The sequence below is a fragment of the Anabaena sp. CCY 9613 genome (genome assembly GCF_963920895.1).
GTDB lineage: Bacteria > Cyanobacteriota > Cyanobacteriia > Cyanobacteriales > Nostocaceae > Cyanocohniella.
Genome location: NZ_CAWUDE010000006.1, coordinates 1 through 57671 on the forward strand (window position 1 = coordinate 1; position 57671 = coordinate 57671).

Here is a 57671-nt window from a genome sequence, read left to right on the forward strand (position 1 = left end):
GTCCATCCCCACCTTGCTTCGCTGAAAGTGGGGACTTCCGTGATTCCGTTAAAAGATTAAGGAAAGCTATTATTGCAACCATTGCATCTCCAATGATTGGCTCGATAGAGGATTATACGTGGGAAGCAATTTTTCATTATATTAAGGATATTCCTTTATCAGACCCTGCGCTGGGACGCAGCAAGCTTCTATATGATGCTGTTGATTTGGTTACTAAAACAGGTTGGTCACTCAAATCTCTCCAACTGAATAGGCTAAACCTTGGAAGTACATTTTTCTTTGTGATTCAAAGAGCAGATATTATCAAAAAGGCTATCCAATTGGGGTTTACTGGCTTAACGGAGCAATCATCTCCTAATGAACTGGGTTCAGCTATTATCCAACATTGGAACGAGAAGATTATTTCTAGTCAAGTAGCACAGAGTGTTGTTGCAAGTTATGAAAGTATATTCCTCAAAACTATCAAAGGCTATGAGTACATTTACTGTGAATTTCCACTCCATCCTCTTGACCCAAATCAGTTTACTTGGGCTTGGACAGTAGATAAAATTACAGGGCGATCAGGTGCAGGACTACAGGGAAGCATTGCAGGCAAAATAGAATTGGTTTGGTATAAAAATCAGAAACAACTCTTCAGAGCTAGAACTATTCCTACACAAGCAGTTCGCATTACAGTTGACAGAACTCGTCTGACACTTGACCGGTATGTAGAGACAGTTATTTCAGCTTTGGAAGATCAAATCCACACTCAATTTTCTGACAATGAGCCTGAATAATAGATGAAGCGATCAATTTAGCTAGGAGTGGGGGAACAGATTCTCCAATTTGAGAAGCCATCTCAGTGTATGTCCCCAAAAAGTGAAAATTATCTGGATAAGAGTGTAATCTTGCTGCTTCACGTATTGTAATTGTTCGATCTTGAGTAGGGTGAAAAAACCTACCCGATCCGGGATGGAAAACCCATCTTGTGATGGTTCTTGCAGGCTTATCCCAGTAAAGTCTTCCGTATGCACCACTGTAGTGTTTCTTCGGTGCTAATTCAGTAGGTAAGTCCCTCGCATCTTGTCCTTCACGAAGAGCGCGTACTCTTGACAATTGAATTGGAGTTAAAGCGCGAGCGACATGATTAACAATTCTTAAGCTGTTATGGCGAACAAAAGATTGATATGTAGTTTGTGGAGCCAAAGGATAAACTTCAGCATTATAAGCTTGCCCTGCATCTAGTTGCGGTAAGTCTCCAATCGCATCTCTAACGGTGACCAGTGGCGAAAGATTTGTATCTAATAAATTAAGCTGATTACAAGACTTTGTGGTTTTATAGTCACTTTTAATATCACCAAAATTTGTTGGCTTAGGAAAGCGAAGAGTATGATCTAGACTAGCTAGAAAAAAAGCTCTGGATCTTGTTTGTGGTATTCCATAATGTGCCGCATTTAGTGATGAATAAATAACTTTATAGCCTAAAGATTCAAGTTGTTTTGTAATTTCTTCTGTAATTACCCCATTGTAAGCCTTTAAGATTTCTGGCACGTTCTCTATTAGAGTATAGAGTGGTCTAAACTCTTTGACAAATTCCAAAAATGTTCGATATAGATGGTTACGAGAATCACTAAGATAACGATAACCAGCAGGCGTATTTCTGGACAATCCCTGACAAGGAGGTCCACCAATCAACGCTGTTAGTTCTTCTTGCCGCAAACTTAATGCTAATCTGAGATCAGAAGGACTTATCTGACGTATATCCTGATTAATAATTTTAGTATTTGGATAATTATGCTTATACGTTGCCAAGGCTTTTGAGTTTATATCAATTGCACATAAAGATTCAAAGCCCGCTAAGTGAAATCCCGTTGTCAAACCGCCTGCACCAGCAAATAAATCAATAATTGTGTTTTTCATTATTGAATACTATAGTATTCAAGATACATCGTCAAGTACATTGACCACTTATCCAAGGCGATTGCGACTAGCGATCGCAGCATAGCAAACTATTAAATACCAAGGACGAGAGCCTTGTTTGGAGATTTTCTCCCAGACAATAATAGCGGAAATGGTCAAGCAGACCCAAACTAAAATCCATTGGAATGAATGGAATTAGGGCTTCAAAAGTCAACCAACTGGGACGCTGCAAGTTTTGAAACCAAGGGTCTTGTAGCGATGTCAACAAGCCACCGCCAAAAAATAGTGCCGCGGAAACTGCTGTGATGATCCATCTAGCTTTTACACTTTTAGTTTAGAACTAGGTTAAGATGCCTGGATCTATGTTGGTAGGGAGTAGACAGTAGGATTTCTCCAAGGTTGCCAAACCTGCTGCGTCACTTCCATATCACCGGACTTAACCACCGCATCCCAACGAGTTTTTTCGCCTTCCCGCCAAAACTGCAAGTCTACACGCGCATTACCAACTTCTACATGGTGAAGTTCGAGTTCAAGTAACCATTCTGGTAAATGTGGATCAACATAAAGCAACTGATTAGGCGCATCAGCTTGTAATCCCACTATGGCTTGAATTAACTGAAAAACTGATGCAGCAGCCCAACCTTGGGGTACGTTGGCTTCTATATAGGGAACTGGGAAAGCACCTGGTTCGCGTTTAATACCAGCAAAGAGTTCTGGTAGACGATAACTTGCAAAATATTTAGCTGCATCAAAAATACCATGAGCAACTTGGGCAGCTTCACTAGCAAAACCATAGCGTTTAAATCCCAAAGCTATGATGCCGTTGTCATGGGGCCAAATAGAACCTAGATGATAAGAAAAAGGATTGTAGGCAGGATTATCAGTGCTTAAAGTGCGAATACCCCAACCACTCCACATATCTGGTTGCATGAATCGCTTAACTACCCGCGCTGCACGTTCGGGACTAGCAATACCACTCCACAGACAATGACCAGGATTAGAAGTAAGCGATCGCACTTGTTGTTTATCTGGATCTAAACTTAAGACATAACAATCTAATTCTTCACTCCAAAACTTTTCTTCAAAGCTGACTTGCAGTTTCGCGGCTTTATTACGTAATTCTTGAGCAAACTTTCCCTCACCCAACACATCAAATACTTCTGCCATCCGCATCCAAGCATCAAAAACATACCCTTGTAATTCACATAATGCCTTTGGTGCTTTTACCTGACTACCATCTGGATAAACAATGGCATTTCCCGAATCCTTCCAACCTTGATTTTCAATTCCGTTAGGAGATTTGGTTTGGTATTCTTGCAAGCCATCGCCGTCTAAATCCCCATACTTATCAATCCATTCTAAACAACGTAATGCTGTATCCCGGTTATCCCGTAACAGTGAATCATCACCCAACCACTTCCAGGTTTCATGTAAGGTAATCAAAAATAATGATGTAGCATCAGCAGTACCGTAATAAGGTGTATGGGGTATTTTGGCAAAATGTGCTAATTCACCTTGGCGAATTTCATGCAGAATCTTACCGGGTTGAGCATCGCGCCAATCGTCTAACTCAGTAGCTTGTAACTGTCCTAGTTTTTGTAGCGCGCCACGGGCAAAACCAGGATGGACAATCATATTTTGCAAACTGATAATTAAGCTGTCACGTCCGAACAGCGTCACAAACTTCGGTACACCTGCTGCTGGTAGCCAAATATCAGGGACAAAATCATAATCGTATAATCGCAGTGAACCTAAATCTTCAATTGACTGGCGATATAGTCGCACCACATCTTCGTTAGCGCAGACAATATCAGTTACAGAGTCCCGCCATTGACAATGTAGCTTTTCAATATCTGTATTGATAATATTGGGATCTGCCATTGCTTCATAACAGAAATCAACGGCCTCCCGAATATGCTGATGATCAATCAAATTAAATTTGCCGCAAGCGTGCCAAGTTGCACCAGGTTCTAATACCACGTCAAAAGTGACGCAACCATTAGCATAGTGAGGACGAGACGAGTAATTACAAGGTTGGTAAATTAAACAACGGTAAAAATTGTCATTTTCATAACTAGTTTCTAGTTGATGTTTTTCTTCATGCCATCTCGTTTCAATCTGTCCCCGATGGATACATTGCTGTGATTCTACTTCGAAGATATCAGCAAAGTCTGAACCTAAGGCAATTTCCAGATTAAAGCTGACAGCTGCTAAACCATGATTGGTAATGTCGAGATCTTCATGAATTCCTTGTTCCACCGTCCGGCTGATGATTAAGGACAAATCACCTTGAGCAACTTTGCCTTTTTTCGATGTGAACGCAGGATTTGTTAAGTAAACTCTTGCTGCATAATATTGTGTCGTAGACGAAGTTAAACGAACCCAAGCTTGACCATCCACATAGCAGGCATAGTGACTTAAAAAGCGGGTATCATCAGAAAAAATACCCGTATGACCATCAGAATTAATTTGTCCACTCAGGTCAGTTGCCATAAAGGTACTGCCATGATTAATCATCAAAATAGGTGGGCCAACCGTTACTCGCATAATTAAATTGTTGCTCCTTCCTTGATTCTGCTGAGTTCGGGAATTACCTGTTTGCCAAAAACTTCAATGAAAGCCTGCTGTTCAAGGTTGACGTTGTGGAGATAAATTTCATTAAAGCCGAGTTCTATATCTTGCTTTAGCCATGCGATATGTTGCTGAGGGTCAGCCGAAATACGTACATATTTATACATATCTTCTGGTTTGACAAACTCTGCGATCGCCTCAAATTGTTGGGGATGCCGCAAGTCTGTCAACACAGGACTTTGAAAGATATTTGTCCGCCATTGGTCAAAGGCTCCATGCAAAGCTGTTTCCTCGTCTGCGGCATAAGACATTTGTACTTTTAAATACATGGGTTTGCCTTCTCCACCGCCCCGAAGGAATGCTGCCACAACTTGTTTGAGTTTTTCGTAGGGATGAGAAACAGTAATTAATCCATCTGCCCAACTTCCCAGCCATTCGGCTGTAGGCGGTGTAATGGCGGCGCCAATAATTAACGGTGCTACTGCTGGTCTGGTATATAACTTAGCTGCTTCCACACTGACTAAACCGTAATGAGTCACGGTTTCACCTGTCCAGAGGGCGCGCATAACGTCTGCACATTCCTTAAGACGCAGATTGCGGACATTTTTCTCTGGCCAAAAATCGCCTGTAATTTGCTCATTCAAAGCTTGACCACTACCCAAAGCCACCCAAAAGCGCTGGGGAAACATTTCACAGAGGGTAGCCGCAGCTTGAGCGATAATTGCCGGGTGATAACGCTGTCCAGGGGCGCAAACTACACCAAAGGTTAGGGGTGTAGCCTGCATGGCGGCACCCAACCAAGACCAAGCATAACCGCTTTCTCCTTGGCGATCGCTCCACGGATGAAAGTGATCAGAACAAGATATGCGACTAAATCCAGCTTGTTCAGCTGCTTGGACGTATTCTAAAAGTACACTCGGTTTAAACTGCTCATGAGAGGCGTGATAGCCAAATATCGCCATGATTTTGCCTTCAATCTCCTTTTAAAAGTCCCAGGACAAGTAAATTGAATCAAGAAACAATTACTAACCTAATAAATAACTAATACCTCTAAAATAATAGTAATATTTATCTATCTAATAGTTGATTCTTTATAAGTAAAAAGACAGAAAGATTCCCTCTAAAAATGTCTTTTACAAGAGAATTCTCTGAATATGATTTATTTTTTAAATTATTGACTTTAAAAAGGGCTACCCTCTAGCGCCTCGCTCTGTCATCGGCGCAAAAATAACTGCGTGATGTAATAGGTGTTATTTACTCGCCAAACGCCTACGCCTGTTTCTGTAAAAACTGGACGGAGAATATTAGCACGATGTCCAGGACTTTTCATCCAACCATCAACCGCGACATTTACAGGTTGCGGAACGTTTGTACCTTTGAACAAATTTTCACCTACCACCCAGTAGATGATACCACCAGACTTCGCTCTGTCTTGCAAATTACTACCATCGGCACCAGTGTGGCTGAAAAAATTTTGTTCTGCCATTTGTCGGCTGTAGTCACGGGCTACTGCTGCTAGTTGTTCATTATTCTGTAAGGGTTGTAGCTCATTTTCTTGACGCACCTCGTTAATGCTTTCTCTAATGCCTGCCTCTATTTGGGTAGCTGTGGCGGATTGGGGTGGGAGTGGAGGCTGTTTTGGCCTGTCAGTTGGCATCTGGACTGTAGGCAACGGTGGCAAATACTCAATCGCCTGTTCACATCCAGTTAAGACAAACGCCATCGCCATCCATGCTAACCAGCGTTTGTGCTGAGAATTCATTAGCCGTTTCATCAGCGCTACCCTAAGAGAAATTTTTTATTACAGCTTTGCCATACAAATGTGACCAATAAATAATAATCTAAGTTCCAAATATATTTATATTTCGCTTTTATACAGGTGTTGTCATATTAGTGTCACATTTAGATACAAGGCTAAAAAACATAAAGTTTTTAGGTGTATATTTTGCTAATGCTATCCCAAAAATCACAAGTTATTTCTGCTTGTTTATCCTGGTTGAAATTTACTTTATCAGTGTTTTTTATATTGATGATTAGCGGTTTAATATTGTTGCCAGTATTCACATTCTTGCGTGTGCCTTCTTTTGTGTTGGGTAATGACACGATCTGGTTGTTACGTTGGCAATATAGTCCGGAGGCTAGTTTTGCTATTACCTTTAACCCTGGTATTGTGTTAGCCATCGCATCTGTTATTGGTGTTTTGAAAATGATTTATAACAGCAGACATAAAAGGAGACAGACAAAATGAGAATTGGGCAATGGTTGGGATTTGTCGTCCTGCTGGTCTCACTTTATATTCTTTGGCAAATTCGCCAGTTATTATTGCTCATATTTACAGCTGTAGTGCTAGCAACAGCTATTGGTAAACTAGTGCAGCGATTGCAACGGTCGAGAATGCGGCGAGCTTTGGCTGTGTGGCTGAGTTTGGTGATTGTGGTTGGGCTATTAATTATTTGTTTCGTGCTGATTGTGCCACCGTTTATTGACCAATTTGAGGAGTTAGTCAAGCTGTTTCCTGCCGGACTGTCTCGAATTCAGCAGGTGATAACTTGGTTAGAGCTGACCATTGTTGGGCCATATCTACCGAATATACCAGATATTGATAATCTAATTCGCCAACTGCAACCTTTAGGTGAAATTCTGTTGGGACAAGCGATCGCTTTTTTCTCTACTGGATTTACTGCGGCACTAGAATTTTTACTGGTCATAGTTTTAACTTTGATGCTACTAGTTAATCCCCAACCCTACCGTCAAGTCTTTGTGCGCTGTTTCCCGTCATTTTACCGCCAGCGAGTTGAAGAAATTCTCACTTTGTGTGGCGAAGGTTTAGGAAACTGGACGGTTGGTGCTTTAATTGAAATGCTCTTTATTGCCTTCCTCAGCGGTTTGGGGTTATTAATTTTACGAGTACCCTTAGCATTAGCTCATGCTGTACTAGCAGGACTGTTAAACTTTATTCCCAATATTGGCCCCACCTTGAGTGTAGTTTTACCAATGGCGATCGCTTTTCTCGATGCACCTTGGAAGGCGATCGCCGTCTTAATTTTATACCTCGTGATTCAGAATGTAGAAAGTTACTGGCTAACTCCCACAGTTATGGCCAAACAGGTAGCGCTATTACCTGCTTTTACCCTCACAGCCCAAATTTTCTTTGCCAGCTTCTTTGGTGCTTTGGGGTTAGTGATGGCGCTACCGTTGGCGGTAGTTGCGAAAACATGGATCGAAGAACTTGTCTTTAAAGATGTTTTAGATAGGTGGAAGCAACCGTCTTCTTAGGGACTGGGAATCAGGGGTAATGGGGAAAATTTATCCTCATCCCCCGCCTCGCATTTCTCCTTAAATATCCATATCGTTATGCTGCAAAACATCCTCAAGCATAGGTGCAAGTTCTGTATTTAACCTACCAGACCGGACAAATTCCGCATAAGTATCCGCCTCAATTGCCAGCAGTTCTTCCCGGAATTGTTCAGTTGTAAAGCTGCGAAGATTGGGATACTCATCCTGTAATTTATCAATTTTAATTTGTAAATTTTCAATCTCGCCTTTAATTAATGTCTCCTGGTAACGGTAAAATTCTGGTTCAATACCTGGACGTGTATCTGCTTGGAGGTGTTGCAAAACACGTTCTAAGGCGACATGACGGGTAGCTAGTTCTGAATATCGTTGACGTAAGGGTGCATCACCCAAAAGATTCAGTTTCTGCAACAAGGGTTTAATAGACAAACCCTGAACAAGTAGGGTAAATAAAACTACACCAAACACAGTAGCAATAATTTTTTCTCGCTCTGGTAATCCTATAGGTACACTCAATGCTAGGGCAATAGAAACGGAACCACGGACCCCACCCCACCAAAGTACAGTTTGTTCAGCTAAAGGGATTGTATATTTGGTAATGACAGCACTCAAGTTGCTGAGGAGATAAATAGCAACTGCCCGCATCAAAATCATGGTGGCTACTGTCACGGCAATAATTTGCAGGTTTTCTCCCAAAATAGCAAAGTGAATTTGGTCACCAATCAACAAAAATACTATCGAGTTGACAAAAAACGCCAAAAAGTCCCAAAACTCGGAAACAATCACTCTAGTCCGGGGATTCATACCTATACGAGAGCCAAAGTTACCCAAAATTAAACCTGTGGTGACAACCCCAATTACCCCAGAACCACCCAATTCTTCAATAATCAGGTAAGTACCGTAAGCACAAACTAGAGTTAAAGACTGTTCCACCATCGGCAAATCGAAGCGTTGAGTGAGGTAAGAAATACCAAAGCCAATTAATCCTCCTACCGCCACACCAATACCGACAACGGTAAATAACTGCACTACCACTGGCTGGAAAGCAAATTCGGCATTGCCCAAAGACAGCGCCACCAAAAAACTAAAGGCAACTACAGCCATACCATCATTAAACAAACTTTCGCCTTCCATCATGGTGGTCAGACCTTTGCCGACGCCCAATTCACGAAATAAAGCCGTGACAGAAACTGGGTCAGTAGCAGATAAACTAGCGCCAATAAGTAAAGCAGTAGAAAGAGAAAGTCCGGCTAGTTGATTAAGACCGATAGCGATACCTGCAATGGAAATGACCACTCCAAACACTGCATACAGACAAATGGTGACAAAGTTGCGTTTTAAGTCTGCCCACCTCAAATTCCACGCAGCTTCAAACAATAGTGGTGGTAAGAAAATGAACAAAATTAGTTCCGGAGAAAGGGTGACAAGGCGGACATCCACAAATGCCAACCCTGAACCAACAATTACCAATAGTAAGGTATAAGGTATGTGGCGAAACCAACTAAATATCTGAGGTAAAGTTGCCACCCCTAAGGAAACCGAAAGTACTAAAAGAAACTGCTTGAGATTAGTGGTGATAATTTCCTCACCAATTGCTGATTCCATCACCATAAGGAAATACCTGGTATGTTGCTTTGCTTATTTTCACCTGACAAAAATCAGATGGTACCAATTTAATGTGGCACATTTTGAGAAATTTGCCGTCCTGATTGCGGCTGATTGAGAGCCAAAGGGATTCGTCTAATTGTTAATTAGATTAACAGCTTGCGTGGCGCGATAGCGTTCGCGTAAGCGTGTCCCCTTAGGACTCAGCGGTGCTGCAAAGCAGATCGCTATAAAAAAGTCGGAGTTATGATCTCTGCTCAAGTAATTATCAAATATTCTAGTTACTTGCTTATAGATCCAAGCAATTTTCTGAATCAGATACATATGTGAAATTGAATAATGCTTCTGCTAAATTTTCCAACTGTCGAGTAGATAATACTCGCAGTCGTTCAATCAACGATGTATCTATTTGGTTGAAGCGTCGATTTAGTAAACGATTAATCATCCGTGTTGCACCTTGTTTATTTCTCTTATTTAAGATATCTTGACAAATAAATAATTTTTACATTAATTACCAAAATCTCAGTGGATGTTACTGAATTAGTCAAGGTTTCAATTATTCTTCTGTTAGTTGCTACAGCCGTAGCGCTTCTATCCCGTAGGCTGAAAGTACCTTATGTCGCGGGTTTAGTGTTGGCAGGATTAGCAATTACTGAATTGCTTCCACGTCGTATTGGTTTGAATGATTCTTTAATTTTGAATTTGTTTTTACCGATTCTAGTATTTGAAGCAGCTATTAACACTGATATCAGTCGTCTCCGCAGCACAGTTAAACCCATTGCCCTACTATCAGGACCAGGAGTAATAATTTCTTCTGGGGTAACGGCATTACTGTTGAAATGGGTACTAGACTTCGATTGGATACAGGCACTTTTATCTGGGGTAATTTTGGCAATTACTGATACTGTTTCCGTGATTGCCGTGTTTAAAGAAGTGCCAGTTCCTGCGCGACTTTCTACCATTGTTGAAGGAGAAAGTTTATTTAACGATGGTGTGGCGCTGGTTTTATTTAGCCTGATTTTACAATTTAATGCGGCTGGTTCACTAACCATTCTAGATGGATTTCAAGAATTTTTTGTGGTAATTGTGGGCGGTACTTTGGTCGGACTAATTATTGGCTATTTAAGTACAGGTTTATTTATTCGAGCAGATGAGCCACTCAGCAGTATTTTACTCACAATGGCAGTGGCTCTTGGTGCTTTTCAAGCTGGGCAATTGTTGGGTGTATCTGGTGTAGTCGCAGTAGTTGTGGCTGGGCTAATTGTGGGGACTAAAGGACTTTCGGGAAATGTATCGGCTTCTACTCGCCTAACATTATTAACTTTTTGGGAATCCCTCGGTTTTGGTGTTAATAGCCTGATTTTTTTATTGATTGGTTTAGAAGTCAACCTCATCACACTCTGGAATACTTTGCCAGCAGTAATACTAGCAATTTTCGCTTACCAAATGGGACGGATAGTTTCTGTTTATCCACTATTAGCAATGGTAGGTTTGTTTGACCGCTCCATTCCGTGGCGTTGGCAACACGTGTTATTTCTCGGCAACATTAAAGGTTCGCTATCGATGGCATTGGCGTTAACTTTACCTATAGAAATTGTAGGGCGAGGAACAATAATTTCTATAATTTTTGGCACAGTTTTGCTATCTTTATTGGGACAAGGTGTAAGTTTACCTTGGTTAGTAAAACGTTTAAATTTATCTCAATTTTCAAAATCTCGTCAGCAGATAGAAGAAATGCAAGCCCAATTAATCACAGGTAAAGCAGCACAAGATGAATTAGATAGCTTATTGAAATCTGGAGTATTACCAAAAGCCGTCTATGAAGAAATGCGTTCAGCTTATCAAGTAAGAATAGCTGGTGCCGAAAAAACACTACGAGATTTTCATAATCGTCGCCCTGAGGAGTTTGGTAATAAAAGAAGTGATAGTAGTAAACTTGATGCCATTCGTCGCCGTTTACTGTTAGCAGAAAAAGGTGCGCTGAACGAGGCTATGCGAAAGCGCATTCTTTCAGAAGAAATTGCCCGAGGACGCCTTAAAACTATAGATGAACAATTACTACAACTAGATGATGATTAAGCCTCTTGAATCACTATTGCTAAAGGGTATCTTGATTTTCACTAATATTTTCTGATTGCTCTAAGTAGAACGACTTGAAAAAACCAAACTATGTAAACTAATGTAAATTTACCTAAAATCAGTTCGTAGTCAGGACTTTAGTCCTGATTTGAGAACTAAAGTTCTCACTACAAACCTTTAATTATTTACCCTGTTCTACTTACCTGGGGACTGCATAAAAAAATCAGGGCAAACATATCTAGTCAGTGTGGTCTAAAAAACCAAAAATTCTTTATTGGACTAAATATTATGTTCATTCGTTCTTTAGCTTTTACAACTTTCAATGCAGTTTAAACAGGCTAAAAAAAAATCCTTGTTTGACACGCCCTTAGCAAAACAAATTTCACTGAGCTTATTTTTCTAAAAGCTAGGAGAGTGTCAATATAATAGGACTTACGCACTCGCTACGAAAATCAAGGCTTTGAGATTACTTCCCTACGGTCGCAATGACGAAAATACGTGGTTAGTTACGTAATTCCTGTATAAGTAATCATCCCAACTCCACATTAAAGTTACTAACACCCTTCAATAAAATCAATAACTTGGTGTAAAAATCCTGGTTTAGTGGCAATCAAAACTGTAGAATTAGGCTCGACAATAGTGCTGCCGTTAGGAATAATTAAATCTGTATGGGGATGGGATTGATAACCAATAATTAAAGAACCACTGGGGAAACTGGGATTTTGCGCGATTTCAGCCAGACTACGACCCACAACATAACAATTGTCGGGAATAGCCATTTTTAGCACCTCAATCTGTCCTTGTTCAAAATGCATCATTGATTCTACCTGGGGATACTCAATGGCATTTACCATTGTGGAAACTGCTAATTCCACAGTACTGATGATATGACTGGCTCCTGATAGACGCAGCGGCTCAGTAAAATCACGGTGACGCATTCGTGACAAAATATGAGAAACACCGTAGTGTTTGGCAAGAGTTACCATTGCTAAGTTCAAAGCATCACTTCTGAGGACAGCTGCTAGAGCATCCGCTTTGCGAATCCCTGCTTCTAATAAGGTTTCTGTACTCACGGCGCTACCCTCGAAAGCCATCACTCCTACTTGTTCACGGGCATAGTGGCAAGCTGTAGGATTGTTGTCAATCATGGCAACAGTATGCCCAAGTTCTACGAGTTTTTGCGCCAAACTTATTCCTAATAAGCCGGCTCCACCTATTAACACGTACATAATTTGTTTATTTGAATAAACTTACTTAATATTCACACATTGAAAAAGGGGCTAGAGACTAGAAGAAAGAAGTAGCGGTATTAGGCGTCTGGTTCCATCCCCAAAGTCCTCAATTGGGCTGTCAAGCGTCTTCACTAATAATAAATTGCCTTGCAAATCCCAACAGCGCAGCCAAGGTTGGCCAGATTGGTTGCAGAGGTTATGAGGCTACCTTTGCTAGGAAGTGAGGGTTATTTTTTAGTCTAACAATGAAAAACTACGGTTTTGAACCTCGCATGACTAGATATCACGAGTATGGGGTTTGCAGTCATCAAAGTTAAGTCGTCTTGCAAAATAAATAAAATTATTTGGTAAACAGAGGTAACAGGTAAGCCAGGAGGCTGTGGTGTCCAGGGGAAAGAACTTGATTACTTTTTCTTCCTGTTTCTGCGGTCAAGATAAGTAGATGTATCTTTGGGTGGTTAAGTCAAGATTATGAAATATTTATTAATATAATAATAGTTCAGTGTCAGGAGTCCAAACCAGTTTTGAATAATCAAGCATCAGAACTGTTCACCGATGGAGCAAAGGATTATGAAAGACCAGCAATCATCAGACTCTAAGGAATTTGTCGGCAATCTCAAGAATGGAATTTGGCTGTTTGGCCTTTCATCTTGGCTATTTGGCATCACTGATCGCAGTATTGCTTCCTTTGCGGATGGCTATCTATCGGCTGTGGATTTGACGCAATTATTTACAGCAGCGACATTTTTTGTAGCGTGGTTATTTTTGAAGCCAACACGGGCTTAAGTAATTGACAATATTTGGGACTTTAAATAGGGAATCCCTCTATATATCTGGTTTCTGTTTTCTGTAAACTCTTAATCGACAAATTCCGTAGTATCATATTTTAATTCTGCGGTCATTCCCAAGTGCGATCGCCTCCGGTGAAATGTAGCCAATCACTTAAATGCTTGGTAACTTCTTACCCAGTCAACCAAACATTTTCAGAGGATAGATTGCCGATACCCCTTTAATAACTATTAAAGCAGAGAATCACACAAGGCAAAAATTTAACTCTACCGTTGCTTGATTCTCCACATTAAAAGTGAAAGTGATGAAAGTAGCTTAAAAATTATCTAGGATAAATGTGGCGTCTATTCCCCCATCCTGGATTAACAATAGCTGCCAAATCTTCGTCCGACAATTTACTGATTTCATCTTCCAGTTCTTCTACTGTAAAGTCATAGCCGCATTCTCTGGCAATCTCGATAAAGGCTTCTGCATTATTTGTTGCTTTGAGTCTGGCTTTCAATGCTTGATCTTCTTTAACAGCGTGCAAAAGTTGAGCAGTTTTTTGCTGTGCCATAATATTCTATTTCCTGTTTTAAATATTAAATTGAAAAATAGAGCCAATGCAATTGAAAGTAGCAATGAGTTAAACAAAATTTAGAACTTACATTGCTCTACTTTTAAATCATCACACTATTTTTATTGATTTGTCTTATACCATTAGAAAGAAAAATGAGGAGAAAATAGCATCACAACTGCCATATTTTCTATATCTTCCTCATCTGAGGTGCGAATCAGGTAGTATTGACAATATTTATGCGCTGGTATAGTTACATATAAAAAAGCTAAAGAAGTGAATCTCTAGCTCATAAAACGCAAACAAAAAATTCCTAATTGGAAATACCTAAAATCCTTATGGAATGGGAATTATAAATTCCGCGCAGCCATACTAGATTCTACCGAGGTTATGCAACCCTAAAATAATACCTGCACCTAAGATATGACCAAAGGCTGTAGTTGCTAGTACCGCAGGTAAACCAAAACCACCAAAGAAATTAGCTGAAGGTAATGCTGGCTCGGAACTGGGGTACTTCATGGTGAATTTGCCAAAAGTAATGGCAATGATGTTAGCCAAAATCATGATTACACCTACAGTAGGACTCCAATTCAAGGGTGCAGTTGCAGCAGCGATTAAGGTCGAAGGTAACACCTGATTTTGCTCCTGAAAATTTTTAGTGGTTGAAAGTATAATCTGAATATTTCCGAACTAAATTCAAGAAAAACCTCTATTTTGCATCAATATTTAACAGTTATTCTCAATCCTTAATATAAAAACTGTGCCGTTAGTATCGAGTAAGTCATATTTCCCATGTCGGCTATATTAATCAATGTTATGGCTAGCCTATAGATCCACTTATAACAGACGCGATCGCTCTCAATATAATCTACACTCAAAGTGAGACCGATTGTATTTGCAGCTTCTGTTATGTCCTCAATTATAGATTCTTTGCCACCTGCTCTCGCTAAAATCGTCCAGCGCTTTCAACGTGCTAGTGAACCGAAGCGACGCTATGAACAACTAATCTGGTATGCTCAGAAGCTCAAGGATTTCCCAGAAACTGGCAAAATACCAGAAAACAAAGTTCCTGGTTGTGTGTCTCAAGTTTATATCACCGCAACCCTGGATGACGGTAAGGTTGTATATCAGGGTGATTCTGATTCCCAGTTGACCAAAGGGTTGGTAGGACTTTTGGTTGAGGGTTTAAATGGACTCACTCCCAGTGAAATTGTGCAACTAACTCCAGATTTTATTCAAGAAACTGGTTTAAATGTCAGCCTCACGCCTTCCCGCGCCAATGGCTTTTACAACATTTTTAAGACCATGCAAAAAAAAGCACTTGAATGTAAGTTAGATTTGCCTAACTAAAAAATGTATGGTGATAAAGTGCCCAAATTAGGAGTTGCTCAACATAACAGCACTTTTCTTCAAGATAAAGTACATCATTCTAGCCTCTAACCCCTAGTCCAATGACAACTAATTTGGTATCAACCCCTGATTCTGTAGGATTTGGTGGAGTAGTTAAAGAATATACCTGGAGTTGGGAAAACCAACCCTTACGCGTTATTTATGAAACCATTGGTACAGGTTCACCCATTTTGCTACTACCAGCTTTCAGCAGTGTTTCCACACGTGCAGAGATGGGAGAACTGGCCAAGTTACTAGCTTCTCACTTTCAAGTTACAGCAGTAGACTGGCCGGGATTTGGACAATCTTCTCGTCCTAGTTTAAATTACCGACCGGAAATATATCAGCAATTTCTGGAAGATTTTATCACAACTGTTTTTCTTACTCCCATTATTGTAGTAGCGGCTGGTCATGCTTCTAGTTACGTCTTGAAACTAGCTGTAAAGCAACCTGATATTTTTTCGCGGATTGCTTTGTTAGCACCCACTTGGCGCGGCCCTTTGCCAACAATGGGGGCAAATCCCCAAATAGCAGATATGGTGAAAGGATTAGTGCGATCGCCTATAGTAGGTCAAGCACTTTACAAACTCAACACCACTCCATCATTTTTAAGTTGGATGTATCGCCGTCATGTTTTTACCGATGACGCTAAACTTACACCCAGTTTCATCGAGAAGAAATGGCAAACAACCCGAAAACCAGGCGCTAGATTTGCATCTGCGGCTTTTGTAACTGGTAATCTCGATGCGATACGTGAGCAATCTGATTTTCTCGCACTGGTGCAATCTTTGTCTGTACCTCTAATGGTAGTAATTGGCAAATCTAGTCCACCAAAATCACGCGCAGAAATGGACACAGTAGCAGCCTTACCTAAAGTACAAAGCGTTGTGATTCCTGGTTCCCTGGGATTACATGAAGAATACCCAGATGTCGTATTTACAGCCATCGAGGATTTCTTGTTATCTTCATGAAATGATAATCTCGCACCCAAAAGTAATTGTGAAAATTACCTCTGGATGCGAGAATAAAAGGTTAGTTAAAGCTGCTGCTAAAACGTTTCTTGAGTCGAGAAACAGATAAACCTAAAAGAGCAACCAAGCTAAAACCGATGGTGGTTGGGGGTTCAGGTACTTTGGCTACTTGAAAATCAAAGCTAAATGTCCCAGATTCCTGAAAATTAGAGCTTAAATCTACGAGTTGGAAAGTTGCAGAGTAATTTCCCACTGGTGCAGTTGCATCAGTCCAAAAAATCGGAGTGAATGCAAAATTATCACCACTGCCAATTGTGTGAATATCACCAACATTATTGACGATATTCGGGTTTATCGCGTTGCCAATATTCAAGCGATCGCTAATTGATGCTAATTTTAGACCAATGGTTGCACCAGTTAGTGAAGCATTCCAGCGACCATCAGAACTATTAAACAAAACCTGCGCTTCTAAATCTGGAGAATCTTGCAGCGATGCTAAAGGTTCTATCTTCAAATCGCTATATGGTTCATGGGTATCAGTACTAACTAAGCGACCAGAGTAAATACCTGTACCTGGTAATAATTTTAGCGGAGAAATTTCTGTATAAGACTCTGGTATGCGGTTATTGGTACTGGTTGATTCAATGGTTGGGTTTTCTATATCTCCAAAGTAGCTATAAGCACCAATACTGTGAAAATGATCCCCGTGGTTATAGAGAAAGGTCAAACGATTGTAGTTGGGGTTATCTAATCCACTGTATATCCCTCTGTTGAGAACCTGTAAAGCATCTACACCGATGAAATATTCAGTCTCATGTGTGTGATCATCATGAGCTTGTGCTGGCGAAAAAGCGGTAGATACAACCAGGGGTGTTGCAACCAAAAAGCTGACTGCTAGAGATGCAGTTGCTTTTCTGATTGGAGTTCCTGGCTTTTTTGAGCAGCTAATATTATTGGAAACTGCCATGCTTCTCCATACAGTATAATTTTTACCTGTGATAACGATTATCATTATTTTTAGGGTGTTGTCAATTAAGGAATTGTTAAAAAATCCTGTGATTCTTAGGTGACATACTCCTACACTGTATGCGTATGTCACTGCGGTTAGAGGCTAGAGGTTATACACACCTCATGTAATTTGCAATTGCTAATACTTGTTTTGATGTTTTCAAGCCGCACACTCGTGACTTCCAGTCATGTGGCAAATCAATTAGCCAAAAATAGGCAATAAATTTACCAGATTTATTAATATCTCGATAATAATTTGCTTGAATCAAATAGCGAATTTCACTATTCCAAAAATCGATTTCTTGTTGCCAACCAGCTTGTTGAAGGTAAGCTTGACTCCAAAAATTAGCAAAAGCCATACGGGCAGAAGTAATGCCTGTTCATTGACGCATTTCGTCTTGAATTTTTTCCAGATTACTGCTTTTATCTGCCACTGCAAAGGGATTATCTTCAATGATTTGCAAACTTAGTAGACGTAATTGGGATAATTCTTTTTCTACTTGAGGCGATGGTAAGCCAGAGGATATAACTTGGATAATAGCAATAAGTCATTTAATGTATTATAGGTTGAAAAAATAATATTATCTCATCCGCCAAGACGCGATTGTTTATTCTGATATTTTAAAATCAGCTAACAGAACAAAGCCTTCAACTCGACAATGTAATGCTTCTATCCATACAACTAATTCATGATTACTATTGTGATACAATGTGTAATCTAAATCGTCTTGCACAAAGTACATTTTATTTAGGGGGTTGAATATTTGGGTGGCAATATTTTGATTAAAGCGTTTATCCAATAATTGTTTTAGCTGGATAACGTCAAGTTTGGCTACTGCAAAACTTAGGACATTGTGATTGCTATTGAGAGTTTGCTTCATCTCAATTAAATTTTGATATTCTCTTCTACCGAGGGTTCCCTGAGTAGGAATCAGCAGTGCAGCAATTCCACTACCCAAGTTTTGCTGGTTTAATGCAAAGTAACGCCAATCACCATAAGCATATTGAATTAATTTGTTGTCCCCATCGGGTAAAACTAATTGGGAATGTAAACCCTGATCAATAACGTAGACGGTTACTGGCTGGATTGGTTTAGGTGGAGGGATGATGACTGCGGGAGATGCAATCAAGACGAGTGCGATCGCAGCCAGAACTGACAGAATGAATAAAAGAATACGACGTGAAATACTCACTATTACGTGTGACTTTAGTTTCTCTGGGAGAAGGACGAGTTTGTAACCAAGCAAAGAAGGCAGCAGTACCCACTAAAATTGTGGTGATACCTGTCACCAATTGAAGCATGATGCTGTAGCGCATAATTCAAAGTTAATCAAATATGGGACTGTCTGGAAAATAGTGAACAGGGCACACTTAAACCAGATTAAAGTGTTCCATGTGGATATTAGTTGTGGGAACCTCCAGTTGATGCAACGCTGCTTCTACCTGATCCATCATTTTGGGTGATGCACAAATAAAATACTGCCTTGTACCTCTGCGTTTGGGTATATGACGTTCTAAAAGTTCCTTATCTACATAGCCTGTTTCCCCTGACCAATCTTCTGGGGGATCTTTGAGGACATGGACAACGGTTAGGTCTAATTTTTGCTGCAATTCATGGAGTTCTTCACGGAAAGTAATGTCATCCCAAGTTTTGCTGGCATAGATTAATATGTAGGGGCGTTCATCTTGGCGTTCTGCATGGGTCAATAGCATACTAATCATGGGCGTGATGCCAATACCACCGGCAATTAAGACAAAGCCCGCCGTATCTTCATATCTATCAGTGGTGAAAACTCCATAGGGGCCGTCAAGAAATGCTTTGGTTCCAGGTTCTACGTCTTTGATTCTTTTGGTAAAGTCTCCCAACGCCTTGATACTAAACTCAATGCGTTCAGTATTGTCTCCGCTAGATGACATGGAAAAAGGATGTTCTCGCATCCGAAATGGTGAAATACCTAAGGTAATCCAAGCAAATTGACCAGGCTGAAAACGAAAGCCTTCGTGTCCTCTAGGTCTTAATGCTAATGTCCAGACATCGCCCCGTTCTTGACGCACTTCTTCTACTAGATAAGGCTTTTTGGTCATGAACATGGGTTTGACTAAACGCACATATATTAGTAGCCAAAGGGCTGTCAGCGCGATCGCTGTCCACAAAACTGCTTTCCAAAATAGTCCTAAGTAATAGCCTACCCCCAAGCCATGTGTTAGTCCCAAACTAATTGCCAGGACTGCCAAAATACCATGAGATGTACGCCAAGGTTCATAGGGAATTTTCAACTGTTGACGCCAAATAGTTGTGACAATTAACAATATCAAAGCTACTGTAGCTAAAACTGCGGCTCTAGCACGCCAAGGGGCTGTGACAAAGTTTAACAACTCTCGTGTTTCTGGCTGCACCACGAACAAAATTAACGGGTGAAGCAGAATAAATGCAAATGCTACTAAAGAGATGTAGCGGTGAAATTGCAGGATGATATCAACACCATAGGATGCTTCTATGCGATTGATGCGGGCTGTGAGGGCAAATTGTAGCGCCATCATCGCTAGACCAATGAAACCCAAGGACACAGAAAACTCAGTCCAAAACTCTCTACCCGTCGGCGGATATATGAGCAAAATAAGTAGGGGCAAAACGGTAATAAATATATAAGCCCCGATCCAACCTGCTGCTACGACTACAGGATTGTGCATTAACAAACTTTTCATAGCAGCTGTTCTCCTAACTACCAGTTTTTAATGAAGCTTGCGATCGCCTGTTGATTTCTGGCCAGTTGACTACGTTCCACCAATTATTTAAATACTCTGCGCGACGGTTGCGATATCTCAGGTAATATGCATGTTCCCACACGTCGTTACCCATAATCGGATAATACGCGCCATCCATAATGGGATTGTCTTGATTAGGTGTGGTGACTATTTCCAGTTCCCCGCCTGGGTTCCGCACTAACCATACCCAACCACTACCGAAGCGATCGCCTCCTGCTTCGTTAAACTGTTTTTTAAAGCTGGCAAAATCACCAAATTTTTGGTTAATTTCTTGGGCAATTTCGCCTGTGGGTTCTCCACCACCATCAGGACTCATGATTTGCCAGAAAATAGTATGGTTGAGATGCCCACCAGCATTGTTGCGTACCTTTGTCCGAATATTTTCGGGAACACTGTCTAAATCCCGAAGCAAAGATTCTACACTTCTTTTTTGTAAGTCTGGCTCCTGTTTTAAGGCATTGTTGAGGTTATTCACATAGCTAGCGTGATGTGCATCATGATGTAGTTTCATGGTTTCCGCATCAATAGCTTTGCCTAAAGCCCCAAAGTCATAGGGTAATGGTGGTAATTTGGCTGTGTTTGCACTCAGTTCACCATCAGGAGAAGCTACAGGAGGGAAAGTGGTAGTTGCGGTGGTAGTTGCGGTAGGAGTTGCAGGTTGTGATTCAGCACTAGGTACTGTTTGACAAGAAATTAGCAGAACTGTCAAGAGCAATCCTGAAAGAAAAAAGCTTATTTTATTTCGCAAAAATTTTGTCATAATTTTCTCATTTGCGTCTATTTTTTATTCTCAAAAATTCAGACTTTACTCTGATTTCAACAGCAAACAGTATTTTATACTGCTGTCCGCACAATACTCAAGAGAATAGAATTCACAATTGCTAAAGTAAAAGATCCCAGCAATGCACTCCAAAAACCCCATCTCAGGGTAAAACCTGGAACTAAGGCAGCAGCCAGTGCAAAAATGATGGCATTCAATATAAAGAAAAATAATCCAAAACTCAAGAGAATAAATGGAAACGCGAAAAAAGTGAGAATTGGCAAGAGAATGGCATTCAATATGCCAAAAACAGCAGCAGAAATAGCAGCTTTACCAAAATTATCAATTTCAATTCCCAAAGGAAGTCGAGAAATAATTAAAAAGCTGACGCTGGTAACTATCCAAGTGAGAATAATACCCAACATGATAATACCTCTATATACGATGTAATTACGTTAATTCTTCCAAATTTTACCCCATATATTACTTAATTACAAACTGGCTTCAAGAGTAATTACATTTTTAATAAAGACTTAATAATGGATAAAATTTTAACATAACCCATTGTGATTATAGTTCATTTCATTAATATACTCCTTTTGACATATAGTGGAAAATTTCTGAACAAAACTATCGGCAGATATACGATAAATTATATTTTGTTAAACATATAATTGAGGCATAAGGAAATACAGGTTTTGTCTTTAATTAACAAAAAAAATTAAGAATACCTGTTATCTCATGATTTGATCGGCTAGGAATTTCCCAGATATACTAGTGGAAAGTTTAAAACTAACTAAACATCCAAAGTATAAATTATTTATTTTCTATAGCAGTTCTAAATCATTTTTGAAAGATCATTTTTTATGCTTGGCTCTCTTGGCCTGGGCTTGAGGTGTATTCCTGATGTCTTCTTTAATTTTACAACTTATAGAGGAAGTATTACTATATACCTATTTTTACTATATTCTCAGGCTGCAAAAAGCTAATCAAAATTTAATTTCTTATTCATTGGCTATTCTCTTACTTAATTAATTACTGATTGTGGCTCCAAAATTACCAATTAGCTTTGTATCAAAACAAACACACAATAATTAGATAGCCGAGGTTAAATAATATGTCTGTCGAGCCAATCCTGCCCAATAAAGTAGCTGATAATCTCAAGTTGCGTCAGGTAATTCAGAGCGAAATTAGATCACAACCAACACAACAAGATAGCTTAGATGTCTCTGATATAGCTCTTACTTTATCACCCATTGCCTTAATTTTCAGTTGGGTAGTTTTTTTCTTGATATTACAAAAAATTCGGACTGTTTTAGATCATAAAATGGTCTTTAGTATTAAGTCCTTACATCAAGTACCCTGCCGTAATTGTCGATTTTACTCCAATAATCATTATCTCAAATGTGCCGTAGAACCTTCTTTGGTTCTCACCGAACAGGCGAAAGACTGCTCTGAATATGCCCCTAAAAATGGGAAATTTTCTCCAAAAAACCCTTTAAAATAATATTATAATCATTTCGTAAATAATTAAGCTGCCTGACCCAAATTTCGTTGGCGTTGATTCAAGTAGCCAAATGATTGGCTGTAATTAAGTCGTAGTGATTAATATTAGCCTGAAGATACCAGCGCTTAAATTCCAGAGGATGAGGAAAAATATTAATAACTAAGACAGGTTTATGGGGATTTCCCTCTTGAAAATAGAACCTAAGCAAAAACCTTGCATGATAATTTGTAATTAGGAAAGGCTTATTGGTTATTTCAGACGGATTGCAAATATCACCGCAAGTATAGTAAATGATAATTTTTTTGCCTCTAGCAAACGATAGAGAATTGAGATATATCTTTTGAGTTTGCTGTGGAAAATCTAACTTCCAAATCAGGAATTCAAAGTCTTTATCCTACGAGGCTACCGTTTACACACAAGTCTTATCAAGTTTCCTAACAGCGTTTCGATACCCCCTAACCCCCCTTGAAACCAGGGCTGTTTCATTCCCTAAAAGGTTTGCAAATGCAAGCGACTGTTTTAAAACTCCTACTGACATTAAATTTAATTTAAGATGTTTGCTTTTGACCCAAGCTACTTTTAAATGAAGATTATTTTATACGAAAAAAAACAACAGTCACTAAGTAGTTTCCTATTTTGTTGGTAATGCTTCTGGTCGAACTGTTAATATCTGTCGGCTACCGTTGCGACTGACAGTAATTTGTATGGGATTACCAATATTGGTATTTTCTACTTGTTGTTGTACTTGCTTGACATCTTGAATAGCTACATTATTCATGGTTTCAATAATGTCACCTGGACGTAAACCTCCACGAAAAGCAGGTGAGTTACGGGCGACTCCTAAAACAATGACACCAGTATCTTGAGTAATTTCAATATCAATATCACTTTGATTAATTTTCTCGCGCAATTCTGGACTCAATTGAGCCATTTGCAGCCCGATATATGGATGATCTACGCGTCCTTTTTCTATTAATTGTTGGCCAATTCGTTGAGCCGTGTTGATGGGAATAGCAAAGCCTAATCCTTGCGCTCCCTGGATGATGGCGGTATTCATCCCAATTACTTCTCCTTGAGCATTCAGCAAAGGGCCGCCAGAGTTCCCCGGATTAATGGCTGCATCGGTTTGGATAAAGTCAACTCGCTCGGCTGGTACACCCAAAGCCGCCACAGAACGCTGTGTAGCACTGATAATTCCTTGGGTGACAGTGTTATCTAACCCGAGGGGATTACCTATTGCGATCGCCCACTCTCCTGGTCTTAAATTATCTGAGTTACCTAGCTTCACTGTTGGTAATTCTGTCGCCGGAATTTTCACCACAGCCACATCTGTGACAGAATCAGTACCCACCACCTCACCTTGAAAACGGCGACCGTCCTTCAATACAACTGTGACATTATCTGCATTTTCCACCACATGGGCATTAGTAAAAATTAGTCCATCAGCAGTAGTAATAAATCCTGAACCAAGACCTCGTTGCACTTCTTCTCTAGTGGGTAACTCTCCCTGAAAAAACCTTTCAAATACAGGGTCTGGGGATACTGCTACAGTCCGAGTCGAGTCAATTCGCACCACGGCTGGCCCCACTTGTTGGACAACTTGAGTTATATAATTGACATCTGTATTTGTAGCTGATGGCGGCAGTATGTTTGGTAATACGGGCTGTTGAGTATTCCTGATAGCCGTGCTAGTGGCACAACCAGTTACAAGTAATACCAAATAAAGTGCAGGTTGCTGAAGAAAATTGTTCATACAAAATTGCGAAATTAGTAATTAGTCATTGCTTACTTTCCCTTATTCCTCATACTCCCATTCTAGTAATTAAAAGCATTTCATCTTGATTTCATTTTTGTCTGCAAAGCTAGATATTACATATCAAACAGAAGCTTGCACAACTAGTTCTGGGAAACAATCAATGCCACTGTTGACTCTCTAGTCAACTAGAGAGTACAAAATATAATGCAGAACCATAGCTGGAAAGACAACTGATGCGAAATCAATTTTTGAGAAATAATTTTTTGGCGTTGAGTTTTGTAGCATTGACATCTGTCTCTGGCGCAGTGTTGACGGCTTGTTCTCCCAATACGGCCGAAAACCCCACCCCCAATACTACTGCAACTGAAACCACTGACCACCAAAATATGCATCATGGTGGGGTGAATCATGCAATGGATTTAGGGCCAACCGATGCTAGCTATGATTTGCGGTTCATTGATGGCATGATTATGCACCATGAAGGTGCTGTAGTCATGGCTAAGGAAGTTCAGGAAAAATCACAACGTCCGGAGATGAAGCAACTAGCCGAGGAAATCATTACAGCCCAAAACCAAGAAATTGCTCAAATGCGTGAGTGGCGGACAGCTTGGTATCCTAACGCTGGGGATAAACCCTTGGCTTATCATGCCGAAATGGGTCACATGATGGAGATGACACCAGAACAAATGCAAGCCATGATGATGAGTATGGATTTGGGTGCAGCTGATGAGGAATTTGATTTGCGCTTTATCGATGCGATGATTCCTCACCATGAAGGTGCTGTAGTCATGGCGCAAGATACTTTAGAAAAATCGCAGCGCCCGGAAATTAAGAATTTAGCCCAAGAAATTATCAAGGCGCAAGAAACCGAAATTAATCAAATGAAACAATGGCGACAAGCTTGGTATAACAAGTAAGGATTTTTGATAGCGATGCCTAACTCTCTACCTTCCCCAGCACTGGGAACCGTGCTGAGTTTTCTGTTATTTGCTAGTTCTGGTGTTGTGATTGCTCACCCTGGACATGGTGACGAATTTAATAGTGGAAGTGATGCTACACCTTCTGTCACCCCTGTTCAAGTTGATGCTCAAACTTCTCAACGCTTAGGAATTAAAGTTGAGCCGGTGAAACGTCAGCCATTAGCGGTGAGTATCAAAACCACTGGGCAGATAGAAACTTTACCTAGTCAACAAGCCCAAGTAACCACTCCCATTCCTGGGGCAAAAGTGGTAGAGCTATTGGTGGAACCGGGTGCGGTAGTTCAACGAGGTCAACCTGTAGCTGTGGTATCTAGCCCAGAGTTGGTATCGCTACGTGTAGAATCTGAGGAAAAATTGGCACAAGGTCGGGCGGAATTACAACAAGCTCAAGCTGATTTAAAGTTAGCTCAACAAAGTTACGATCGCTTTCAAAAAATTGCCGCCGCCGAAATTGCCCAAGCCCAAACTCAAATAGCTTTTGCTCAAGAAAAATATGACAAAGACCAAGAACTAGCTGATGCAGGTGCTTTACCACGACGTAATGTTTTAGAATCTCAAACTCAACTCGCCCAAGCGCAAGCACAATTAACCACAGCTAACAGCCACCGTGATGTCATTACTGCTCAAAATCAACTGCAACGCGCCCAAGCTGCTGTAGATGCAGCCAAATCACGCATTTCTCTAAGTAATACTACATACGAAACCCGGCTGCAACAACTAGGAATCCGTAGCAATCCTAGAGGATTAGTCACCATCACCGCCCCGATTTCTGGTACGGTCGCCGATAGAGAAGTCACCCTGGGTCAATCATTTCAAGATGCAGGTGATAAACTCATGACCATTGTCAACGACAGTCGAGTATTCGCCACTGCCAATATATACGAAAAAGATTTAGAGCGAGTTAGCACTGGGCAACAAATCCGCGTCAGAATTGCATCTGTCCCTGACCGCATATTTACTGGACGCATTACCGTAATTGATTCTGTAGTCGGACAAACAAGAGTCGTACCCGTAAAAGCCGAAATTAGTAACCCAGGCGGAATCCTCAAACCAGGAATGTTTGCCGAACTAGAAATCCTCACAGACCAAGCATCGTCACCCATCTTAGTCATACCAAGTTCAGCCGTAGTAGAAGCCAATAATATCAAACAGGTATATATACAAAACGGTAACGCCTATCAACCAGTAGAAGTCACCTTAGGTCAAACCTCCGGCGACATGGTAGAAGTCAACACCGGCTTATTCGAGGGAGACTTAGTAGTTACTCAACGCGCCAACCAACTTTACGCCCAATCCTTACGCGGAGACAATCAACCCCCAACTCCAGAACATCAACACACCCCAGAACCTACAACACCCAACCTCCCATTGTGGCTAGTGGTAATAGGAGGAAGTGCGATCGCCTGTTTAGCCTTCATCACAGGTGCCTTCTGGTCAAACCGCCGCCAACCAAAGCTTGCAGCTGTGGAAGTTGGGGAAGATGAAGAAGATAAAGAAGAAACATTTTGTTAATAGCCTAAAGTCTTTCCCCCCTCCCCTGCCTCTTCTTATGCTCAACACCATCCTCAAATGGTCAATTATCCAACGCTGGATAGTTGTACTCGGCGCAGTCATTATCACCTGCTTGGGTGTATATAACCTCACCCAGATGCCATTAGATGTCCTTCCCGACTTTGCCCCACCCCAAGTAGAAATCCAAACAGAAGCCCCCGGACTCGCACCAGAAGAAGTCGAATCCCTGATCACCCTCCCCATCGAAAGTGCCATGAACGGCACACCAGGAGTAGAAACCGTGCGTTCCTCCTCAGCCGTGGGAATTTCCGTAGTTAAAGTCATCTTCAACTGGAACACAAACGTTTATCAAGCCAGACAACTAGTAACAGAACGGTTACAACAAGCACAACAAAAACTGCCAGAAGGTATAGAAAACCCGCAAATTTCCCCGATAACTTCCCCCATCGCCACAGTTTTACAATACGCCTTCACTTCCGAAACTTTACCACTCATGGAAATTCGGCGGTTAGTAGACTCAGATGTCACCAATCGCTTACTCGCCGTACCCGGTGTTTCCCAAGTCATAGCCTACGGTGGTGATGTGCGTCAGTATCAAGTTTTAGTAGATCCCGCCAAACTGCAAGCCTTTAACGTCACTTTAGATCAAGTGACAGCTGCGGCTAGGGGCGCTAACGTCAATGCTGCGGGTGGTTTTTTAATTAATCCCGACCAAGAACTAATTATTCGGGGTTTAGGACGCATCGAGTCCATTGAAGAACTAGGAAAATCTGCGATCGCCTCCCCTAATAATACACCAGTACTACTGCAAGATGTGGCAGATGTGCGTATAGGTGCAGGATTAAAACGTGGTGATGGTAGCTTAGATGGTCAACAAGCCGTTGTCGTTCTCATTAACAAGCAACCGCAAAATGACACACCCACAGTCACCAAAGCCATCGAACAAGCCATGACAGAAGTGAAAGCTGGCTTACCCACAGATGTCGTAGTGACAGAAACCTTTCGCCAAGAAAACTTTATTACATCTGCCATTCAAAATGTTACCAGTTCCCTCAGAGATGGCATCATTATTGTTTGCATTATCTTGTTGATGTTCTTGATGAACTGGCGCACCGCCATCATTACTTTAAGTGCTATTCCCTTATCAGTGCTGATAGGGATGATGATTCTCGGCTGGTTCGGTCAAGGTATCAATACTATGACACTGGGAGGTCTAGCTGTAGCCATCGGGTCAGTAGTGGATGACTCGATTGTCGATATGGAAAACTGTTACCGGGGTTTACGTCAGAACCAAGTAGCTAGGAATCCGGTGCATCCATTTAAAGTTGTTTATGATACCTCTGTGGCGGTGAGAGTCAGTGTAATTTTCTCCACAGTAATTATCGCTGTTGTCTTTGCCCCCATTTTTACATTTACAGGTGTAGAAGGTCGGATATTTGCGCCGATGGGTGTCGCCTATTTGGTATCAATTTTTGCCTCAACTTTTGTGGCGATGACCTTATCCCCGGCACTTTGCGCGATTTTATTAGCGAATCGACAACTACCTACAGATGATACTTGGGTGAGTGCCTTAACACAGCGTATTTATCGTCCTATTCTCGGTTTTACGACGCGTTTTCCCAAAATTATTTTAGTTGTAGCCTCTGCTTCCTTAATCGCCTCTTTAGTAATCCTGCCGACTTTGGGACGGGTATTTTTACCAGAGTTTCAAGAATCCTCCTTAGTGAATGCAATGGTGCTATATCCGGGAAGTTCCTTAGAAGCAACTAATCAAGTAGGATTTGCTTTGCAAGATACACTCAAGGACGACCCCAGATTTAAAACCGTGCAATTACGGTCAGGACGCGCCCCTGGTGATGCAGATGCGGGAGGTGTGAACTTGGGTCATTTAGATGTGGAGTTGAGTGCAGAAGGATTGCAGGATCGGGAAGGGAGTATTGAGAAGCTACGTACAGAATTTGCCAAAATACCTGGTGTTGCGCCTAGTATTGGTGGTTTTATTTCCCATCGCATGGATGAGGTATTATCAGGTGTAAGAAGTGCGATCGCAGTGAAAATATTTGGCCCTGATTTACCAGAATTGCGCCGTGTGGGGTCAGCAGTAGAAGATGTCATGGGTAATATTCCCGGACTTGTAGATTTACAATTAGAACCCCAAGTTCCTATTAAACAGGTGCAAATTAAATTTAATAGAGAAGCAGCCGCCCGTTATGGTTTAACTGTGGGTGATTTGAGTCATACTTTAGAAACAGCCTTGAATGGGCGAGTTGTATCTCAAGTATTAGAAGGACAACAATTATTTGATTTGGTGGTTTGGTTGCAGCCTGAATCACGCAATAATTTAGATGTAATTCGTAACTTGTTAGTAGATACTCCTACAGGTCAAAAAATTCCTTTAGCGCAACTTGCCAATATTAATTATGGAACCGGGCCGAATACTATTAACCGGGAAAATGTTTCTCGTTTGATAGTTGTATCTGCTAACGTTTTTGGTAGAGATTTAGGTTCTGTGGTAGATGAAATTCAAAATCAAATTAGTCAATCAATTCAGTTACCCACAGGTTATTTTCTTCAATACGGTGGACAGTTTGAATCAGAACAACGTGCTACCCAAAATCTGCTGTTATTTGGGGGAATAGCATTTTTAGTTATTGCAGTTTTAATGTACTTTGCTGTTAAATCTGTTGCAGCGATGTTGATGATTATGGTTAACTTACCTCTCGCACTGGTGGGGGGTATTATTTCCATAGCTTTGGGAGGTGGAATTATTTCTGTTGCTTCGTTAGTGGGATTTATTACTTTATTTGGCGTGGCGACTCGTAATGGATTATTGTTAGTAGATAATTACAATCACAAGTTGGCGCAGGGGATACCTTTAAAGGAAGTTATTTATCAGGGTTCAATGGAACGTTTAGTTGCTATTTTAATGACGGCTTTAACTTCGGCTTTAGGGATGATTCCTTTGGTGATTGGTACAGGTGCAGGTAAGGAAATTTTGCAACCTCTGGCTGTGGTGGTTTTGGGTGGTTTGTTTACTTCTACGGCTTTAACTTTGTTAGTATTACCTGCGTTGTATGCTCAATTTGGTAAATTTTTGATACCTAAACAAATACAACCTTCTGTAAATATGGAAAATGGTAAGGCTGTAAAGGCTATTTGGGATTGGTAATTCGTAATTTTATTATTGATTGTAGTGGTTGAAAAGGAGTAAATATATGAAGTGGCTCACATCTAATTTAGTTGTTTTGTCCAGTGTTGGACTGCTGTTTTTAGGTGCTTGTGGTAATGGTAATGAAGTAGCAAATACTAAAAATCCTACAGATGAAGTGGAATCTGTAGCGAAATCAAGTCATCAACATGGCGCTACTAAGGGTGGTCAAGTTGTGGAAACTGGTAATTATCATTTGGAATTTTTAGCTACACCAGAAGCTGGGGGAAGTCACTTAGATTTGTATTTACTAACTGGTGATACTCACGAAACTGTACCTAATGCTAATGTTACGGCTTTAGTGCAAATGCCTGATGGTCAAGAAAAAACTGTTCCTTTTACTTATAGTGACAACGATAAACACTATACAGCTATGTTAAATGAAGCAGCATCTGGTCAGTATCAGGTACGAATTAACGCAGATTTTAAAGGTGAAAAGGTCAACGGACGTTTTAGCTTTAATCGATAATAATATATATATGGGCGGGCAAGATGCCCATCCTACAAGATTTATAATATTAAATAAATCAGAAATTACGTAACCAACCACGTATTTTCGTCATTGCAACCGGAGAAAAGCAATCTCAAAGCCTTGATTTTCATAGTGAGTGTGTAAGTCCTAAAAGACATGACTACTGTTTTCTAGTCTGAATTTATGAAAACAATTAATTTTGAATTTTGATTTTTGACTTCGGAGCGAAGCAACATGGCTACTTTAACTTTACAATTACCTGCTAATTTGCAATTTACTGATGATGAATTTTCTCAGGTTGTTGCTGCTAACAAAGATTTGCGTTTTGAATTATCTGCTGACGGGGAGTTAGTTATCATGTCACCAACTGGGGGAGAAACGGGAAACCGTAATTTTGATTTATTAGGTCAAATCTGGTTGTGGAATGGTCAATATAAATTGGGGAAGGCTTTTGATTCTTCCACTGGTTTTAAACTTCCTAATAGTGCAACTCGTTCTCCTGATGCTTCTTGGATAAAAATAGAAAGATGGGAAAGTCTCACACCACAGCAAAGAAAGAAATTTTTGCCTTTATGTCCTGATTTTGCGGTGGAGTTAGTTTCTGAAACTGATGATTTAGCCGATACTCAAGCCAAGATGCGAGAATATTTAGCTAATGGTTTACAACTTGGTTGGTTAATTAATCCCCATAACCAACAAGTAGAAATTTATCGTCCTCATCAACCAGTGGAAGTTTTACAATCTCCTACAAGTTTATCTGGTGAAGATGTGCTTCCGGGTTTTGTTTTAAACTTACAATTAATTTTTGCATGAGAGTATTACTGGTTGAAGATGAACCAGATTTAGGGGCGGCGATTAAACGAACTCTTACCCAACATAAGTATTTAGTTGATTGGGTAATGGATGGTGATGAAGCTTGGGCTTATTTAGAAAATAGCTGGACACAATATACATTAGCTATTTTTGATTGGATGTTGCCTAAAAGTTCTGGTTTGGAATTATGTAAAAGATTGCGTAAGTTTAATAATCATTTACCTGTGTTGATGTTGACAGCAAAGGATAGTATGAAAGATAAAGTTGCTGGATTAGATGCAGGTGCAGATGATTATTTAGTTAAGCCATTTGGTATGGCAGAATTATTAGCAAGGTTACGCGCTTTGCAAAGGCGATCGCCTCAATTCCAGCCTCAAAAATTAACTGTGAGTAATTTAACTTTAGATTACGGTAATAATTTGGTTGTTAGTCAAGATTTTCAAGAAATTATTCTGACTAATAAGGAGTTTCAGTTACTGGAATATTTTATGAAGCATCCAAATCAAATTATTACGACTGAACAAATTCGCAATCAAGTTTGGGAAGTGAATGCGGAACCTGTTAGTAATGTGGTGGCGGCGCAGATTCGGTTGTTGCGTCGTAAGTTAGCTCATGTTGGATGTGATAATGTGATTGAAACTTTACATGGTTTGGGCTATCGTTTTAATGTTAATTGATTCATGTCTCACGCAGAGGCGCAGAGGCGCAGAGAGTAAGAGTTTTATGAATCAAAATAAATTATTTCAGCAGACGCGTTTACGTTTGACTTTGTGGTACGCCTTGGTGATGGCTGTGATTTTAAGTTTGTGTGGATATGGGATTTATCGGGTGATTTCTCAGATTCAATGGGTGACTTTAAATCGGGAATTGCAGTCTGTGGCGGGAACTCTGCACGATAGTATTGAATTAAAGCTCCAAAAACCAGGAATATTAGAACCTGTAATTAAGCAGCTTTTACCTAATATCTGTGTAGTTGGTCAAAGTTGTACTCAAATATCGATGAGTTCTCAGCGTCATGTTTTAACTGCTATTAATCAAAGCAATTATTATGTACGATTTTTTGATACTTCAGGCGCTTTGTTTGCTATAGCGGGCGCTTATCCACAGGGATTATCCTCAGAGTTTAATCAGGAGACTTGGCAAACTTTAACAGATAATCAAGGTGTTATTTATCAGCAAATTTCCTTTTATTTGCACACCCAAGATAATCGTGATTGGGGTTATATTCAAGTGGGGCGCAGTCTGGAAGATTTTAATAGTTATCTCAACGCCATGAAGCTGACTTTGGCTTTGGGATTACCAATAGCAATGGGTGTTGTCGGATTTGCTAGTTGGTGGTTAGCCGGGTTAGCTATGCAACCAATTTATTTTTCATATCAACAAGTCCAACAATTTACAGCTGATGCTGCACATGAATTACGGACACCGTTAGCCGCAACCCGAGCTACGGTAGAATCTGCGCTGTTATTAGCTGAATTAGATGAACAAGAAACGCGAGAGATTTTGCAAACCATCCAACGACAAAATCAGCGATTAACAACATTGGTTGCAGATTTATTATTACTAACTCGTTTAAATCGTCAATCTTTACCGCTACAACGTCATCTTTGTTGTTTGAATGATATTATTAATGACTTAATCGAAGAATTTGCAGCTTTAGCGATCGCCTCTAACATCCAACTAACCACAGTAGTCAGAGTATCTCAACCTTTAATTATTATCGGTAACGAAGACCAACTATATCGCTTGTTTGCCAACTTAATTGTCAACGCCATTCAATATACACCAGCAGATGGAAAGGTAACTATTTATTTAGAGCGCAATGACTATCAGGCTGTCATTCAGGTGCAAGATACAGGTATTGGGATTCCTCAAGCAGAGATTCCGCGAATTTTTGATCGCTTTTATCGAGTAGATAGCGATCGCTCTCGCATGACTGGTGGTTCAGGTTTAGGATTAGCTATAGTCCAAGCCATTGTTAACTCACACCAAGGCAGTATAGAAGTACACAGCCAATTTAAAATAGGTAGTAATTTTACTGTTAAAGTACCGTTTGAAAATGTCCCAAATAAGGGACGCAATTGGTTAAGGGCTATTTTGAATTAAACCTAGTGGCATTGCTGAATCAGAATATGAGTCAGGCGATTGCGCGGAGCGCAGACGCACTAATTCATATTTCTATTCTGCAACGCCCCATTTTACACTTTTGAACCAGCAGATGTCTGTGTCTGCTTTAGTCAGCTCACATTAACCAGAACTGACGTTCCTCTAGATAATTAAAATAACCTTGATAAAATCTAACTATCTAGCACTTCTGTAGGTGAAGACTGTTATGCAAACCGCAACTCAAAAACGTTATTACACCCCCGAAGAATATCTAGAATTAGAAGAAAAAGCCGAATTCAGAAGCGAATACCGCAATGGAGAAATCATTCCCATGACAGGTGGCACTACCAATCATAATAAAATAGCTCTTAATGTAGCATTTGCTTTAAAATTTGCTTTGCGGGGGCAAGATTACGAGATTTATATTGCTGATGTGCGGTTGTGGCTACCCCGTTATCAGCAGTACACCTATCCTGATGTCATGGTAATTCAGGGTAAACCAGTTTACGCCGGGACTAATACCACCACTGTCACGAATCCATCATTAATTGTAGAAGTTTTATCTAAATCTACGAAAAATTATGACCAAGGGGATAAGTTTCATTCCTATCGTTCAATTCCAGAGTTTCAGGAATATATTTTAATTGATCAATATCAATATCGTGTCATGCAATATGTCAAAACTGCGGCTGATCAATGGTTGTTTACTGAATTAGAAGGTCAAGCTGCTACCTTATCACTCAACACGGTTGATTTACAAATCTCCCTACCGGAAATTTATGAAAAAGTGAATTTTACTGATAGCGAGCAAGAAGAATAAACTTGATTCTCTGACATAACAACGCAATTGTGCTGTTGTATTTATACTTGATTATTTTTACCACTCAGCTAAAGCGATCGCTATTCCTTGTTGCAAATCTGGGGTAATTTTGGTGTCGTTAGCTAATTGCTGTAATTGTTGATATGCATCCTCTCCAGCTAGTTTTTTTAAAGACGCGATCGCCCGGAGTCTGACTATTTGATTAGTATCAGCTAAAAGTAAAATTAATGACTCAGTAGCTTGTTGATTACCTAACTGTCCTAAAGCTAGAGCGATCGCACTTTTAATACTGGCAATATTGGTGGCTGGATGTTGAGATTGCAATACCTCTAATACAATTTCTGCTGCTGGTGTCGTTAATTTCGGTTTTTGTACTTGTCCTAAAACTGTAATAATTTCCTGCCATAGTGTTTCTGATGTAGTGCGATTAAATGCTTGGCGCAAATACTCCAAACCAGATAATGTCTCACACCACATTAAACCTCGAATAATTTCTAATTGTAGTTGCAAGGGTGTATTAGGTGATACAAGCACCTGAAATAATTGATGAGATGCTTCATCTGTACCCATGCGAGACAGAGCGATCGCCGCTGCACGACAAACCTCAAGATGCAAATCATACAATCTAGGTTGTAGTCTGGTGACTAAATCTAATTCTGTACATAAATCAGCGCGGAAACCCAAACCCAGCACTGCTGCACGTCTGACGGTAGTAGCGACATCATCTAAAGCATTTAATAGTACTGGTGGTATGCGCTGATCATGAAAGCTACTGAGGGCTTCTATAGCAGTTGTGCGGACGACTACTTGTGAATCTTCTACCACACTTAATAGCGGAGGGATAATTTCTTTACTGCCAATATAAGCAAGCGATCGCACTGCCAAAAGTCTTGTATCTTCATGTTGTAGCAGTTCAGTAAGTGCTGTAATGGCTACAGTACCCATTTGCCCTATTGCTGTTGCAGCGATTACTTTGAGTTCTTCATCTTCGGTAGTTTTCAGTAATTCCACCAAATTGGCTATAGCATCTGGGTGTTGAAACTCACCTAAGATTCGGGCTGCATACCAGCGTAATTCTTCTTCGGCTGCTTCGTCTTTTAAGATGTCAATTAACGGGGGTATGGCAATATTTCCCAACTGAGTCAACACCTTAGTAATATCCCAACGTTGCTGAAAGTCTCCTACTTGTAAAACCGCAAGTGCTAATTCTAGAAGATGTTCTTGATTTTTAATTATCTCTGGATTGGTAGAGACTTCTGTCAAAATCAACTGTTGCAGATATTGAATTAGTGATGTCCAATCAGCCGTATCCTTTGCTGACTGTGCTTGCACCAAAAGCTGGTTGATATTGTTCACGATGGGGACTGGGGATTGGGGAACTCGGGGCCCGGGGATAAGTTACCGTGTTACACAAATCATTTGATCCCCCTAAATCTACGCCACTTGCTACAAGTCGGGAAACCCTTTGATTCTTTTCCCCCTTTTTCCTACGCCAAAGGCGCATCCCCGAAGGGGTTTAGGGGGGTTAGGGGGGATCGAAACGCTACTAGGCAACTTGATAAGACTTGTGTGTACACCGTAGCTAGCCTCTAGCCTCTATATCTTATTTGGCTGAACTAAAACTGAATCATTCTCAATTTTAGCGATGTAAGTTTTGAGAGGTTCTGTAGCAGGGCCTTTTTGTACATTACCATCAACCCCAAATTCAGAACCATGACAACGACAGTTGAAATTTTTGGCTTCAGTTTGCCATGTCACTGTACAACCAGCATGTGTACAAGTAGGATCAACAGCAATCAGATTTTCGCTTTGAGATGTACCAACCACTAAAACGTTGACATTAGGCCAGTTTTTCACCAGTAATTCACCATTCTGATCTAAATCTGCCACAGTCCCCACTGTTTGCCAATCTCCAGATGCAGTTTCAGAAGTACAAGCTGCCATCGCTATGGGTAGGCTACTAGATATTCCTGCTAAACCTACCCAATTAATGAACTCACGACGTTTCATAATTCTGAAAATTCTCTGTAATACTGATAGAGCATTATCTTAGCATGTCAAGAAAGTTACTCAACAACTCCCAAAACAGGCGCTACTTCAGATGTGGGAATGGTAGGAACTAACAATCCCTGGGCATAGATGTGGGGATTTGTTTGCGAGACGATGATCAGAGATTGACGAACCTGAGCATTTATCGCCACAGTCTTGACGTCGTACATTTGCATAGCCAGCTTGGGATAAAACCCGATACCGACAATCAACACTAAAAAACAGGCAGCGATAAACACTTCACGCGGTCTAGCATCACTATAAATGGTTTCATCCGGCAGCAGACAGTCAGTACCAAAACAAGCTGTTCCCTCGTCTTCCTGATTCTCTAAAGCGGCATTATTCACGTCGCACATCAGTGATGCACTAGTGCCGTAGAATACCTTTCGCAGCAGGTTAAGCAGATAAATTGGCGTGAGGATAATTCCCACGGCGGCCAGGAAGACAGTCACAATGCAGAAGGCTGAACTGTAGACATCGCTAGTAGTTATCCCCACAAAAACCGAAAGTTCGCCCACAAAGCCGCTCATCCCTGGGAGAGCCAGCGATGCCATGGCGCCTATGGTAAATAGTGCAAATACTTTGGGCATTACTTGACCAATGCCGCCCATATCATCCATGATCATCGTGCGAGTGCGATCGTAGGTTACGCCTGCCAAGAAAAATAGCACCGACGCGATTAAACCGTGGGAAATCATCTGCAACATGGCCCCACTAATGCCCAAATCAGTAAAGGACGCAATACCCAGCAGTACAAATCCCATGTGAGAAATTGAGGAATAAGCCAGCCGACGCTTCATATTCGATTGGGCGAGTGAGTTCAACGCACCATAGATAATGTTGACAACCCCCAGAATAGCTAGAACCGGTGCAAAATAAATATGTGCATCGGAAAGGATTCCCAGATTTAGGCGAATCAGTCCGTATCCACCCATTTTCAATAGCACACCTGCTAGGATCATCGATACTGGAGACGAAGCTTCTCCGTGTGCATCAGGCAACCAAGTATGCATGGGGAACACAGCCAACTTGACACCAAAGGCAATCAGCAATCCGGCATATAGCAGCAATTCTAAATTCAGCGGGTAATCTTTTAGTCCTAGATCAACTAAATCAAAAGTCATACTACCGCCACCGTAGAGCGCCATTGCCAGTGCTGCTACCAGAATAAATATAGAAGCTGCAGCCGTATATAGCAAGAATTTTGTAGCGGCGTAGCGACGCTTTTGCCCACCCCAAATGCAGATGAGTAGGTATACGGGAATTAGCTCTACTTCCCACATAATGAAAAATAGCAGTAAGTCTTTGGCGACAAATACTCCTACCTGCGCCGAGTACAGCACCAGCATCAGAAAATAGAAAAAACGGGGTCTGCGATCAACTTGCCAAGCTGAAAAAATCGCCAGTGTCGTCACCAGTCCGGCTAAAAGTACAAACGGAACCGATAACCCATCTACAGCAACTGCCCAGTTTAGACCTAACTGAGGCATCCATATATAATTTTCTTCTAGTTGAAAAGTGGCATTGCTGGCATCGTAATGTTGCCAAAAGGCATAACACATCAAAATTAAGTCTGCAACACCTACACCCAATGCATACCATCGTACCCACTTGCCGTCTTTATCGGGTAGCACAGGGATAACCAGAGCAGCAATGAATGGTAGCAGGACAATTGTGGTTAGCCAGGGAAATTGATCTGCCATCATATGACTAAGAAATAATACTTATTTATAAATCATGTCATATTATTAAACTTTTTAATAATTTATTAATAAATAGCTTTTTGGTCATTATTGCTACTAAAAATTACAGCGCTCAACACTGACTGTCTATCTGGCGACTTAGTAAAAAATCAAGTCGGGCTATATTGACAGTTATTTTGAGATTGAAAAAGACTTTAATGCAAAAATTGCATTCAAACGATACGTTTTTAACAATTATTTCCAAAAAGCGTAGCAATTTATACGATTTTATCAAAAATCTCACCTTAACCTGATAAGTATCGAAATCGTTACATGAACAGTAACCAAACTTGCTTGACAAATTATCCAAATGTAAAAGACTACAAATTTCCCCCAATTAATTACGAAGTCGTGTTCAGCATCAAAAAGGTATCTTGTCGGTCATAAAGTAGCAGATGAGCCACCTGGCAATACTCTTGAGTACGAAAAATTAGCCACAATCAAATATTCAGTTTTCCTTCGCTAGACCTTGTAGAAACACCAACTCGTAATTCAGATTTTAAAAGATGATGGGTTATTTGAGATTGGGCAATTGATTTTTGAGGTTCTTACAACTTATCAGCCACTTGCAATGAGAGTCAGTTTATGACAGTCACAGCAGAAACTACTAAAGTTAATCTCAATAAATTTGAGAAATTGAAAGCCGAAAAAGATGGACTTGCAGTTAAGGAGGAAATAGAAAAATTTGCCAATCTCGGATGGGAAGCAATGGATGCAACTGACCGGGATCATCGCCTCAAATGGGTGGGTGTCTTTTTTCGCCCAGTTACCCCAGGCAAATTTATGATGCGGATGCGGATACCTAACGGTATTCTCAACAGCAATCAAATGCGTGTTTTAGCGTCAGTAGTGCAGCGCTACGGAGATGATGGCAGTGCTGATATTACTACCAGACAAAACATTCAACTGCGGGGGATCAGAATTGAAGACTTACCAGATATCTTTAATAGATTCCATGCTGTTGGTTTAACCAGTGTCCAGTCAGGGATGGATAACGTCCGTAATATCACAGGTGACCCTGTAGCCGGGTTGGATGCTGATGAGTTATACGACACCAGAGAATTGGTGCAGCAAATTCAGGATATGCTTACCAACAAAGGTCAAGGAAATCCAGAGTTTACCAACCTACCACGGAAATTTAACATTGCGATCGCCGGGGGACGTGACAATTCAGTTCACGCGGAAATCAATGATTTAGCCTTTGTTCCAGCTTTTAAAGAAGGAACTGGGGAAGAACCAATCTTTGGATTTAACGTTCTGGTGGGTGGGTTTTTCTCTGCCAAGCGTTGTGAAGCGGCGATTCCTTTGAATGCTTGGGTATCTCCAGAGGAGGTAGTGGCTGTATGTAGAGCGGTTTTGGAAGTTTATCGTGACAACGGTTTACGCGCCAATCGTCTGAAATCTCGCTTGATGTGGCTACTTGATGAATGGGGTATAGATAAGTTTCGCTCTGAAGTGGAACAGCGTTTAGGTAAATCATTGTTACCCGCAGCTACCAAAGACGAAATTGATTGGGAAAAACGTGACCACATTGGCGTATATAAACAAAAGCAGTCTGGATTAAATTACGTAGGCTTGCATATTCCTGTGGGTCGGTTGTATGCCCAAGATATGTTTGAAATTGCCAGTCTAGCAGAGGTTTACGGCAACGGAGAAATTCGGCTGACAGTCGAACAAAACGTGATTATCCCTAATATTCCTGACTCGCGGTTAGTAACCTTTTTAACAGAGTCATTGTTGCAGAGATTTGCTATTAATCCAGATATATTGGCGCGATCGCTAGTATCTTGCACAGGCGCACAATTTTGCAACTTTGCCCTCATCGAAACCAAAAATCGCGCCCTGGAAATGGTAAAAGCCTTAGAAAGCGAGTTAACCCTTACTCAACCCGTACGCATTCATTGGACTGGTTGCCCCAACTCCTGTGGACAACCCCAAGTTGCAGACATTGGTTTGATGGGAACCAAAACCCGGAAAAATGGTAAAGCCGTAGAAGGCGTAGACATCTATATGGGTGGCAAAGTCGGCAAAGATGCACATCTAGGTGAATGTGTGCAAAAAGGTATTCCTTGCGAAGACTTACAGCCAGTATTACGAGACTTACTCATCCAACACTTCGGAGCAAAACTGATTTAATTCGTAATTGCGTTGGTCAAAATCTACTTAGTTACCAGGACTGCATCTGTCGCATTCTTTTTCATTCATCAAGCACTACTAAAGCAAATGACAAACTTTCCTAGAAGAAAATTCATTTTCACCGCAGGTGCGGCAGCAGCAGCTTCTATTTTGGCTCATGGTTGTACAAATAATTCTCAATCAGGTCCAACAGCTACTAACGTCTCCTTAGCCGCTAACGCACCACAAGTAGAGACAACCCAAGCTAAGTTAGGATTTATCGCCTTAACTGACTCTGCACCTTTAATTATCGCTAAAGAAAAAGGCTTCTTTGCCAAATATGGCATGACTGATGTCGAGGTAATCAAGCAAACATCCTGGCCTGTCACCCGCGATAACTTGGCAATTGGTTCAGCAGGTGGTGGTATCGATGGCGCACATATCCTCAGCCCCATGCCTTATCTGATGACCATCAATAATATAGTGCCTATGTATATTTTGGCACGATTAAATACTAACGGTCAGGCAATTTCTGTTGCTAATAAATTTAAAGAATTTAATGTTAAGTTAGAAAGTAAGGCGCTGAAGGAAGCAGCATCTAAAGCCAAATCCGCGCAAAACGCTTTGAAATTTGGGATGACCTTTCCTGGCGGTACACACGACTTATGGATGCGCTACTGGTTAGCAGCAGGCGGTATAAATCCTGACCAAGATGTAGTATTATCGCCTGTACCACCACCACAAATGGTGGCCAATATGAAAGTCAACACCATTGATTCCTTCTGTGTGGGAGAACCTTGGAACGCTCAATTAGTTAACCAAAAAATCGGTTATTCAGCCTTAGTGACAGGCCAGTTATGGCAAGACCATCCAGAAAAAGCCTTCGCCATGCGACAAGATTGGGTTAACAAAAATCCTAACGCGGCAAAAGCAATGTTGATGGCCGTTTTGGAAGCGCAACAATGGTGCGACCAGCCAGAAAATGTAGAAGAAATGTGCAAAATCTGCTCGGAACGTAAATACTTTAACGTTGCAGCTACCGATATTATCGAAAGATCTAAAGGCAATATTGATTATGGCGATGGACGCACAGAACAAAACTTTGCATATCGGATGAAATTCTGGGCAGATAACGCTTCATATCCTTATAAGAGTCATGATATTTGGTTCTTGACTGAAAATATTCGCTGGGGCTATTTACCACAAAATACCAAAGTCAAAGAAGTTGTTGACCAAGTGAATAAAGAAGACCTGTGGAAACAAGCAGCTAAAGCAATTGGCGTCCCTGATACTCAAATTCCTAGCAGTTCTTCTCGCGGAATAGAGACTTTCTTTGATGGTGTCAAATTCGACCCAGAAAAACCCGAAGAATATTTGAATAACTTGAAAATCAAGAAAATTTAGGCTGTAATCACTGCTTGCGTAGTCCAATAATTTAACAGGAGAAATCAGAAATGACAGCTATTGTGGGGAGTCGTGTTGGTAGAAAAAAACCGCCAAAAGCTATTTATAAGTTTATTCAGAAAAAAATTGTTCCCCCGTTAGTAGCATTAGCTGTTTTTTTAGTAGTTTGGGAATTACTAAGTTTATTGCCAGGTTTTCAATTACCTGGCCCGATAAAAACTTTTACCGACACCTTTGATCCTTTTATTATTCATCCATTTTTTGATAATGGCGAAAGTGATAAAGGTTTAGGATGGCAAATAATTAGCAGCTTAGAACGAGTTGGTATTGGCTTCTCTCTAGCAGCTATTGTTGGTATAGTTGTGGGAATTTTAGTAGGTGCTAATCGTTTTCTCTACAATGCGGTAGATCCGTTATTCCAAGTATTACGGACAGTACCACCTTTGGCATGGTTACCAATTTCTTTGGCAGCATTTCAACAGGCGAACCCTTCAGCTATTTTCGTAATTTTCATCACCTCTATTTGGCCGATTATTATTAACACGACGGTAGGTGTACAACAAATTCCCCAAGATTATGTCAATGTGGCTAGGGTTTTGCGGTTAAGAGGATTTAAGTATTTTGTGAAAATCGTGTTTCCGGCTACAGTACCTTACATATTTACTGGGTTACGAATTGGCATTGGTTTATCTTGGTTGGCAATTGTGGCGGCAGAAATGTTAGTGGGTGGTGTGGGCATTGGTTCGTTTATTTGGAATGCATATAACACAACTACAGATACTAATTTGAGTGAAATTATCCTGGCACTTATATATGTGGGGATAGTTGGTTTGGTGCTTGATAAGTTGGTTGCTTTTATTGCTAATAAGGTGGTTGCGGAACAGAAGTAATTAAACAAACCGCAAAGGGCGCACGCGCGCAGCGATGCCCGTAAGGGCTGTAGGGCACAAAGTTAAGAGGGTTTTAAAGAGATTTTGGGTGAGTTCTGCACTAATGACTAAGGACTAATGACTAATGGTTACTTTTGTTGAAGTTGATCACGTTGACCGTGTATTTGATTTGCCGAATGGTGGCAAGTATATCGCCCTGAAGAATATTGAATTAAAAATAAAAGAAGGGGAATTTGTTTCTCTAATTGGACATTCTGGTTGTGGTAAGTCAACTTTGTTGAATATCATTGCTGGTTTAGATCAAGCCAGTGTTGGTGGTGTGACTTTGGAAGGTCGGGAAATTAAAGAACCTAGTCCAGATAGGATGGTAGTGTTTCAAAATTATTCGTTGCTTCCTTGGTTGACTGTGCGGGAAAATATTGCTTTGGCTGTGGATGAGGTTTATAAAAATGAGCCTAAAGGTCAGCGCCGGGGCATTGTTGAAGAACATATCGATATGGTGGGACTGCGCCTAGCGGCGAATAAACGTCCTAGCGAGTTATCTGGGGGGATGAAACAACGGGTGGCGATCGCCCGCGCTTTGGCTACTCGTCCGAAGTTGTTGCTGTTGGATGAACCCTTTGGGGCGTTGGATGCTTTGACACGGGGAAGTTTGCAAGCCCAATTAATGAAAATCTGCAACGAACACAATGTTACTTGTGTGATGGTGACACACGATGTAGATGAAGCATTATTGTTAAGCGATCGCGTGGTCATGTTAACTAATGGACCTGAAGCGCACATTGGGCAAATTCTGGAAGTGCCTATTTCTCGTCCCCGTGAACGTTTGGAAGTAGTCAAACATCCCAGTTACTACAATCTGCGGAATGAAATAATTTACTTCCTCAATCAACAAAAGCAAGCTAAGAAACGCAAAGCACAGCAGATTCCAGCGCCAGTATTTAAATGTGGTTTAGAAAAAGTCAATTTAGAACTTGGCTTTATGCCTTTAACTGATGCTGCACCGTTAATCGTGGCGAAAGAAAAAGGCTTTTTTGCCAAGTACGGGTTAGAAAATATTACCCTCAACCGTGCAGGTAGTTGGAACGAAATTGCTAAAGGTGTGGCTACAGGCAAATTAGATGCAGCCCAAATGTTGGCGGGAATGCCCTTAGCTATGACATTAGGTGCTGGTGGAAAAACACCGATTTGTATAGTGAATGCCTTAAATCTTTCCCGCAACGCTAACGCCATAACTTTAAGCAAAAAATTATACAACCAAGGCGTCAGAAACCCAGCTGACTTAAAGGCAGTAATTAATGAATATCCCGATCAAGTTCTCACTCTAGGAGTCAGTCATCCCACATCCATGCAGAACTTAATTCTGCGTTATTGGTTAGCAGCTGGCGGCATAAATCCTGATCAAGATATCAGCTTGAGTGTGATTCCCCCAATGGAAATGGTTTCTCAACTCAAAGCCGGTAACATTGATGGTTATTGTGCAGGTGAACCTTGGAATTACATGGCTGTGCATGAAGGCTTCGGCTTTGTTGCGGCTACTGCTTTAGAAATTTGGTCAGGACAGCCGAAAAAAGTTTTAGGAGTGCGGGAAGATTGGGCGCAAAAGTACCCAGAAACTTATCTTGCTTTAGTTAAAGCATTATTAGAAGCTTGCCAATACTGTGATGAATTTCGCAACCGCGAAGAAATTTTAGAGATAATTTGCCGTCCTGAATATCTGGATGTAAATCCGGTATATGTTCGTCCTGGTTTCATCGACCCTTATAATCGCGGCGATGGTACTGAACCCCAGGAACTCACGGGATATAACCAGTTTTATCTGAATAAAACCAACTATCCTAACCGTACAGAACTTTTGTGGATGGTAACTCAATTAGCACGTTGGGATTTAGTGCCATTTCCGAAAAATTGGGTAGAAGTTATTGAACGAGTTTGTCGTGCAGATGTCTTTGGCGCGGCGGCGAGAGATTTGGGTTTGTTGGATATCGGTTGGGATGATCCGATTCATTTATTTGATGGGAAAGTGTTTAATTCTTCTGATCCAATTGAGTATCTTAATAGTTTGGAAATTAAACGGCAGGTTCGCATTGAAGAGGTGTTGATTTAATCTCACGCAGAGGCGCAGAGGCGCAGAGGAGTTGAAGAAACTTGTAAAAAACCTCTCTAATCCTAATTTCTCTGTGTCTCTGTGGTTCATTTATCAAAATACTTATTACCAAAACATAAACCATGCAATTAGTAAACAAAAGCACCCAAACAAACGAACTCCAAAACCAACAAAAAGATAACTTTTTAGTCATCGAAGGTGTCAGCAAAATTTACCCAACCGCTGAAGGCCCTTACACCGTAATCGATGGCGTTGACCTCAAAGTCCGCGAAGGTGAATTTGTCTGCATTATTGGTCACTCAGGCTGTGGTAAATCAACTCTACTCAACATGATTTCCGGCTTCAACACCCCCACCGATGGAGTCGTGCTATTGCAAGATAAACCCATTACTGAACCCGGACCAGACCGGATGATGGTATTTCAAAATTATTGCTTGCTGCCGTGGCTGAGTGTATTTGACAACGTTTATCTAGCTATAGATTCAGTATTTCCCCACAAAACCAAAGCCGAAAAAAGAGCGATCGCTAGAGAACACCTAGCAATGGTAGGACTAACAGAAGCCACAGACAAAAAACCTGGACAGATTTCCGGTGGAATGAAACAACGAGTGGCGATCGCCCGAGCTTTATCTATTCGTCCCCAAGTATTGATTTTAGATGAACCCTTCGGTGCTTTAGATGCCATCACCAAAGAAGAATTGCAAGAAGAACTACTGCAAATCTGGCAAGACCATCAAGTCACCGTTTTAATGATTACCCATGACATTGACGAAGCCCTATTTTTAGCAGACAGACTCGTCATGATGACCAATGGCCCAGCCGCCAACATCGGCGAAGTCCTAAATATACCCTTCTCCCGTCCCCGCAATCGTCGCCAAATCATGGAAGACCCGGAATACTACAACCTGCGGAACTACGCCCTAGACTTCCTCTATCGCCGATGCGCCCACGCAGAATAATTCGTAATAGAGCCTCCGGATGCCGCCAGGCTGTACGCAATTCGTAATTCGCAAATTTTGACAAAGGAATATTAAATGCTTTCAGGATTACTTTCATTCAACGGTCGCTACCGCATACTACATCTGACGTGGTTTGCATTCTTCCTTTCATTTGTAGTGTGGTTTAACTTTGCCCCATTTCAAACAGCTATCCAAGAAGCCCTCAACTTAACCGTAGCCCAAGTTAGAACCATCGCCATTTGTAACGTCGCCCTCACAGTACCAGCCCGCATCATCATTGGTATGGTATTAGATAAATACGGGCCACGCATCACCTATTCACTGCTACTCATGTATGCAGCGATACCCTGTCTCGCCTTTGCATTCGCCCAAAACTTCAGCCAATTAGTCATCAGCCGCCTCGCCTTGAGTATCGTTGGTGCTGGTTTTGTGATTGGTATCCGCATGGTTGCTGAATGGTTCCCTCCCAAAGAAATTGGCATCGCCGAAGGAATATATGGTGGTTGGGGAAATTTTGGTTCAGCCGCCGCCGCCTTTACCTTACCCACACTCGCCACAGCAGCAACGATTTTTACAGCCGGTCAACTTAACTGGCGACTAGCGATCGCCTTAACTGGTATCATCGCCGCCATCTACGGAGCGATTTATTTTTTCAACGTCCAAGATACACCATCCGGCAAAGTTTATCAGCGCCCCTCCCGCCACGGGGGTATAGAAGTCACCAGTAAAAGAAGCTTTTGGCTGTTGATGTTGAGTAATATTCCTTTAGTTGGCATCTTAGGCGTACTAGCTTGGCGCATCGCTCAAATTGGTTTACTCAATCAAACTCAATTATTCATCGTCTACTTGTTATTAGTTGGTTTGTACGCATTTCAAGCATATAAATGCTGGCATGTCAACCAAGATTTGATGATGGGGAAAAAACATTATTCTCCCCAAGACCGCTATGAATTTTCCCAAGTAGCAATTTTAGAATTAACTTACTTTGTCAACTTTGGTTCAGAACTAGCAGTAGTTTCCATGTTGCCGGCATTTTTCGAGTCCACCTTTACCCTTAGCAAAGTTTTAGCCGGCATGATTGCCGCTAGTTTTGCCTTCATGAACTTATTTGCCCGTCCCGGTGGTGGTTGGGTTTCTGATACAGTCGGTAGTCGCAAATGGACAATGACCGTACTCACAGGTGGTATGGGTATTGCTTATTTAATCATGAGTGGTGTAAGTAGTAATTGGTGGCTACCTTTAGCAATTGTCCTGACCATGACTTGTTCATTTTTCGTCCAAGCCGGCGAAGGTTCCACCTATGCGATCGTCCCCTTAGTTAAGCGGCGCATTACTGGACAAATAGCTGGTAACGTTGGTGCTTACGGTAACGTCGGCGCAGTCGCTTATCTAACAATGTATAGCTTGTTACCATCAGGCGACATTGGTAATCGCATCTTCTTCCAAACCCTCGGTGTGACCGCCTTAATTGTCACCTTCCTTTGTGCCTTCTTACTGAAAGAACCCAAAGGCTCATTTGCTGAACACCACGAAGGCGAAGCACCAGATATAGCAACAGATATAGCACCAGAACAATTCCCAATTAGGGAGAGATGAGGAAGAAGAAGCAGGGGAGCAGGGAGCAGAGGACAGGGGGAATTTTTCTCGCCTGTTCCTAGTCCCCTTATCCTCTTCTATTCCCCACTCCCTACTCCCTACTCCCCATTAATTGCCATGAGTGAATTTACCAAAACCCTATGTCCCTACTGCGGTGTTGGCTGTGGATTAGAGGTTTCACCACCAGCGCAACCAGCAAAAGCGACTAATCGAGATAGTCAAGGAAATCCAATTTGGCGGGTGCGGGGTGATAAAGCCCACCCATCAAGTCAGGGGATGGTGTGTGTTAAGGGTGCAACGATCGCAGAATCTTTAGATAAAAATAGATTACATTACCCAATGGTGCGAGACTCTTTAGATGAGGAGTTTCGCCGGGTAAGTTGGGATGAAGCTTTTAATTTGATTACCCAGCGCATCCAAACAGTCCGCCATACCCAAGGGCCAGAAGCTATTTGCATGTATGGTTCTGGTCAGTTCCAAACTGAAGATTACTATATTGCTCAAAAACTACTCAAAGGATGTCTGGGTACTAATAATTTTGATGCCAACTCACGGTTATGTATGTCTAGTGCTGTGGCTGGGTACATTCAAAGCTTCGGTGCTGATGGCCCTCCCTGCTGTTATGAAGATTTAGAAATCACAGATTGTGCATTTTTAATTGGGACGAATACGGCGGAATGTCACCCAATTGTATTTAATAGATTGGCGAAATCTCATAAAAAAAATCGCAAAGTCAAAATGATTGTGGTTGATCCCCGGCGGACACCCACCGCAGAATCAGCCGATTTACATTTAGCTATTCGTCCTGGTACAGATATTGATTTATTAAATGGTATTGCTCATTTATTGATGCGTTGGCAACTCATTGATGTAAGTTTTATTGATGATTGCACCAGTAATTTTTCTGAATATGCGGAAGTAATTCGTCATTATTCCCCAGAAGTTGTAGCAAATCAATGTGGGATCAGTATTGCAGATTTAGAAACAGCCGCTAAGTACTGGGGTGAATCTCAACGGGTGCTTTCTTTATGGTCAATGGGTGTAAATCAATCCAGTGAAGGGACAGCCAAGGTCAGAAGTATCATTAATCTACACTTGATGACCGCACAAATTGGCAAACCGGGCGCAGGGCCATTTTCTCTTACAGGTCAACCCAATGCAATGGGAGGTAGAGAAGCCGGGGGATTATCACATTTATTACCTGGTTACCGATTAGTGAAAAATCCCCAACACCGCACTGAAGTGGAAGATTTTTGGGGATTACCAAGAGGGCAAATTTCACCGCATCCCGGTTTAACGGCCTGGGATATGATTACTGGTTTGGAAAATGACGTTGTAGGTTTACTTTGGATTGCAGCCACAAATCCGGCTGTGAGTATGCCAGATTTAGAAAGAACGAAAAAAGCATTATTGCGATCGCCTTTGACAATTTACCAAGACGCATATTACCCTACAGAAACCTCTGCTTACGCCCATGTTCTCTTACCGGCTGCTCAATGGGGTGAAAAAACAGGCGTAATGACCAATTCGGAAAGAACAGTCACCTTGTGTCAAGCATTCCGTGAACCACCCAGACAAGCAAAAGCCGATTGGGAAATTTTTGCCGAAGTAGGACGCAGATTAGGTTTTGAAAAAGAATTTGCCTTTACTAACTCATCTCAAGTTTACGCCGAGTTCGTGCAATTAACGAGCGATCGCCCCTGCGATATGTCTGGTATCAGTCATGAACAATTGCAGATTCAAGGGCCCACACAATGGCCTCATCCTCAAAGAGGGAGTGGGGAATCTAAGCGGCTATATACAGATTTACGTTTTCATACCCCTGATGGTCGGGCGCGATTTGGGGCTTATTATTCTAAAGGTTTGGCTGAACCACCTGATCCAGATTTTCCTTTTGTCCTGACTACTGGGCGACTTTACGGACATTGGCATACACAAACACGCACTGGTCGCATTGAGAAAATACGTAAAATGCACCCGGAACCTTTTATCGAAATTCATCCCCGTGATGCAGCGGCGTTTGGTATTATTGATAACCAATTAGTGGAAGTGCGATCGCGTCGAGGGCAAGCTAAGTTTCCTGCTAAAATTACCAGAGCGATCGCACCTGGTACAGTGTTTGTCCCTATGCATTGGGGCGCACTTTGGGCTAATCATGCCGAAGCTAACGCCCTGACTCATCCCGAATCTTGTCCTGATTCTCTGCAACCAGAATTAAAAGCTTGTGCAGTACAGCTGATTCCCATAAGTACATTATTAGTGGAAAAACAGGAAACACAAGTCTCTCATTACTCTGTTGTCGAGTAAATTGCCAAGCTAACGATAGGTATACTAAGGCTAGATATCTCATTCTGCTCGGAAACGTTGAACATATGACAAACCGTGAGCAATTGATTCAGGAACTCGAACAGGCTCCCGATGATTTAGTACAAACAGTACTGGATTTTTTACATCGGGTTAAAGCTATACGCAAAAACCATCCTCTGGCAAAATTTGTAGGAATTTTAAGTGATTCAGAGGCAGAAGAGCTACAGCAAACAATCACGGCAGAATGTCGGCAGGTGGATTTGAATGAGTGGTGAGATTGCACTTGATACCTCTGCTGCGGTTCGTTTTTTGAATGGAGACGCGACAATTACTGAAAGGGCATTGGCCTTACCAGAAGTAATTCTCCAATGATTGTTGTTGGAGAGTTGTTATTTGGTGCAGAAAACTCAACTCGTCCGCTACAAAACTTGCCCCGCTATCTGGAGTTCATATCAGTTTGTAGAATTTTGCCATTAGGGAGAGAAACAGCAACAATGTATGCCCAAATCCGCTTGGCATTGAAGCGCAAGGGGCGGCCAATTCCAATGAACGATGTATGGATTGCTGCTCAGTGCTTAGAACAGGGTTGGGTATTAGTGACTGATAATACTGATTTTGATTATGTAAATGAATTGATAGTAGAACATTGGTAGCAGAATCGAGGTTGGGGTCAAGCCAAGTTTCCTGCTAAAATTACCAGAGCGATCGCTCCTGGTACAGTATTTGTCCCCATGCACTGGGGCGCACTTTGGGCTGATCATACTGAAGCTAACGCCCTGACTCATCCCGAATCTTGTCCTGATTCTCTGCAACCAGAATTAAAAGCTTGTGCAGTACAGCTGATTCCCATAAGTACATTATTAGTGGAAAAACAGGAAACACAAGTCTCTCATTACTCTGTTGTCGAGTAAGGTCTAACAAGTTGTTGCACCGGAATGTCCGAATATATTCAATTGAGTTACAAAGGTTAACTACATTCGGTGAGCTTGGTCGTTAGCCTGCTGTGCGCTACATTGTTTCAGCAGAAGAACTTGTAATCCTCAACATGACTGAACACAGCGCATGGCGAATTTCATTAGCTCACAAAATCGCTCCTGCTTTCACAGCGAATCCTGAAGTTGAAGCGTGTTTTGTATTTGGCTCGGCAGCATTAGGAATTTCAGACCAGTATTCTGATCTTGAATTAGGCTTCATCTGGTCACAATTGCCGTCCGTAGAAGAGTTACGAGCCACAGCGCAAAGGGTTGGTGTTAAAGGGTGGGAAATTGAGCCTTATGGAGAAGCGAAACAAGCATGGTTGGAGCAGTTCTACCTATACGATATGAAAGTCGAAGCGGGGCATTGGGCGCGAAATACAATGGACAGCATCGTGACTGATGTTGTTGAACATTACGATGTGGCGCAAAACGGGCTGTTGTTTGAGAAGCAAGCGTCAGCGTCTAATCTTCAACGGGCTATTGTTCTTTATGGCGAAGACCTCATCAAACATTGGCAAGATCGGCTTTATCATTATCCTGAAGAACTCGCTGTTGCGATGGTTCAGAAGCATCTGAAGTTTCGTCCGTTTGATGGGCAACACATTCTAACCAATCGCCTTGAGATCCCGATGCTGTACGAAAACAACTGCGCCATCACACGATGGCTTCTCAATATGCTGTTCGCGCTAAATCGTGTTTATCATCCCGGTTTCAAATGGACACGTTACTTTGTTGAAGAAATGAGCATTAAGCCGCCTGAGTTTTTTACCCGGTTGGAGCGCGTTTTTCAATCTGATGCTGCAAGTGGAACCCATGAGTTGCGACGACTTGTGGAGGAAACGTTTGATCTTGTAGATCAGTGTTTACCGCAAGTCGACCTCAAGCAGCAGCGTGAAAGGTTTAATCGGCTTTATCCGAGGTGGGATTTGCCCGTTGATCGTTAACTTAATGTCCATCAAAAACAGGCTAACAATCCGGCTACAGCACTGAAATGTATTGACAATGTAAATACGTTCTGCCTACACTAGAGGTATGGATGTGCATTTCGTTCTCAATGGCATCACTTTTGTCTGGAATGACGAAAAAGCCAGAATCAACCCAATAAATCATGACGGCGTTACGTTTTAGCAAGCCGCAGAAGTCTTCTTCGACCCACTACTTGTGGTCGTTGATGCCAGTCGTAACGATGAGGCGCGAGATGCTGTTATAGGTTTAGATCGACGTTGGAACTTGCTGTACGTTGTTTTCATTGAGCGCGAAAACGACATCATTCGGATCATTTCATCTCGTAAAGCGACACGCAAGGAACGCGAATATCATGAAAGCTGAGGCGTTGAGAAAACGGTTGGATAGGAATCGCCCTATGACGACGATCACTATTCGGATGCCCGAAGATGTAATTGAGGATTTGAAGCGAGTTGCACCATTGCTTGGTTTTTCTGGATATCAACCTCTAGTACGTGCTTATATTGGTCAAGGGTTGCGGGTTGATTTGGAGCGTTTAGAAGGTGATACGGTATCTGCATTGATTGCAAGCCTAAAGCGACACGGTGTCAGTGATGAAGTTATACAAGAGGCACTAAGTGAAGTAATAGGGCGTTAGCTTGAACTTTAGTCGCAGCCAGCATCCTAACACGTCACGGCAGCGGACGGACAAAAGCTACCTGTGTAGTCGCCAAAGTATCTACAGCCGCCACGTTTTGCCGTTAACGGAAAGTTTCCGCATAATAAATAGTTAGCTGGACTCCGAGGACTGGTTGAGGTAATTGCACAAGATGGTTGCCTGGAAGGTGAGACGCAAGCAAAATTAGACTCGGAACTGCTTGGAGAATATCCCAAAATAGGATATCATTTGTCTATGCAGTACATACAGCCGTCTATTTTGTCACTTAACTCCGCTCATGAAGGGGATTCCGTTAAAAAGCGAAAGCAAGGAGGTGAATCCACTTCAAATCTTGTCATGTCTGCCTATATGGCGGGCAATGCTGATGTATTTCCTGAAATCCTTAAGTTACATGTTCCTGAAGGGGCAATTGTTGCAGATGTAACTTGGGGGAAGGGGGTTTTTTGGCGCAACGTCCCAGAGGGCAAATATAAGGTTTTACCTACTGACATATCAACAGGGATAGACTGTCGTAAGTTACCTTATGAAGCTGTGTCAATTGACTGTGTAGTTTTAGATCCTCCCTACATGGAAGGGTTCTATCGGAAAGAAGGATCACTGAAAGCTGGTTCAGGAACACACTCAGCATTTTCAGATGCTTACTCTAATGGTTATGAGGTCAACGATGACACTGATAACGTTGGTACAAAGAAGTGGCACGCAGCGGTTACTGATATGTACTTTAAAGCTGGTAGGGAAGCTTTTAGAGTCTTGAAAAAGAACGGAGTGCTTATAGTCAAGTGTCAAGATGAAGTAAGTGCTGGTAAACAGTGGCTAACTCATGTTGAAATTATCAACGAATACGAAAGAAAAGGCTTTTATTCAAAAGACTTATTTGTTGTGTTAAGAGCCAATAAGCCTTCAGTCAGCAGATTGAAAAAACAAGTACATGCAAGAAAAAATCATTCATACTTTCTTGTTTTCGTTAAGAAATAAGAAATCACACATTTACTCCAGCCCGATTTCTGAAGGATCAGAACCTTCTCCAGACTCTAACATTTCATCTAACAGAAGCTTAAGATCGCTGTAGAAAGGTGGTTGTGGAGGCCAAGTAACTGGTATTAAGCTTGAAATTAAAGCTGACTGCTCTTCAGGAGTATATTTTCTGTATGAAGAAAACGGCAAATCTTTATTCCTGGCAAACTGGAACTGCCAAGTTTTATTGAACTCGTAACAGTTAACAGCTAAGATGTCAAATTCTCCTCGTAGTAGGAGTGTCGTTTTCAATTGTTTACCACTTGGAAGAGTTACAATTCTGCTATCACTAGCGTCTACTTGAGCTTTGCCAGACCAAAGTTGAGTTTTTTCATCAAATTTAATCTGACTTGTTTGCAGAGATTTGGATTCAACGCTAAAAACTCGATGATGGTAAATGATATGTAAATCGCCCTTTTTCTTTCTATCATGATCATCAAACTTCTTCATTGACCCTATCCCAGGGAAAGCAGAAATTAACTCTCTTAATTTTAATTCTGCTACATAGCCAAAAAGCATACCCCTGAGACTTGGGTTCTCTTGCAACAGAATTGTCATTTCATCAGCAGTTACTTTCCACTCATCCATAATGGTTGGTTCAGGCAATGTTTCACTAAGAATTGTTCTTATCAGCTCACAGGGATCAAACTGGAGAGCTATTGAAATTTCCAAAAACTCGATAAGATCGAGCCTACGCTCACCACTCTCATATTTGGAAACAAAAGATTGCGGACGGTTTAGAACGTCTGCGAGTTGTGCTTGTGTGATGGCTCGTATTTGGCGGTACTGTACAAGTAACTCCCGGAAACGCCCATACTGTTCCGTGAATATGGATGAAGTCATGCTTTCCTCCTTCAATGGAAGAAAGTGTAATATCCCATGTTGGGATATCCCAAAACAGGATATTGCTCACGTGCGCGTTCTGAATTTGAAATCCGTTCCAAGCAAGGTGGATAGCAATAAAGATGAAATCCCCGTTGGAAGCGACTAGTGAGGCAAGGTTTAACAACCCGCTTGGAGCGGACTGACAAAAGATATGGATTGGAGATGCAAAGGTTACTTACTTGTCGCTCCTCACTTTAGCCGTTCCAAAGGGTTGGACGAACCACCTGATCCTGATTTTTCTTTTGTATTGGCTACTGGGCAACTTTACGGTCATTCGCATACACAAACATGCACTGATCGCATTGAGAAAATCCGCAACATGCACCCGGAACCTTTTATGGAAATTCATCCCCGTGATGCGCCTACTTTGGGTATTATTGATAACCAATTAGCGGTAGCGTGCCGGAGGCTCTAGCTATGCCGTACGGACAAATTATGGATACTGGTATGATTTTTATAGACAGGAAATACAAAATTTGTGGGATGCAGGGAGCGAATGGGGCTAATATTCCAATAAATTTATTTTTATTTTTGAGGATAATCTATGGACTACCGAAACCACATCACGATCGAACCTAATAAACGCGGTGGTAAGCCTTGCGTCCGTGGCTTGCGAATTACGGTTTATGAAGTGCTTGAGTACCTAGCTTCCGAGATGACCGAAGCAGAAATTCTCGACGATTTTCCTGATCTGACGCGAGAAGATTTAAAAGCCTGCATTGCTTATGCTGCTGATCGTGAACGGCGATTTATGACCGCTCCATTATCCTCATGAAATTACTGTTTGATGAAAACTTATCGCCCAAGTTGCCGAATCGTTTAAGTGATCTTTTCCCAAACTCACTTCACGTCCGAGATGTAGGAATGAAAGCAACAATCGATCCAATCGTTTGGGATTATGCAAAAGACAATGATTTGATGATTGTCTCGAAAGACGCTGATATGCACGACCTGAGCTTAGTATTTGGAAATCCACCGAAAGTTATTTGGCTTCGCCTTGGAAACTGTTCGACATCGCAAGTTGAAAATTTGCTGCGTCGGAATTTTGACACGATTAAATTGTTTTATAAAGATGAGAATTTATCGCTGCTTGCTTTATCATAATGCACTGATGCCTTTAGATATTTTTTCACGAGTTTTATAAATGGAGAATGCACAAGGCGATCGCGTCGGGGGCAAGCCAAGTTTCCTGCTAAAATTACAAAGGCGATTGCGTAAACCGCACGCTGCGCGGTAAGCGTAAAGCCCTAGCGGGCATAGCTGCGCTTACCGCGGTAGCGTTCCGGAGGCTCTAGCTATGCCGTTAGGCTTATCGCTCCTGGTCACTTTGGGCGAATCATGCCGAAGCTAACGCCCTGAGTCATCCCGAATCTTGTCCTGATTCCCTGCAACCAGAATTAAAAGCTTGTGCGCTACAGTTATTCCCAGTCAATGCAGATTTACTCATGGGACAATATGAACGACAAGGCTCACATTACTCTGTTGTAGATTAAATTATTTATCCTCTCGCATAGGTTACCAAATCTTGTAGCCCACCCAGGTGGGCTTTATTCATATAGCCACAGACTGGAAGTTGTGAGCTTTTTTGAGCAAAAAATAGAAAAATTGACTTAAATTGAGTCTGAAGCACTCAAATAATATAAAATACCTGAGTTCGCAATAAATCAAGAATGATGAAATCTTTGAAGAATCCTTAGCAATTAGTGAACCCATATGGTTTCCCTTGTGTATGGCAATTATTTTCGGATTATGTGCCTCTACACTGATTGCATTCCTGGTAATTCCCTGTCTATTTTTACAGTTGATACCAAATAACTGATATGAGACAACTATTTAGAAAAATTAGGAATCTGGCTAGAGACGAAAAATTTTTGCATGTGATAGAAAATATCGAAGTGCTTGTCTCTAAAATATTATCCCTGGCAATGGTAGTGGTAATTGTCGCCGCAATTTTTGATCTAGGAGTTTATCTAATTAATGAATTATTTACTCGTAAATATGGCAACTTTAATCAAGTATTATTTACGATTTTTGGATTATTTTTAAATATTTTAATTGCCTTAGAAATATTAGAAAATATCACAGCCTATCTCCGTAAACACGTAGTTCAAGTTGAATTAGTAATTGTTACTTCCTTAATTGCGGTTGCCCGGAAAATTATTATTCTTGATTTGGAAAAAGTTAGAGGGCTTGATATCATTGGACTAGGAGTGGCAATTTTAGCTTTAGCAATTAGTTATTGGATTATTCGTACCAGCAATAATAGAGCTTAAATTATCAAAATTAATTATAAATTACCAAAATGAGGTTTACAGATTGGGCAACTAGAGTACTACTTATTTCGCTGATGTTTGTCGCTGTGATTACGGCGTTGTGGCTGGGAAGAGTCACACAATTACAAAGCAATACAATAAATTCCCGTACAGACAGTTCAGACATTACTACAGACTGGAGTCAATATCCACAAGCAAAATTACAATCAACCGAAAACCAAGAGGATAAATTTCCCGAAAATTTGCAGCAATCTTCAGCTAAAACCAATCAACCGACTGGTCGATATCAAACTACTGAAGCTTTTGTTAGGTACAAACCTCGATATGAAATAGCCTTGGTACACCCCAGCAATTATGGCGAACGTTATACGCGAGATGCTAATAATTTACCTGTGAACAATCAAGCAATTGTTGTTCTCCATGAAACTGCTGCTGCTGCTTCCAGTGTCATTAATTTCTTTCAGACACCCAATGAAGATGAAAGTGTACAGGCAAGTTATCACGCTTTAATCAAACTAGATGGAACTGTGGTTTATTTAGTCCCTCCAGATAAGCGAGCTTATGGAGCAGCTAACTCAGTGTTTGAAAGTCCTAACGGCGTAGAAACTGTGACAACTAATCCCAACTTAGCTTCGTCTGTCAATAATTTTGCTTATCATGTTTCTTTGGAAACACCACCAGACGGACGGGGAAATAATTTCCTCACATCTCATAGTGGTTATACAGAGGCTCAATACAACTCTTTAGCTTGGTTAATTGCTCAAAGTCAAGTTCCAGACTATCGCATCACTACCCATAGAGCCGTAGACCGTTCTGGTCAAAAAATCGACCCTGTAAGTTTTGATGGGGAAAAGTTTCTGCGCTTACTGCATACCTATCGTCAGGTAACTCCCAGTTATCAAGCCAATAATTAAAAGTCAAACAATTTTGGATTTGGATTTGGATGAGATTGCAAGTTAAAACAACTTGTTCTGCATCTGCTTCGGTAACACAAATCCCAAATTTTCTAGCCTCTAGCCTAAGCGCCTCTAGTAAAACTATAAATCTGCTGAGTTTCCAAGCGATCGCATATCGTCGAAGGTAGAGTATCCATAGAGAAGGTCTGCCGATCTAGGTTAACTTGCAAGTTACTTAAAGGATCGCTACCAGGAGAAATCAGAAATTCTAACTTCTCGACATAGGACAAACTTGTCAGATGATCTAAGATATGGAAAATTGCTTGCAGATAAGGATGACCATTTTGCTGATACCAATCACTATCAGCCACATTTGCTTGATCAAAACCCAAGTGTACTGTTAAAGATGTTTGAGCAAACAATGCCAACCCTAACGGACGAGCTTCTTCTTGTAATAATAAATGATTATTTTTGGCTAAATGCCGTAATTTATCTAAGCGTTCATAGCGCTGAGTGACTAATTCCGGGTCATCTTGCCAGTTAATTGCTACTGTCACTAAGTAAGTCTGTAACAGCATATGACCCAGCTTTTGGGCTTTGGTTGCCAAATAATAGGAATTGTAGTCGTTAGCTTCAATCAACAACGGTAAGCGGTCAACGACTTCCAACCCGTAACCCTTGAGTCCAGCAATTTTACGCGGATTATTAGTAATCAGGCGAATCTTTTGCACACCCAAATC

Annotated in this window: 53 protein-coding genes and 4 pseudogenes (1 of these 57 running past the window's edge); 34 read left to right on the plus strand and 23 right to left on the minus strand. The window is 41.3% G+C overall.

The window, feature by feature from the left end:
- The first annotated feature begins 80 nt into the window (after positions 1–80).
- Positions 81–776 (plus strand): hypothetical protein, encoded by a 696-nt coding sequence (locus tag ACM0OT_RS08665; RefSeq protein WP_414564232.1) that lies wholly within the window; start codon positions 81–83, stop codon positions 774–776.
- Here the strand turns inward: ACM0OT_RS08665 and ACM0OT_RS08670 are convergent.
- From ACM0OT_RS08670 to ACM0OT_RS08690, 5 genes and pseudogenes are all read right to left on the minus strand, one after another.
- Positions 718–1899 (minus strand): DNA cytosine methyltransferase, encoded by a 1182-nt coding sequence (locus ACM0OT_RS08670; protein WP_414563969.1) that lies wholly within the window; start codon positions 1897–1899, stop codon positions 718–720. The two genes, ACM0OT_RS08665 and ACM0OT_RS08670, sit on opposite strands and share 59 nt — an antisense overlap.
- Positions 1900–1968: 69 nt before the next feature.
- A pseudogene (locus ACM0OT_RS08675) lies at positions 1969–2209 on the minus strand (tryptophan-rich sensory protein); the annotation flags it as partial.
- 50 nt (positions 2210–2259) lie between these two features.
- The gene (locus ACM0OT_RS08680) at positions 2260–4446 is read right to left on the minus strand and encodes a glycogen debranching N-terminal domain-containing protein (RefSeq protein WP_414563970.1); all 2187 of its coding nucleotides are present in this window, start codon (positions 4444–4446) and stop codon (positions 2260–2262) included.
- A 2-nt stretch (positions 4447–4448) separates the two neighbouring features.
- Positions 4449–5432: a TIGR03885 family FMN-dependent LLM class oxidoreductase gene (locus tag ACM0OT_RS08685; protein ID WP_414563971.1), complete on the minus strand. Its 984-nt coding sequence runs from the start codon at positions 5430–5432 to the stop codon at positions 4449–4451.
- 251 nt (positions 5433–5683) lie between these two features.
- Positions 5684–6232, minus strand: coding sequence for a CAP domain-containing protein (locus tag ACM0OT_RS08690; RefSeq protein WP_414563972.1), 549 nt, complete (start codon positions 6230–6232; stop codon positions 5684–5686).
- A gap of 482 nt (positions 6233–6714) precedes the next feature.
- Here ACM0OT_RS08690 and ACM0OT_RS08695 point away from each other — a divergent pair, with 482 nt between their 5' ends.
- Complete coding sequence (locus ACM0OT_RS08695) at positions 6715–7746, plus strand: AI-2E family transporter (RefSeq protein ID WP_414563973.1); 1032 nt, start codon at positions 6715–6717, stop codon at positions 7744–7746.
- A 60-nt stretch (positions 7747–7806) separates the two neighbouring features.
- Here ACM0OT_RS08695 and ACM0OT_RS08700 read toward each other — a convergent pair whose 3' ends face one another.
- Entirely contained in the window at positions 7807–9375 is a 1569-nt protein-coding gene (locus ACM0OT_RS08700) for a cation:proton antiporter (RefSeq protein ID WP_414563974.1), read from the minus strand.
- Between the two features lie 283 nt (positions 9376–9658).
- Positions 9659–9862, minus strand: a complete 204-nt coding sequence (locus ACM0OT_RS08705) for a DUF4351 domain-containing protein (protein WP_414564233.1) — start codon at positions 9860–9862, stop codon at positions 9659–9661.
- A 32-nt stretch (positions 9863–9894) separates the two neighbouring features.
- Here ACM0OT_RS08705 and ACM0OT_RS08710 point away from each other — a divergent pair, with 32 nt between their 5' ends.
- On the plus strand, positions 9895–11448 hold the full coding sequence (locus tag ACM0OT_RS08710; RefSeq protein ID WP_414563976.1) for a cation:proton antiporter: 1554 nt from the start codon (positions 9895–9897) through the stop codon (positions 11446–11448).
- A gap of 554 nt (positions 11449–12002) precedes the next feature.
- Here the strand turns inward: ACM0OT_RS08710 and ACM0OT_RS08715 are convergent.
- Entirely contained in the window at positions 12003–12677 is a 675-nt protein-coding gene (locus ACM0OT_RS08715) for a potassium channel family protein (protein ID WP_414563977.1), read from the minus strand.
- 573 nt (positions 12678–13250) lie between these two features.
- On the opposite strand from ACM0OT_RS08715, the gene ACM0OT_RS08720 reads away from it, so the two are divergent.
- The gene (locus tag ACM0OT_RS08720) at positions 13251–13466 is read left to right on the plus strand and encodes a hypothetical protein (protein WP_414563978.1); all 216 of its coding nucleotides are present in this window, start codon (positions 13251–13253) and stop codon (positions 13464–13466) included.
- A 325-nt stretch (positions 13467–13791) separates the two neighbouring features.
- On the opposite strand, the gene ACM0OT_RS08725 is transcribed toward ACM0OT_RS08720, so the two are convergent.
- Together ACM0OT_RS08725 and psaK are read right to left on the minus strand one after the other, a co-directional pair.
- Positions 13792–14025 carry a Nif11-like leader peptide family natural product precursor gene (locus ACM0OT_RS08725; RefSeq protein WP_414563979.1) on the minus strand — a complete coding sequence of 78 codons (234 nt, stop codon included), beginning with the start codon at positions 14023–14025 and terminating at the stop codon, positions 13792–13794.
- A 372-nt stretch (positions 14026–14397) separates the two neighbouring features.
- Positions 14398–14658 (minus strand): photosystem I reaction center subunit PsaK, encoded by a 261-nt coding sequence (gene psaK, locus ACM0OT_RS08730; protein WP_414544354.1) that lies wholly within the window; start codon positions 14656–14658, stop codon positions 14398–14400.
- A 276-nt stretch (positions 14659–14934) separates the two neighbouring features.
- Here psaK and ACM0OT_RS08735 point away from each other — a divergent pair, with 276 nt between their 5' ends.
- Both ACM0OT_RS08735 and ACM0OT_RS08740 read left to right on the plus strand, forming a co-directional pair.
- Positions 14935–15375, plus strand: a complete 441-nt coding sequence (locus ACM0OT_RS08735) for a SufE family protein (RefSeq protein ID WP_414563980.1) — start codon at positions 14935–14937, stop codon at positions 15373–15375.
- A 101-nt stretch (positions 15376–15476) separates the two neighbouring features.
- The gene (locus tag ACM0OT_RS08740) at positions 15477–16385 is read left to right on the plus strand and encodes an alpha/beta fold hydrolase (RefSeq protein ID WP_414563982.1); all 909 of its coding nucleotides are present in this window, start codon (positions 15477–15479) and stop codon (positions 16383–16385) included.
- Positions 16386–16446: 61 nt separating this feature from the next.
- On the opposite strand, the gene ACM0OT_RS08745 is transcribed toward ACM0OT_RS08740, so the two are convergent.
- The 7 genes from ACM0OT_RS08745 to ACM0OT_RS08775 all read right to left on the minus strand — a co-directional run bounded on the left by ACM0OT_RS08745 (position 16447) and on the right by ACM0OT_RS08775 (position 21344).
- Positions 16447–17352, minus strand: a complete 906-nt coding sequence (locus ACM0OT_RS08745; protein WP_414563983.1) for an all3515 family Zur-repressed PEP-CTERM protein — start codon at positions 17350–17352, stop codon at positions 16447–16449.
- A gap of 151 nt (positions 17353–17503) precedes the next feature.
- Positions 17504–17752, minus strand: coding sequence for a hypothetical protein (locus ACM0OT_RS08750; RefSeq protein WP_414563984.1), 249 nt, complete (start codon positions 17750–17752; stop codon positions 17504–17506).
- A gap of 249 nt (positions 17753–18001) precedes the next feature.
- Positions 18002–18523, minus strand: a complete 522-nt coding sequence (locus tag ACM0OT_RS08755) for a DUF2459 domain-containing protein (RefSeq protein WP_414563985.1) — start codon at positions 18521–18523, stop codon at positions 18002–18004.
- The gene (locus ACM0OT_RS08760; RefSeq protein ID WP_414563986.1) at positions 18486–18695 is read right to left on the minus strand and encodes a hypothetical protein; all 210 of its coding nucleotides are present in this window, start codon (positions 18693–18695) and stop codon (positions 18486–18488) included. The genes ACM0OT_RS08755 and ACM0OT_RS08760 overlap by 38 nt, the downstream gene beginning before the upstream one ends.
- Positions 18696–18764: 69 nt before the next feature.
- On the minus strand, positions 18765–20099 hold the full coding sequence (locus ACM0OT_RS08765; RefSeq protein WP_414563987.1) for a ferric reductase-like transmembrane domain-containing protein: 1335 nt from the start codon (positions 20097–20099) through the stop codon (positions 18765–18767).
- A gap of 13 nt (positions 20100–20112) precedes the next feature.
- Positions 20113–20919, minus strand: a complete 807-nt coding sequence (locus ACM0OT_RS08770) for a superoxide dismutase (RefSeq protein WP_414563988.1) — start codon at positions 20917–20919, stop codon at positions 20113–20115.
- A gap of 74 nt (positions 20920–20993) precedes the next feature.
- Positions 20994–21344 (minus strand): phage holin family protein, encoded by a 351-nt coding sequence (locus tag ACM0OT_RS08775; protein ID WP_414563989.1) that lies wholly within the window; start codon positions 21342–21344, stop codon positions 20994–20996.
- A 692-nt stretch (positions 21345–22036) separates the two neighbouring features.
- Between ACM0OT_RS08775 and ACM0OT_RS08780 the strand changes: the two genes are divergently transcribed.
- Positions 22037–22426, plus strand: a complete 390-nt coding sequence (locus tag ACM0OT_RS08780) for a hypothetical protein (RefSeq protein ID WP_414563991.1) — start codon at positions 22037–22039, stop codon at positions 22424–22426.
- A gap of 631 nt (positions 22427–23057) precedes the next feature.
- Here the strand turns inward: ACM0OT_RS08780 and ACM0OT_RS08785 are convergent.
- The gene (locus ACM0OT_RS08785) at positions 23058–24179 is read right to left on the minus strand and encodes an HhoA/HhoB/HtrA family serine endopeptidase (RefSeq protein ID WP_414563992.1); all 1122 of its coding nucleotides are present in this window, start codon (positions 24177–24179) and stop codon (positions 23058–23060) included.
- Positions 24180–24415: 236 nt separating this feature from the next.
- On the opposite strand from ACM0OT_RS08785, the gene ACM0OT_RS08790 reads away from it, so the two are divergent.
- The 8 genes from ACM0OT_RS08790 to ACM0OT_RS08825 all read left to right on the plus strand — a co-directional run bounded on the left by ACM0OT_RS08790 (position 24416) and on the right by ACM0OT_RS08825 (position 34093).
- A complete protein-coding gene (locus ACM0OT_RS08790; RefSeq protein WP_414563993.1) occupies positions 24416–25099 on the plus strand; it encodes a DUF305 domain-containing protein in 684 nt (227 codons plus the stop codon).
- A 15-nt stretch (positions 25100–25114) separates the two neighbouring features.
- A complete protein-coding gene (locus tag ACM0OT_RS08795) occupies positions 25115–26674 on the plus strand; it encodes an efflux RND transporter periplasmic adaptor subunit (protein WP_414563995.1) in 1560 nt (519 codons plus the stop codon).
- Positions 26675–26711: 37 nt separating this feature from the next.
- A complete protein-coding gene (locus ACM0OT_RS08800; RefSeq protein WP_414563996.1) occupies positions 26712–29843 on the plus strand; it encodes an efflux RND transporter permease subunit in 3132 nt (1043 codons plus the stop codon).
- Between the two features lie 46 nt (positions 29844–29889).
- Positions 29890–30351, plus strand: coding sequence for a hypothetical protein (locus tag ACM0OT_RS08805; RefSeq protein WP_414563997.1), 462 nt, complete (start codon positions 29890–29892; stop codon positions 30349–30351).
- A 237-nt stretch (positions 30352–30588) separates the two neighbouring features.
- On the plus strand, positions 30589–31167 hold the full coding sequence (locus ACM0OT_RS08810) for a Uma2 family endonuclease (RefSeq protein ID WP_414563998.1): 579 nt from the start codon (positions 30589–30591) through the stop codon (positions 31165–31167).
- Positions 31164–31844, plus strand: coding sequence for a two-component system response regulator RppA (gene rppA / locus ACM0OT_RS08815; protein ID WP_414563999.1), 681 nt, complete (start codon positions 31164–31166; stop codon positions 31842–31844). The genes ACM0OT_RS08810 and rppA overlap by 4 nt, the downstream gene beginning before the upstream one ends.
- 46 nt (positions 31845–31890) lie before the next feature.
- Positions 31891–33273 carry a two-component system sensor histidine kinase RppB gene (gene rppB, locus ACM0OT_RS08820; RefSeq protein ID WP_414564000.1) on the plus strand — a complete coding sequence of 461 codons (1383 nt, stop codon included), beginning with the start codon at positions 31891–31893 and terminating at the stop codon, positions 33271–33273.
- Between the two features lie 226 nt (positions 33274–33499).
- The gene (locus ACM0OT_RS08825; RefSeq protein WP_414564001.1) at positions 33500–34093 is read left to right on the plus strand and encodes a Uma2 family endonuclease; all 594 of its coding nucleotides are present in this window, start codon (positions 33500–33502) and stop codon (positions 34091–34093) included.
- A gap of 57 nt (positions 34094–34150) precedes the next feature.
- Here the strand turns inward: ACM0OT_RS08825 and ACM0OT_RS08830 are convergent, their stop codons facing one another.
- From ACM0OT_RS08830 to ACM0OT_RS08840, 3 genes are all read right to left on the minus strand, one after another.
- Entirely contained in the window at positions 34151–35452 is a 1302-nt protein-coding gene (locus ACM0OT_RS08830) for a HEAT repeat domain-containing protein (protein ID WP_414564234.1), read from the minus strand.
- A 237-nt stretch (positions 35453–35689) separates the two neighbouring features.
- On the minus strand, positions 35690–36103 hold the full coding sequence (locus tag ACM0OT_RS08835) for a ubiquinol-cytochrome c reductase iron-sulfur subunit (protein ID WP_414564003.1): 414 nt from the start codon (positions 36101–36103) through the stop codon (positions 35690–35692).
- Positions 36104–36159: 56 nt separating this feature from the next.
- Positions 36160–37848, minus strand: coding sequence for an NAD(P)H-quinone oxidoreductase subunit 4 (locus tag ACM0OT_RS08840; protein WP_414564004.1), 1689 nt, complete (start codon positions 37846–37848; stop codon positions 36160–36162).
- A gap of 621 nt (positions 37849–38469) precedes the next feature.
- Here ACM0OT_RS08840 and ACM0OT_RS08845 point away from each other — a divergent pair.
- The 14 genes and pseudogenes from ACM0OT_RS08845 (at position 38470) to ACM0OT_RS08910 (ending at position 52838) form a co-directional block, all read left to right on the plus strand.
- A complete protein-coding gene (locus tag ACM0OT_RS08845) occupies positions 38470–40020 on the plus strand; it encodes a ferredoxin--nitrite reductase (protein ID WP_414564006.1) in 1551 nt (516 codons plus the stop codon).
- An 87-nt stretch (positions 40021–40107) separates the two neighbouring features.
- A complete protein-coding gene (locus tag ACM0OT_RS08850) occupies positions 40108–41403 on the plus strand; it encodes a CmpA/NrtA family ABC transporter substrate-binding protein (protein ID WP_414564007.1) in 1296 nt (431 codons plus the stop codon).
- A gap of 50 nt (positions 41404–41453) precedes the next feature.
- Positions 41454–42293 (plus strand): nitrate ABC transporter permease, encoded by an 840-nt coding sequence (ntrB, locus tag ACM0OT_RS08855; RefSeq protein ID WP_414564009.1) that lies wholly within the window; start codon positions 41454–41456, stop codon positions 42291–42293.
- A gap of 124 nt (positions 42294–42417) precedes the next feature.
- The gene (locus tag ACM0OT_RS08860; RefSeq protein WP_414564010.1) at positions 42418–44400 is read left to right on the plus strand and encodes a nitrate ABC transporter ATP-binding protein; all 1983 of its coding nucleotides are present in this window, start codon (positions 42418–42420) and stop codon (positions 44398–44400) included.
- 122 nt (positions 44401–44522) lie between these two features.
- Entirely contained in the window at positions 44523–45359 is an 837-nt protein-coding gene (locus tag ACM0OT_RS08865; protein ID WP_414564012.1) for a nitrate ABC transporter ATP-binding protein, read from the plus strand.
- Between the two features lie 75 nt (positions 45360–45434).
- On the plus strand, positions 45435–46955 hold the full coding sequence (locus tag ACM0OT_RS08870) for an MFS transporter (RefSeq protein WP_414564014.1): 1521 nt from the start codon (positions 45435–45437) through the stop codon (positions 46953–46955).
- 117 nt (positions 46956–47072) lie between these two features.
- Positions 47073–49262 (plus strand): molybdopterin oxidoreductase family protein, encoded by a 2190-nt coding sequence (locus ACM0OT_RS08875; RefSeq protein ID WP_414564015.1) that lies wholly within the window; start codon positions 47073–47075, stop codon positions 49260–49262.
- Positions 49263–49327: 65 nt separating this feature from the next.
- The gene (locus ACM0OT_RS08880) at positions 49328–49537 is read left to right on the plus strand and encodes a hypothetical protein (protein ID WP_414564017.1); all 210 of its coding nucleotides are present in this window, start codon (positions 49328–49330) and stop codon (positions 49535–49537) included.
- 93 nt (positions 49538–49630) lie between these two features.
- Positions 49631–49915 (plus strand): PIN domain-containing protein, encoded by a 285-nt coding sequence (locus ACM0OT_RS08885; RefSeq protein WP_414564019.1) that lies wholly within the window; start codon positions 49631–49633, stop codon positions 49913–49915.
- Between the two features lie 18 nt (positions 49916–49933).
- Positions 49934–50173: pseudogene (locus ACM0OT_RS08890) on the plus strand (molybdopterin dinucleotide binding domain-containing protein); the annotation flags it as partial.
- A gap of 134 nt (positions 50174–50307) precedes the next feature.
- Entirely contained in the window at positions 50308–51183 is an 876-nt protein-coding gene (locus ACM0OT_RS08895) for a DUF4037 domain-containing protein (protein ID WP_414564020.1), read from the plus strand.
- A 196-nt stretch (positions 51184–51379) separates the two neighbouring features.
- A pseudogene (locus tag ACM0OT_RS08900) lies at positions 51380–51568 on the plus strand (BrnT family toxin); the annotation flags it as partial.
- Entirely contained in the window at positions 51558–51842 is a 285-nt protein-coding gene (locus ACM0OT_RS08905) for a hypothetical protein (protein ID WP_414564022.1), read from the plus strand. The pseudogene ACM0OT_RS08900 and the gene ACM0OT_RS08905, both read left to right, overlap by 11 nt.
- A 255-nt stretch (positions 51843–52097) precedes the next feature.
- Complete coding sequence (locus tag ACM0OT_RS08910) at positions 52098–52838, plus strand: DNA methyltransferase (RefSeq protein ID WP_414564024.1); 741 nt, start codon at positions 52098–52100, stop codon at positions 52836–52838.
- A gap of 12 nt (positions 52839–52850) precedes the next feature.
- Here ACM0OT_RS08910 and ACM0OT_RS08915 read toward each other — a convergent pair whose 3' ends face one another.
- Positions 52851–53720, minus strand: a complete 870-nt coding sequence (locus ACM0OT_RS08915) for a helix-turn-helix domain-containing protein (protein WP_414564025.1) — start codon at positions 53718–53720, stop codon at positions 52851–52853.
- 244 nt (positions 53721–53964) lie between these two features.
- Between ACM0OT_RS08915 and ACM0OT_RS08920 the strand changes: the two are divergent.
- From ACM0OT_RS08920 to ACM0OT_RS08940, 5 genes and pseudogenes are all read left to right on the plus strand, one after another.
- Positions 53965–54153 (plus strand): annotated as a pseudogene (locus ACM0OT_RS08920) (molybdopterin dinucleotide binding domain-containing protein); the annotation flags it as partial.
- Between the two features lie 153 nt (positions 54154–54306).
- Positions 54307–54537 (plus strand): DUF433 domain-containing protein, encoded by a 231-nt coding sequence (locus tag ACM0OT_RS08925; RefSeq protein ID WP_414543560.1) that lies wholly within the window; start codon positions 54307–54309, stop codon positions 54535–54537.
- On the plus strand, positions 54534–54866 hold the full coding sequence (locus ACM0OT_RS08930) for a DUF5615 family PIN-like protein (RefSeq protein ID WP_414564026.1): 333 nt from the start codon (positions 54534–54536) through the stop codon (positions 54864–54866). The genes ACM0OT_RS08925 and ACM0OT_RS08930 overlap by 4 nt, the downstream gene beginning before the upstream one ends.
- A gap of 716 nt (positions 54867–55582) precedes the next feature.
- Complete coding sequence (locus ACM0OT_RS08935; protein WP_414564027.1) at positions 55583–56035, plus strand: phosphate-starvation-inducible PsiE family protein; 453 nt, start codon at positions 55583–55585, stop codon at positions 56033–56035.
- A gap of 29 nt (positions 56036–56064) precedes the next feature.
- The gene (locus ACM0OT_RS08940; protein ID WP_414564029.1) at positions 56065–56949 is read left to right on the plus strand and encodes a peptidoglycan recognition family protein; all 885 of its coding nucleotides are present in this window, start codon (positions 56065–56067) and stop codon (positions 56947–56949) included.
- Positions 56950–57053: 104 nt separating this feature from the next.
- Here the strand turns inward: ACM0OT_RS08940 and ribBA are convergent, their stop codons facing one another.
- Positions 57054–57671 carry the end of a bifunctional 3,4-dihydroxy-2-butanone-4-phosphate synthase/GTP cyclohydrolase II gene (ribBA, locus tag ACM0OT_RS08945; RefSeq protein WP_414564031.1) on the minus strand. Its footprint extends 1158 nt past the window's final position, so only the last 618 of its 1776 coding nucleotides appear in the window; the start codon falls outside the window, past its right edge — the gene reads right to left on this strand; it ends in the stop codon at positions 57054–57056.

Bases quoted from the DNA above. Each gene is read 5' to 3' on its own strand.
- ACM0OT_RS08670 (WP_414563969.1), bottom strand. From the start codon at position 1,899: ATGAAAAACACAATTATTGATTTATTTGCTGGTGCAGGCGGTTTGACA.
- ACM0OT_RS08680 (WP_414563970.1), bottom strand. From the start codon at position 4,446: ATGCGAGTAACGGTTGGCCCACCTATTTTGATGATTAATCATGGCAGT.
- ACM0OT_RS08685 (WP_414563971.1), bottom strand. From the start codon at position 5,432: ATGGCGATATTTGGCTATCACGCCTCTCATGAGCAGTTTAAACCGAGT.
- ACM0OT_RS08690 (WP_414563972.1), bottom strand. From the start codon at position 6,232: ATGAATTCTCAGCACAAACGCTGGTTAGCATGGATGGCGATGGCGTTT.
- ACM0OT_RS08695 (WP_414563973.1), top strand. From the start codon at position 6,715: ATGAGAATTGGGCAATGGTTGGGATTTGTCGTCCTGCTGGTCTCACTT.
- ACM0OT_RS08700 (WP_414563974.1), bottom strand. From the start codon at position 9,375: ATGGTGATGGAATCAGCAATTGGTGAGGAAATTATCACCACTAATCTC.
- ACM0OT_RS08715 (WP_414563977.1), bottom strand. From the start codon at position 12,677: ATGTACGTGTTAATAGGTGGAGCCGGCTTATTAGGAATAAGTTTGGCG.
- ACM0OT_RS08720 (WP_414563978.1), top strand. From the start codon at position 13,251: ATGAAAGACCAGCAATCATCAGACTCTAAGGAATTTGTCGGCAATCTC.
- ACM0OT_RS08725 (WP_414563979.1), bottom strand. From the start codon at position 14,025: ATGGCACAGCAAAAAACTGCTCAACTTTTGCACGCTGTTAAAGAAGAT.
- ACM0OT_RS08735 (WP_414563980.1), top strand. From the start codon at position 14,935: ATGTCCTCAATTATAGATTCTTTGCCACCTGCTCTCGCTAAAATCGTC.
- ACM0OT_RS08740 (WP_414563982.1), top strand. From the start codon at position 15,477: ATGACAACTAATTTGGTATCAACCCCTGATTCTGTAGGATTTGGTGGA.
- ACM0OT_RS08745 (WP_414563983.1), bottom strand. From the start codon at position 17,352: ATGGCAGTTTCCAATAATATTAGCTGCTCAAAAAAGCCAGGAACTCCA.
- ACM0OT_RS08750 (WP_414563984.1), bottom strand. From the start codon at position 17,752: ATGGCTTTTGCTAATTTTTGGAGTCAAGCTTACCTTCAACAAGCTGGT.
- ACM0OT_RS08760 (WP_414563986.1), bottom strand. From the start codon at position 18,695: ATGCTTCAATTGGTGACAGGTATCACCACAATTTTAGTGGGTACTGCT.
- ACM0OT_RS08765 (WP_414563987.1), bottom strand. From the start codon at position 20,099: ATGAAAAGTTTGTTAATGCACAATCCTGTAGTCGTAGCAGCAGGTTGG.
- ACM0OT_RS08770 (WP_414563988.1), bottom strand. From the start codon at position 20,919: ATGACAAAATTTTTGCGAAATAAAATAAGCTTTTTTCTTTCAGGATTG.
- ACM0OT_RS08775 (WP_414563989.1), bottom strand. From the start codon at position 21,344: ATGTTGGGTATTATTCTCACTTGGATAGTTACCAGCGTCAGCTTTTTA.
- ACM0OT_RS08780 (WP_414563991.1), top strand. From the start codon at position 22,037: ATGTCTGTCGAGCCAATCCTGCCCAATAAAGTAGCTGATAATCTCAAG.
- ACM0OT_RS08785 (WP_414563992.1), bottom strand. From the start codon at position 24,179: ATGAACAATTTTCTTCAGCAACCTGCACTTTATTTGGTATTACTTGTA.
- ACM0OT_RS08790 (WP_414563993.1), top strand. From the start codon at position 24,416: ATGCGAAATCAATTTTTGAGAAATAATTTTTTGGCGTTGAGTTTTGTA.
- ACM0OT_RS08795 (WP_414563995.1), top strand. From the start codon at position 25,115: ATGCCTAACTCTCTACCTTCCCCAGCACTGGGAACCGTGCTGAGTTTT.
- ACM0OT_RS08800 (WP_414563996.1), top strand. From the start codon at position 26,712: ATGCTCAACACCATCCTCAAATGGTCAATTATCCAACGCTGGATAGTT.
- ACM0OT_RS08805 (WP_414563997.1), top strand. From the start codon at position 29,890: ATGAAGTGGCTCACATCTAATTTAGTTGTTTTGTCCAGTGTTGGACTG.
- ACM0OT_RS08810 (WP_414563998.1), top strand. From the start codon at position 30,589: ATGGCTACTTTAACTTTACAATTACCTGCTAATTTGCAATTTACTGAT.
- rppA (WP_414563999.1), top strand. From the start codon at position 31,164: ATGAGAGTATTACTGGTTGAAGATGAACCAGATTTAGGGGCGGCGATT.
- rppB (WP_414564000.1), top strand. From the start codon at position 31,891: ATGAATCAAAATAAATTATTTCAGCAGACGCGTTTACGTTTGACTTTG.
- ACM0OT_RS08825 (WP_414564001.1), top strand. From the start codon at position 33,500: ATGCAAACCGCAACTCAAAAACGTTATTACACCCCCGAAGAATATCTA.
- ACM0OT_RS08835 (WP_414564003.1), bottom strand. From the start codon at position 36,103: ATGAAACGTCGTGAGTTCATTAATTGGGTAGGTTTAGCAGGAATATCT.
- ACM0OT_RS08840 (WP_414564004.1), bottom strand. From the start codon at position 37,848: ATGATGGCAGATCAATTTCCCTGGCTAACCACAATTGTCCTGCTACCA.
- ACM0OT_RS08845 (WP_414564006.1), top strand. From the start codon at position 38,470: ATGACAGTCACAGCAGAAACTACTAAAGTTAATCTCAATAAATTTGAG.
- ACM0OT_RS08850 (WP_414564007.1), top strand. From the start codon at position 40,108: ATGACAAACTTTCCTAGAAGAAAATTCATTTTCACCGCAGGTGCGGCA.
- ntrB (WP_414564009.1), top strand. From the start codon at position 41,454: ATGACAGCTATTGTGGGGAGTCGTGTTGGTAGAAAAAAACCGCCAAAA.
- ACM0OT_RS08860 (WP_414564010.1), top strand. From the start codon at position 42,418: ATGGTTACTTTTGTTGAAGTTGATCACGTTGACCGTGTATTTGATTTG.
- ACM0OT_RS08865 (WP_414564012.1), top strand. From the start codon at position 44,523: ATGCAATTAGTAAACAAAAGCACCCAAACAAACGAACTCCAAAACCAA.
- ACM0OT_RS08870 (WP_414564014.1), top strand. From the start codon at position 45,435: ATGCTTTCAGGATTACTTTCATTCAACGGTCGCTACCGCATACTACAT.
- ACM0OT_RS08875 (WP_414564015.1), top strand. From the start codon at position 47,073: ATGAGTGAATTTACCAAAACCCTATGTCCCTACTGCGGTGTTGGCTGT.
- ACM0OT_RS08880 (WP_414564017.1), top strand. From the start codon at position 49,328: ATGACAAACCGTGAGCAATTGATTCAGGAACTCGAACAGGCTCCCGAT.
- ACM0OT_RS08885 (WP_414564019.1), top strand. From the start codon at position 49,631: ATGATTGTTGTTGGAGAGTTGTTATTTGGTGCAGAAAACTCAACTCGT.
- ACM0OT_RS08895 (WP_414564020.1), top strand. From the start codon at position 50,308: ATGACTGAACACAGCGCATGGCGAATTTCATTAGCTCACAAAATCGCT.
- ACM0OT_RS08905 (WP_414564022.1), top strand. From the start codon at position 51,558: ATGAAAGCTGAGGCGTTGAGAAAACGGTTGGATAGGAATCGCCCTATG.
- ACM0OT_RS08910 (WP_414564024.1), top strand. From the start codon at position 52,098: ATGCAGTACATACAGCCGTCTATTTTGTCACTTAACTCCGCTCATGAA.
- ACM0OT_RS08915 (WP_414564025.1), bottom strand. From the start codon at position 53,720: ATGACTTCATCCATATTCACGGAACAGTATGGGCGTTTCCGGGAGTTA.
- ACM0OT_RS08925 (WP_414543560.1), top strand. From the start codon at position 54,307: ATGGACTACCGAAACCACATCACGATCGAACCTAATAAACGCGGTGGT.
- ACM0OT_RS08930 (WP_414564026.1), top strand. From the start codon at position 54,534: ATGAAATTACTGTTTGATGAAAACTTATCGCCCAAGTTGCCGAATCGT.
- ACM0OT_RS08935 (WP_414564027.1), top strand. From the start codon at position 55,583: ATGAGACAACTATTTAGAAAAATTAGGAATCTGGCTAGAGACGAAAAA.
- ACM0OT_RS08940 (WP_414564029.1), top strand. From the start codon at position 56,065: ATGAGGTTTACAGATTGGGCAACTAGAGTACTACTTATTTCGCTGATG.